The sequence below is a fragment of the Pseudomonas sp. GW821-FHT02A08 genome (genome assembly GCF_059422045.1).
Genome location: NZ_JBWKWD010000010.1, coordinates 113,020 through 153,669 on the forward strand (window position 1 = coordinate 113,020; position 40,650 = coordinate 153,669).

At 60.6% G+C, this 40,650-nt stretch carries 39 protein-coding genes (1 of these 39 only partly in view); 20 read left to right on the plus strand and 19 right to left on the minus strand.

From position 1 onward, the window contains the following. Together AC07W4_RS10200 and AC07W4_RS10205 are read right to left on the minus strand one after the other, a co-directional pair. Positions 1-197: the beginning of a bifunctional DedA family/phosphatase PAP2 family protein gene (locus AC07W4_RS10200; RefSeq protein WP_495032322.1), read on the minus strand. The gene continues 1,120 nt to the left of window position 1, outside the view; the window shows 197 of its 1,317 coding nt (coding positions 1-197); it begins with the start codon at positions 195-197; the stop codon falls past the left edge of the window. Between the two features lie 194 nt (positions 198-391). Then, positions 392-1,090, minus strand: a complete 699-nt coding sequence (locus tag AC07W4_RS10205) for a DNA-3-methyladenine glycosylase (RefSeq protein WP_495032323.1) — start codon at positions 1,088-1,090, stop codon at positions 392-394. 189 nt (positions 1,091-1,279) lie between these two features. Here AC07W4_RS10205 and AC07W4_RS10210 point away from each other — a divergent pair, with 189 nt between their 5' ends. The 13 genes from AC07W4_RS10210 to AC07W4_RS10270 all read left to right on the plus strand — a co-directional run bounded on the left by AC07W4_RS10210 (position 1,280) and on the right by AC07W4_RS10270 (position 13,869). Next, positions 1,280-2,551: a glutamate-5-semialdehyde dehydrogenase gene (locus AC07W4_RS10210; RefSeq protein ID WP_495032324.1), complete on the plus strand. Its 1,272-nt coding sequence runs from the start codon at positions 1,280-1,282 to the stop codon at positions 2,549-2,551. 1 nt (position 2,552) lies between these two features. Then, positions 2,553-3,242 carry a nicotinate-nucleotide adenylyltransferase gene (gene nadD, locus AC07W4_RS10215; protein WP_008052375.1) on the plus strand — a complete coding sequence of 230 codons (690 nt, stop codon included), beginning with the start codon at positions 2,553-2,555 and terminating at the stop codon, positions 3,240-3,242. A gap of 73 nt (positions 3,243-3,315) precedes the next feature. Beyond that, positions 3,316-3,810, plus strand: a complete 495-nt coding sequence (gene rsfS / locus AC07W4_RS10220; protein WP_007975896.1) for a ribosome silencing factor — start codon at positions 3,316-3,318, stop codon at positions 3,808-3,810. Between the two features lie 9 nt (positions 3,811-3,819). Then, positions 3,820-4,287, plus strand: a complete 468-nt coding sequence (rlmH, locus tag AC07W4_RS10225) for a 23S rRNA (pseudouridine(1915)-N(3))-methyltransferase RlmH (protein WP_008052376.1) — start codon at positions 3,820-3,822, stop codon at positions 4,285-4,287. A gap of 10 nt (positions 4,288-4,297) precedes the next feature. Further along, positions 4,298-6,193 (plus strand): penicillin-binding protein 2, encoded by a 1,896-nt coding sequence (gene mrdA, locus AC07W4_RS10230; protein ID WP_008052377.1) that lies wholly within the window; start codon positions 4,298-4,300, stop codon positions 6,191-6,193. Between the two features lie 31 nt (positions 6,194-6,224). Next, the gene (gene rodA, locus AC07W4_RS10235) at positions 6,225-7,328 is read left to right on the plus strand and encodes a rod shape-determining protein RodA (protein WP_218429799.1); all 1,104 of its coding nucleotides are present in this window, start codon (positions 6,225-6,227) and stop codon (positions 7,326-7,328) included. Between the two features lie 17 nt (positions 7,329-7,345). Beyond that, entirely contained in the window at positions 7,346-8,356 is a 1,011-nt protein-coding gene (mltB, locus tag AC07W4_RS10240) for a lytic murein transglycosylase B (protein ID WP_495032325.1), read from the plus strand. Beyond that, a complete protein-coding gene (locus AC07W4_RS10245) occupies positions 8,356-9,366 on the plus strand; it encodes a septal ring lytic transglycosylase RlpA family protein (RefSeq protein WP_008052380.1) in 1,011 nt (336 codons plus the stop codon). Before mltB ends, AC07W4_RS10245 begins: the two co-directional genes overlap by 1 nt. A gap of 187 nt (positions 9,367-9,553) precedes the next feature. Then, positions 9,554-10,711 (plus strand): D-alanyl-D-alanine carboxypeptidase family protein, encoded by a 1,158-nt coding sequence (locus AC07W4_RS10250; RefSeq protein WP_495032326.1) that lies wholly within the window; start codon positions 9,554-9,556, stop codon positions 10,709-10,711. 87 nt (positions 10,712-10,798) lie between these two features. Beyond that, a complete protein-coding gene (locus tag AC07W4_RS10255; protein WP_008052383.1) occupies positions 10,799-11,074 on the plus strand; it encodes a DUF493 domain-containing protein in 276 nt (91 codons plus the stop codon). Beyond that, positions 11,074-11,721, plus strand: coding sequence for a lipoyl(octanoyl) transferase LipB (gene lipB / locus AC07W4_RS10260; protein ID WP_008052388.1), 648 nt, complete (start codon positions 11,074-11,076; stop codon positions 11,719-11,721). The genes AC07W4_RS10255 and lipB overlap by 1 nt, the downstream gene beginning before the upstream one ends. A 25-nt stretch (positions 11,722-11,746) precedes the next feature. Then, positions 11,747-12,745: a lipoyl synthase gene (lipA, locus tag AC07W4_RS10265; RefSeq protein ID WP_162130289.1), complete on the plus strand. Its 999-nt coding sequence runs from the start codon at positions 11,747-11,749 to the stop codon at positions 12,743-12,745. A 173-nt stretch (positions 12,746-12,918) separates the two neighbouring features. Next, positions 12,919-13,869, plus strand: coding sequence for a S66 peptidase family protein (locus tag AC07W4_RS10270; RefSeq protein ID WP_495032327.1), 951 nt, complete (start codon positions 12,919-12,921; stop codon positions 13,867-13,869). A 103-nt stretch (positions 13,870-13,972) separates the two neighbouring features. On the opposite strand, the gene AC07W4_RS10275 is transcribed toward AC07W4_RS10270, so the two are convergent. The 5 genes from AC07W4_RS10275 to leuS form a co-directional block, all read right to left on the minus strand. Next, positions 13,973-15,295, minus strand: a complete 1,323-nt coding sequence (locus AC07W4_RS10275) for a lytic murein transglycosylase (RefSeq protein WP_495032328.1) — start codon at positions 15,293-15,295, stop codon at positions 13,973-13,975. Positions 15,296-15,356: 61 nt separating this feature from the next. Further along, positions 15,357-15,521 (minus strand): alternative ribosome rescue factor ArfA, encoded by a 165-nt coding sequence (arfA, locus tag AC07W4_RS10280; protein ID WP_008052393.1) that lies wholly within the window; start codon positions 15,519-15,521, stop codon positions 15,357-15,359. A 244-nt stretch (positions 15,522-15,765) separates the two neighbouring features. Beyond that, positions 15,766-16,803: a DNA polymerase III subunit delta gene (gene holA / locus AC07W4_RS10285; protein ID WP_495032329.1), complete on the minus strand. Its 1,038-nt coding sequence runs from the start codon at positions 16,801-16,803 to the stop codon at positions 15,766-15,768. Between the two features lie 39 nt (positions 16,804-16,842). Next, positions 16,843-17,448: an LPS-assembly lipoprotein LptE gene (locus AC07W4_RS10290; RefSeq protein ID WP_495032330.1), complete on the minus strand. Its 606-nt coding sequence runs from the start codon at positions 17,446-17,448 to the stop codon at positions 16,843-16,845. 87 nt (positions 17,449-17,535) lie between these two features. After that, positions 17,536-20,142, minus strand: coding sequence for a leucine--tRNA ligase (gene leuS, locus AC07W4_RS10295; RefSeq protein ID WP_495032331.1), 2,607 nt, complete (start codon positions 20,140-20,142; stop codon positions 17,536-17,538). A gap of 281 nt (positions 20,143-20,423) precedes the next feature. On the opposite strand from leuS, the gene AC07W4_RS10300 reads away from it, so the two are divergent. Together AC07W4_RS10300 and AC07W4_RS10305 are read left to right on the plus strand one after the other, a co-directional pair. Next, positions 20,424-20,744 carry a hypothetical protein gene (locus tag AC07W4_RS10300; protein ID WP_008052397.1) on the plus strand — a complete coding sequence of 107 codons (321 nt, stop codon included), beginning with the start codon at positions 20,424-20,426 and terminating at the stop codon, positions 20,742-20,744. Positions 20,745-20,848: 104 nt separating this feature from the next. Continuing rightward, positions 20,849-21,607: a YdcF family protein gene (locus AC07W4_RS10305; protein WP_495032332.1), complete on the plus strand. Its 759-nt coding sequence runs from the start codon at positions 20,849-20,851 to the stop codon at positions 21,605-21,607. A gap of 140 nt (positions 21,608-21,747) precedes the next feature. On the opposite strand, the gene lnt is transcribed toward AC07W4_RS10305, so the two are convergent. The 5 genes from lnt to miaB form a co-directional block, all read right to left on the minus strand. After that, a complete protein-coding gene (gene lnt, locus AC07W4_RS10310) occupies positions 21,748-23,271 on the minus strand; it encodes an apolipoprotein N-acyltransferase (RefSeq protein WP_495032333.1) in 1,524 nt (507 codons plus the stop codon). Positions 23,272-23,279: 8 nt separating this feature from the next. Continuing rightward, positions 23,280-24,119 carry a CorC family transporter gene (locus AC07W4_RS10315; RefSeq protein ID WP_495032334.1) on the minus strand — a complete coding sequence of 280 codons (840 nt, stop codon included), beginning with the start codon at positions 24,117-24,119 and terminating at the stop codon, positions 23,280-23,282. A 5-nt stretch (positions 24,120-24,124) separates the two neighbouring features. Next, a complete protein-coding gene (ybeY, locus tag AC07W4_RS10320) occupies positions 24,125-24,619 on the minus strand; it encodes an rRNA maturation RNase YbeY (RefSeq protein WP_008052400.1) in 495 nt (164 codons plus the stop codon). Further along, positions 24,612-25,619 (minus strand): PhoH family protein, encoded by a 1,008-nt coding sequence (locus tag AC07W4_RS10325; RefSeq protein WP_495032335.1) that lies wholly within the window; start codon positions 25,617-25,619, stop codon positions 24,612-24,614. Before AC07W4_RS10325 ends, ybeY begins: the two co-directional genes overlap by 8 nt. A 214-nt stretch (positions 25,620-25,833) precedes the next feature. Further along, positions 25,834-27,162 (minus strand): tRNA (N6-isopentenyl adenosine(37)-C2)-methylthiotransferase MiaB, encoded by a 1,329-nt coding sequence (gene miaB, locus AC07W4_RS10330; protein WP_495032336.1) that lies wholly within the window; start codon positions 27,160-27,162, stop codon positions 25,834-25,836. A 136-nt stretch (positions 27,163-27,298) separates the two neighbouring features. Between miaB and AC07W4_RS10335 the strand changes: the two genes are divergently transcribed. Further along, complete coding sequence (locus AC07W4_RS10335; RefSeq protein WP_008052403.1) at positions 27,299-27,628, plus strand: DUF1820 family protein; 330 nt, start codon at positions 27,299-27,301, stop codon at positions 27,626-27,628. 111 nt (positions 27,629-27,739) lie between these two features. Here AC07W4_RS10335 and AC07W4_RS10340 read toward each other — a convergent pair whose 3' ends face one another. The 4 genes from AC07W4_RS10340 to AC07W4_RS10355 all read right to left on the minus strand — a co-directional run bounded on the left by AC07W4_RS10340 (position 27,740) and on the right by AC07W4_RS10355 (position 31,284). Further along, on the minus strand, positions 27,740-28,294 hold the full coding sequence (locus tag AC07W4_RS10340) for a tetratricopeptide repeat protein (RefSeq protein WP_151214175.1): 555 nt from the start codon (positions 28,292-28,294) through the stop codon (positions 27,740-27,742). Between the two features lie 225 nt (positions 28,295-28,519). Beyond that, positions 28,520-29,803: a glutamate-1-semialdehyde 2,1-aminomutase gene (gene hemL / locus AC07W4_RS10345; RefSeq protein ID WP_008052405.1), complete on the minus strand. Its 1,284-nt coding sequence runs from the start codon at positions 29,801-29,803 to the stop codon at positions 28,520-28,522. Positions 29,804-29,831: 28 nt separating this feature from the next. Further along, positions 29,832-30,455 carry a thiamine phosphate synthase gene (thiE, locus tag AC07W4_RS10350; protein ID WP_495032337.1) on the minus strand — a complete coding sequence of 208 codons (624 nt, stop codon included), beginning with the start codon at positions 30,453-30,455 and terminating at the stop codon, positions 29,832-29,834. A gap of 31 nt (positions 30,456-30,486) precedes the next feature. Continuing rightward, positions 30,487-31,284 carry a hydroxymethylpyrimidine/phosphomethylpyrimidine kinase gene (locus AC07W4_RS10355; RefSeq protein WP_495032338.1) on the minus strand — a complete coding sequence of 266 codons (798 nt, stop codon included), beginning with the start codon at positions 31,282-31,284 and terminating at the stop codon, positions 30,487-30,489. Between the two features lie 303 nt (positions 31,285-31,587). Here AC07W4_RS10355 and AC07W4_RS10360 point away from each other — a divergent pair, with 303 nt between their 5' ends. Together AC07W4_RS10360 and AC07W4_RS10365 are read left to right on the plus strand one after the other, a co-directional pair. Next, positions 31,588-33,972, plus strand: coding sequence for a hybrid sensor histidine kinase/response regulator (locus tag AC07W4_RS10360; RefSeq protein ID WP_495032339.1), 2,385 nt, complete (start codon positions 31,588-31,590; stop codon positions 33,970-33,972). Positions 33,973-34,046: 74 nt separating this feature from the next. After that, on the plus strand, positions 34,047-35,687 hold the full coding sequence (locus tag AC07W4_RS10365; protein WP_495032340.1) for an acyl-CoA dehydrogenase family protein: 1,641 nt from the start codon (positions 34,047-34,049) through the stop codon (positions 35,685-35,687). A gap of 49 nt (positions 35,688-35,736) precedes the next feature. On the opposite strand, the gene AC07W4_RS10370 is transcribed toward AC07W4_RS10365, so the two are convergent. Continuing rightward, positions 35,737-36,957: a delta-60 repeat domain-containing protein gene (locus AC07W4_RS10370; RefSeq protein ID WP_495032341.1), complete on the minus strand. Its 1,221-nt coding sequence runs from the start codon at positions 36,955-36,957 to the stop codon at positions 35,737-35,739. Between the two features lie 181 nt (positions 36,958-37,138). Between AC07W4_RS10370 and amn the strand changes: the two genes are divergently transcribed. Beyond that, positions 37,139-38,638: an AMP nucleosidase gene (gene amn / locus AC07W4_RS10375; RefSeq protein WP_495032344.1), complete on the plus strand. Its 1,500-nt coding sequence runs from the start codon at positions 37,139-37,141 to the stop codon at positions 38,636-38,638. Between the two features lie 71 nt (positions 38,639-38,709). Then, positions 38,710-39,348 carry a pseudouridine synthase gene (locus tag AC07W4_RS10380; RefSeq protein WP_495032342.1) on the plus strand — a complete coding sequence of 213 codons (639 nt, stop codon included), beginning with the start codon at positions 38,710-38,712 and terminating at the stop codon, positions 39,346-39,348. On the opposite strand, the gene AC07W4_RS10385 is transcribed toward AC07W4_RS10380, so the two are convergent. Next, entirely contained in the window at positions 39,343-39,552 is a 210-nt protein-coding gene (locus AC07W4_RS10385; RefSeq protein ID WP_007937369.1) for a DUF2788 domain-containing protein, read from the minus strand. The genes AC07W4_RS10380 and AC07W4_RS10385 overlap by 6 nt on opposite strands. 217 nt (positions 39,553-39,769) lie before the next feature. Next, positions 39,770-40,249: an Lrp/AsnC family transcriptional regulator gene (locus tag AC07W4_RS10390; protein ID WP_007937367.1), complete on the minus strand. Its 480-nt coding sequence runs from the start codon at positions 40,247-40,249 to the stop codon at positions 39,770-39,772. Positions 40,250-40,650: the final 401 nt, after the last annotated feature.

The following is a 40,650-nucleotide window of genomic DNA, read 5'->3' on the forward strand; positions in this document are numbered from 1 at the left end:
CCCAGCAAGAGCGTCTCACTGAGCGTCAGCGCGCCACTGCCTGCCAGTACCGCCACGGCGAACAGCAACACCGTGCCGGGAACGATCAGCCCGGCAATCGCCAGGCATTCCACAAAGGCCACGATGAATACCGCTGCTGCCAGCCATTGCGGGTTGACCGCCAGCCATCCGGTCACGCTATCGAGCCATGGGCCCATAAAAACCACTCCATCAAATGTTCAATTGCTTCGAGGGGATAAGTGCAACGTTGAATACGCCACTGACCGCTGTGGGGGCGGGCTTGCCCGCGAATAGGCCCTTTCAGTCGATATTGAGGTCGCCTGAGACTCCGCCTTCGCGGGCAAGCCTGCTCCCACAGGGGGGTTCTGTTTGCATCGAGTCCGAGTCAATTTCAGGGCAGCACAAAATAATCGCGACCTTCGACTTGCCCCCGACGCAGCGGGTTGCGCGTGCAGTAAGCTGCGTAGGTTCCGTCGACGAAGCGGTACATCAAGTGTTCATCGCGTCCGTGGGGGATGCCCAGGCGCGTGGTCTGGATGATGTGGGCCGGCGTCTGGCCGACGTGCTCCACCAGCAGCACCTCATGGTCGAAGCGTTTGGCGTCCCACACCGGCACTTTCAGGCCGAGCGCCTTGCAGAGCAGGGTTTGCCCGGCGCAGAGCTTTTGTGACGGGCGAGGGTGGCCCTGGGCATCGGGATTGTTCAACAGCATCTGTGCCAGGCTGGCCGGCCCGCTCAGTTCATCGACCCACGGATAGGCGGACTTGATCAGGACGGCGTTGCCGGGCCCTTGGGCGCTGAAATTGAGTGAATCGCCGCCCCGGGCGTAATACATATAGATGTGGCCACCATCCAGAAACAAAGCCTTACGCTTTTCTGTGTAGCCGAGAGACGCGTGGCTGCCTTTTTCCGCGCAGTAATAGGCTTCGGTCTCGATGATCCGGGCGCTGAGCCACAGGTCGCCAACCCGATGGCGAATGACTTTGCCCAGTAAATCCCGGGCCAGAATTTGCGCGTCACGGTCGAAAAACGCGTCCGGGAGGCCCGTGGGCAGGTTCGCGGCGGACGCTCGAACAGTCAGATTGGACATGATGACCGGCATTTGTCAGGGCTGAATGAGTCGTGATGATAACAATTTGCAGCTTAATCCCGGCTGAACATCGGCAAATTGCCCTCCATTTCGACCATCCGCCCGTCACCGCTGTTAGTCGGTGGGCGCGACAGCTATAATCTGCCGCTTTACTCTTTACCAAGACCTAATCAAAGACCACGCCAGACCATGACTGAGTCCGTTCTTGACTACATGACCCGCCTGGGTCGCGCTGCCCGCGAAGCTTCCCGCGTGATCGGCCGTGCCAGTACCGCGCAGAAGAACCGCGCCCTGCAGGCCGCCGCCAACGCGCTGGACGCTGCCCGCGCCGAGCTGGCGGCGGCCAATGAACAGGATTTGGCCGCCGGTCGCGCCAATGGTCTTGAGCCGGCCCTGCTCGAACGCCTGGCGCTGACCCCGGCGCGTATCGACGGCATGATCGTCGGCCTGCGTCAGGTTGCAGCCCTGCCGGACCCGGTCGGCGCGATCCGCGACATGAGCTTCCGTCCGTCCGGTATTCAGGTCGGCAAGATGCGCGTGCCATTGGGCGTGATCGGAATCATCTACGAGTCGCGGCCGAACGTGACCATCGATGCCGCGAGCCTGTGCCTGAAATCCGGTAACGCGACCATCCTGCGTGGCGGCTCCGAGGCGATTCATTCCAATCGCGCCATCGCCGCCTGCATTCAGCGCGGCCTGGCCGAGGCCGATCTGCCGGCCGCGGTGGTGCAAGTGGTCGAAACCACCGATCGCGCTGCCGTCGGCGCGCTGATCACCATGCCTGAGTACGTCGATGTCATCGTGCCGCGCGGCGGCCGTGGCCTGATCGAACGCGTCAGCCGTGACGCCCGCGTCCCGGTGATCAAGCACCTGGACGGCATCTGCCACGTTTACGTGAGCGAGCACGCCGACCTGGCCAAGGCCCAGCGCATTGCGTTCAACGCCAAGACTTACCGTTATGGCATCTGCGGTGCCATGGAAACGCTGCTGGTGGATCAAACCGTTGCCAAGGATTTCCTGCCGGCCATGGCTGCGCAGTTCCGCGAAAAAGGCGTCGAACTGCGCGGTTGCGAACGCACCCGGGCGATCATCGAAGCCGTGCCGGCCACCGAGGAAGACTGGAGCACCGAGTATCTGGCGGCGATTCTGTCGATCCGCGTGGTCGACGGGCTCGAACAAGCCATCGAGCACATCAACCATTACGGTTCCCATCACACCGATTCGATTGTCAGCGAACACCAGGGCGACACCCGGCGTTTCGTGGCTGAAGTCGACTCCTCGTCGGTGATGATCAATACCCCGACATGCTTCGCCGATGGCTTCGAATACGGATTGGGTGCCGAGATCGGCATTTCTACTGATAAGCTGCACGCCCGCGGCCCGGTGGGCCTCGAAGGACTGACCTGCGAGAAGTACATCGTGGTCGGCGACGGGCAGTTGCGCGGACAGGAGCCGGCCTGACTTGGGCGACTTCGACCCGTCAGCCCCGGTCACCGCCAGCGAGCCAGCCCCTCGCCGGATTGGCGTGCTGGGCGGGACGTTCGACCCGGTGCATATCGGCCATTTGCGCGGTGCGCTGGAAGTCGCCGAAACACTCGCGCTCGATGAGCTGCGTCTGACACCCAGTGCCAGGCCGCCCCATCGGGACAAGCCGCAGGTGTCGGCAAAAGACCGTCTGGCGATGGTCGAGTGCGCGGTGGCCGGTGTGGCGCCGTTGGTGGTGGACGCCCGCGAATTGCAGCGGGACAAACCGTCCTACACCATTGATACCCTGGAGCTGATGCGCGCCGAACTGGCCGTATCCGACCAGGTTTTTCTGCTTTTGGGCTGGGACGCTTTTTGCGGCCTGCCCACTTGGCACCGCTGGGAAGAGTTGCTCCAGCATTGCCATATCCTGGTGTTGCAACGCCCGGATGCCGACAGCGAACCGCCGGATGCCTTGCGCAACCTGCTGGCAGCGCGCTCGGTGAGCGACCCGCTGGCCCTCAAAGGGCCGAGCGGACAGATTGCATTCGTCTGGCAGACACCGCTCGCGGTATCCGCCACCCAGATCCGTCAACTGCTGGCCAGCGGTAAGTCGGTACGTTTCCTGGTGCCCGACGCGGTCCTGGCCTACATCGATGCGCACGGACTCTACCGTGCGTCGAACTGAATAGGAGTGCCTCAAGGCACGTGGCAACAACGTGTATTGAAGCGCCCGAACAAACGAGCAAAACGAGTTTTATATGACGAGCAACAACGAAAGCAAAGTAAAACGCAAAGGCACATTCAAGAGTGCCCCGCTGCCGGAAAAGGTCCTCGCCGCCGAGCCGCCTAAAGGCGACGAGCTGGTCAAGATCGCCGTAGCCGCCCTGGAAGACGTCAAGGCCCAGGACGTGCTGGTGATCGATGTTCGCGACAAGCAGAGCATCACTGACTACATGATCATCGCCACCGGTACCTCCAACCGCCAGATCGGCGCGATGCTGGACAAGGTCCGCGAGGCCGTCAAAGCCCTGGGCATCAAGCCGCTGGGTGAAGAAGGCAAGGGCGACAGCGACTGGGTGCTGCTGGACATGGACGACGTGATCGTCCACATGATGACCTCCAACGCCCGTCAGTTCTACGACCTGGAGCGTCTGTGGAAAGGTGCCGAGCAGAGCCGTGCGGCCGATGGCAAGCACCACAGCCCTGAAGTTGGTCACGAGCACTTCAACAAGCTCAACAAAGACCAGGAATAAGGGAACGCTGTGCGACTGCGACTGATCGCCGTCGGTTCACGCATGCCCAAATGGGTGGAAGAAGGCTGGCACGAATATGCCAAGCGTCTTCCGTCCGAGCTGGCGCTGGAACTGGTGGAAATACCGCTCAATACCCGTGGCAAGAACGCCGACGTGGCCCGTTTCATCCGTCAGGAAGGCGAAGCCATGCTGGCCAAGGTCGGGCCGAACGAGCGGATTGTCACTCTCGAAGTCCATGGCAAGCCCTGGAGCACCGAGCAACTGGCGGTCGAGCTCGATCGCTGGCGGCTGGACTCGCGTACGGTCAACTTCATGGTCGGCGGCCCCGAAGGGCTGGCGCCGGAAGTCTGTGCCCGGGCTGACCAGCGCTGGTCGTTGTCGCCGCTGACCTTGCCGCACCCGCTGGTGCGGATCCTGATTGGCGAACAGATGTACCGTGCCTGGACCGTGCTGTCCGGTCACCCTTACCACAAGTAGTTCTGCCCTCATGTCCCAGCCGATCCGCATCAAGGACCACGAAAAAGACGCCCGTCTGGTGCGTGGCCGCGTCGTGTTCGGGGCCATTGCAGTGGTGGCGCTGATCGGGGTGCTGATCGCGCGTTTGTATTTCCTGCAGGTGATCCAGTACGAGTACCACTCGACACTCTCGGAAAACAACCGCGTCCATGTGCAGCCGATTCCGCCGCCCCGTGGGCTGATTTTCGACCGCAACGGTGTCGTCATTGCCGACAACCGGCCCAGTTTCAGCCTGAGCATGACCCGCGAGCGCTCTGGCGATTGGCAGCAAGTGCTCGATGTGATCGTCCAGGTTCTGGAGCTGACGCCTGAAGATCGGGTGGTTTTCGAGAAACGCATGCGCCAGGGGCGTCGGCCGTTCGAGCCGGTGCCGATCCTGTTCGAGTTGACCGAAGAGCAGATCGCGCGAATTGCCGTGAATCAGTTCCGCCTGCCAGGGGTGGAAGTGGTCGCGCAACTGGTCCGTCACTATCCGCAGGGTGCGCATTTTGCGCACTCGGTGGGTTACATGGGGCGGATCAACGAGAAAGAGCTGAAGACTCTGGATCCGGTGAGTTACAGCGGCACCCATCAAATTGGTAAAACCGGCATCGAGCGTTTTTACGAGCCGGAGTTGCACGGCCAGGTGGGTTACGAGGAAGTCGAGACCAACGCCCGGGGCCGCGTACTGCGGGTGCTCAAGCGTACCGATCCGATTCCCGGCAAGGACATTGTCCTGAGCCTGGACATCAAATTGCAGGAAGCCGCCGAAGCTGCGCTCGGTGGTCGTCGTGGCGCGGTGGTAGCGCTGGACCCGAAAACCGGCGAAGTGCTGGCAATGGTCAGCCAGCCGAGTTTCGACCCGAACCTGTTCGTCACCGGCATCAGCTTCAAGGCCTATTCCGAGCTGCGCGACTCCATCGACCGGCCGCTGTTCAACCGCGTACTGCGTGGCCTGTACCCGCCGGGTTCGACCATCAAGCCCGCGGTGGCGATTGCCGGTCTGGATGCCGGCGTGGTGACGGCGTCGACCCGAGTGTTCGACCCCGGTTACTACATGCTGCCCAACTACGATCACAAGTACCGCAACTGGAACCGCACCGGCGATGGTTTTGTCGACCTCGACACGGCGATCATGCGTTCCAACGACACCTACTTCTATGACCTTGCCCACAAGCTGGGGATCGATCGGTTGTCGTCGTACCTGTCCAAGTTCGGTATCGGCCAGAAGGTTTCCCTGGACATGTTCGAGGAATCACCGGGTCTGATGCCTACCCGCGAATGGAAGCGCGCGACCCGCCGCCAGGCATGGTTCCCGGGCGAAACGCTGATTCTGGGGATCGGCCAGGGCTACATGCAGTCGACTCCGTTGCAACTGGCCCAGGCTACTGCATTGGTGGCCAACAAAGGCATCTGGAATCGTCCGCACCTGGCCAAGACTATCGAGGGCGTGAAGCCGGTGGATGAGAATCCGATGCCGGACATCATCCTGCGCGACCCGTCGGACTGGACCAAGGTCAACCATGGCATGCAGCAGGTTATGCATGGTGCCCGTGGTACGGCGCGCAAAGCCTCGATCGGCGCGCAATACCGAATCGCCGGCAAGTCGGGTACGGCCCAGGTGGTCGCGATCAAACAGGGTGAGAAGTATGACCGTTCCAAGGTTCAGGAACGCCATCGCGACCACGCCTTGTTCGTCGGCTTCGCGCCGGCCGACGACCCGAAAATCGTGGTCTCGGTGATGGTCGAGAACGGCGAGTCCGGTTCCGGCGTGGCAGCTCCCGTGGTGCGTCAGGTCATGGACGCCTGGCTCCTGGACCAGGACGGTCGGTTGAAGCCCGAATACGCCAGCCCTATCAGTGCAGAGGCTACCGCCCGTGATGAATAACTTCGATCGCATGCTCTCCAGCGAGGATGTGATGCGCCGCCGTGCGACGCTGCTGCAACGCCTGCACATCGACGGCCCGCTGCTGATCCTGCTGTTGACCCTCGCCGCCGGCAGTCTGTTCGTGCTGTATTCGGCCAGCGGCAAGAGCTGGGATCTGCTGGGCAAGCAAGCCACTTCGTTCGGCATCGGCCTGGTGTCGATGATCGTCATCGCCCAGTTCGAGCCGCGATTCATGGCGCGCTGGGTGCCGCTGGGCTACGTGGTCGGGGTGATGCTGTTGCTGGTGGTGGACATCATGGGCCACAACGCGATGGGCGCCACCCGCTGGATCAACATTCCCGGGGTGATTCGCTTCCAGCCCTCGGAATTCATGAAGATCCTGATGCCGGCGACCATTGCCTGGTATTTGTCCAAGCGCACCTTGCCGCCCCAGCTCAAGCATGTGGGCGTCAGCCTGATGCTGATCGGTGTGCCGTTCATTCTGATCGTGCGGCAACCGGACCTCGGCACTTCGCTGCTGATCCTGGCCGGCGGCGCATTCGTGCTGTTCATGGGTGGCCTGCGCTGGCGCTGGATTCTCAGCGTGCTGGCCGCCGCCGTTCCCGTGGCGGTTGCCATGTGGTTCTTCATCATGCACGACTACCAGAAGCAGCGAATCCTGACGTTCCTCGACCCGGAGAGCGATCCGCTCGGTACCGGCTGGAACATCATCCAGTCCAAGGCCGCCATCGGCTCCGGCGGTGTGTTCGGCAAGGGCTGGTTGCTGGGCACCCAGTCGCACCTGGACTTCCTGCCGGAAAGCCATACCGACTTCATCATTGCCGTAATGGGTGAAGAGTTCGGCCTGGTGGGGATCTGCGCGCTGTTGCTGATCTACCTGCTGTTGATCGGCCGCGGCCTGGTGATTACCGCCCAGGCGCAGACATTGTTCGGCAAGTTGCTCGCGGGCAGCCTGACCATGACGTTTTTTGTTTATGTTTTCGTCAACATCGGTATGGTCAGTGGCCTGTTGCCGGTGGTGGGGGTGCCGTTGCCTTTCATTAGCTACGGAGGAACTTCGCTGGTGACGCTACTGTCAGCGTTTGGGGTTTTGATGTCGATCCATACCCATCGCAAGTGGATCGCGCAGGTTTGAATAAGGTGAAATTTTCAATGCAAGTAATGCGTGGCTGGGCGACTCGATACGCGCCATGGGTCGGCCTGGTAAGCATCCTTGGCACCATGCAGGAAGCGTTGGCCGGCGACTACGAAGGTTCACCCCAGGTGGCCGAGTTCGTCGGTGAAATGACCCGCGACTACGGTTTCGCCGGTGAACAATTGATGGGCGTGTTCCGCGAGGCCGAGCGCAAACAGTCGATTCTGGACGCCATCTCGAAGCCCGCCGAACGGGTCAAGCAGTGGAGCGAATATCGCCCGATGTTCATCACCGATGCGCGCATCGCCCGGGGTGTGGATTTCTGGCGTCAGCACGAAGCGGTGTTGGCCCGTGCCGAGCAGGAATACGGCGTGCCGGCCCAGGTGATTGTCTCGATCATCGGCGTTGAAACCTTTTTTGGCCGTAATACCGGAAATTTCCGGGTGATCGATGCCTTGTCGACCCTGGGTTTCGACTATCCTCCCCGTGCCGAGTTTTTCCGCAAGGAATTGCGTGAGTTCCTGCTGCTGGCCCGCGAAGAGCAGGTCGATCCGTTGACGCTCAAAGGCTCCTACGCCGGCGCCATGGGATTGCCGCAATTCATGCCGAGCAGTTTCCGCGCCTATGCGGTGGATTTCGACGGTGATGGCCATATCAATATCTGGACCAACCCGGACGATGCCATCGGCAGTGTCGCCAGTTACTTCAAGCGTCATGGCTGGGTCGCCGGCGAACCGGTGGTCAGCCGCGCCGATGTTCGTGGCGATCAGGTCGACGAAGGCTTGACCACAGGAATCGAGCCGACGAAATCCGTCGGGGAGTTGCGAGCCCTGGGGTGGTCAAGTCATGATGCGCTGCGCGATGATATGCCGGTTACTGCGTTCCGCCTGGAAGGCGACAATGGCTCCGAATACTGGATGGGCCTGAAGAATTTTTACGCGATCACGCGATATAACCGCAGCGTGATGTACGCCATGGCCGTACATCAACTGTCTGAACAGCTGGTCCAAGCACGGGGCGTCAAGTAATGCGGGCATTGCCTATCAATAAACCCCTGAAGCTGATGGCATTCGCCGCGCTGGCAGTGTTGGTCGCCAGTTGTTCGACCAGCCGCGCGCCGGCCCAGAAGACCAGCACCGCCGCTGTGCGCACGACGCCGGGGCTGGACATCAACCGGGCCCACAAGGATGGCGCGCCATGGTGGGATGTCGATGTTTCGCGTATCCCGGACGCCACGCCGACCCTGCACACCGGCCCGTACAAGGCCAACCCGTACACCGTGCTGGGCAAGACCTACTTCCCGCTGCAAGAGTCCAGGACCTATGTGCAGTCGGGTACGGCGTCCTGGTACGGCACCAAGTTCCACGGTCAGAACACCGCCAACGGTGAAGTGTATGACCTGTACGGCATGAGTGCCGCGCACAAGACATTGCCACTGCCAAGTTACGTCCGGGTGACCAACCTGGACAACAACAAGAGCGTGATCCTGCGAGTCAACGACCGCGGGCCGTTCTATTCGGACCGGATCATCGACTTGTCCTACGCTGCCGCCAAGAAACTCGGTTACGCCGAAACCGGCACCGCGCGGGTCAAGGTCGAAGGCATCGACCCGCAGCAATGGTGGGCTGCCAAGGGCCGTCCGGCACCATTAATGCTCAACGAACCGAAAGTCGCGCAGAATAGCGCCCCGGTGATCACGGCTTCGGCCGGCACCGTTGAACAATGGACGCCGCCGCCGCAGCAACACGCCGCCGCGGTGGTGCCGGTGCAGCTTGATGCAAAAAAAAACGCTTCTGTACCAGCCTCTGGCCAGTATCTGCAGGTGGGCGCGTTCGCCAACCCGGACGCTGCAGAACTCCTGAGATCGAAGCTCAGCGGGATGGTGAGCGCTCCGGTGTTCATCAGCTCGATCGTGCGCAATCAGCAGACCCTGCATCGGGTTCGCCTGGGCCCGATCGGATCGCCGGGTGAAATCCAGCAGGTGCAGAACAGTGTGCGGCTGGCCAACCTTGGCTCACCAAGTGTGGTCACAGAGTAAGCAGTACGTAGAACTTGATTGACGATTCACCAGCGATTGGGGGGTGAATCAGGTTGTTGGCTCGTCGAAGAACAAAAGCCCGGCAAGGGTGACTGGAGTGAGCAACTGAACACGCGATAACCCGTTAGAAGGTTATTTGATTAGTTTTGCCCTTGGGCAAGTTTCCATTAGCGATTTCGAGAGACGGATGAACATCACCACCTTTGCCAAACGCCTGTTCCTGCTAGTCCCGCTGCTCCTCTCACCTACCGCCTTCGCGGTCGAGATGATGCCTTCGCCACCACAACTGGCTGCCAAGGCCTATGTGCTCATGGATGCCAGCAGCGGCAACGTGCTGGTCGAGAACAATGGTGACCAGCGTCTGCCACCGGCCAGCCTGACCAAGCTGATGACCGCGTACATCGCGACTCTGGAAATCCGTCGTGGCCAGATCGGCGAAAACGATCCGGTGACCGTCAGCGAAAACGCCTGGCGCACCGGCGGTTCGCGGATGTTCATCAAGGTCGGCTCGCAAGTCACTGTCAGCGACCTGCTTCACGGCATCATCATCCAGTCAGGCAACGACGCCAGTGTCGCGCTCTCCGAGCACATCGCCGGTAGCGAGGACGCCTTCGCCGACCTGATGAACAAGACCGTCGCCGACCTGGGCATGACCAACACCCACTTCATGAACCCGACCGGCCTGCCGAACCCTGAGCACTATTCGTCGGCTCACGACATGGCTGTGCTGGCTCGCGCGATCATCCATGAAGACCCGGCTCACTACGCGATCTATTCGCAGAAAGAGTTCTTCTGGAACGGTATCAAGCAACCGAACCGTAACCTGCTGCTGTGGCGCGACAAGACCGTCGACGGCCTGAAAACCGGCCACACCGACGAAGCCGGCTACTGCATGGTGTCCTCGGCCGTACGTGACGGCATGCGCTTGATCGCCGTGGTCTTCGGCACCAACAGCGAAGTGGCCCGTGCCGCCGAAACCCAGAAGCTGCTGACCTACGGTTTCCGCTTCTTCGAAACCCAGACCTTCTATCAGAAGGGCACCGAGCTGGCTCAGGCTCCGGTCTGGAAAGGCTCCACCAACCAGGTCAAGGCCGGTCTGGCTGAAGACCTGACCATGACCCTGCCAAAAGGCCAGCTGAAAAAGCTCGCTGCCAGCATGACCATGAACCCGCAGCTGGTCGCGCCAATCGCCAAGGGCGACGTGATCGGTAAAGTCGAAGTGAAACTGGACGACAAGGTGGTGCACAGCGCTGATCTGATCGCTCTGGACGCTGTCGAGGAAGGTGGTATCTTCCGCCGCATGTGGGATAGCATCCGTCTATTCTTCTACGGCTTGTTCAACTGAATTTAGTGTGCACCTGCATGGCTCCGCGCTGATCTGGCGCGCAGTCATGCCCGTCGCCACGGCTTACGCTTACGAGGCCGTTACGCCATGACCGATACCGAAGTAAAGGCGCCAAAGATCGAGTTCCCTGCCAATGATTACCCGGTTAAGGTGATCAGCGACACCGGCGTGGGCAACAAGGACAGAATCATCGACATCGTGCGCAAATACGCAACGATCAACGATGAGCGCGTTGACGAGCGCCAGAGCAGCAACGGCAAATACACCACCATTCAGTTGCACATCGTTGCGACCGACCAGGACCAGCTGTACAACATCAACAGCGAACTGCGGGCAACCGGTTTCGTGCACATGGTGCTGTGATGTCCGGTGTGCTGGGCTTTCGCGAGCTCGGCCAGATGGCTTACGAGCCGGTCTGGCATGCCATGCAACGCTTCACCAACGAACGCGGCAGCGATGCCGCCGACGAGATCTGGCTGGTTGAACATCCCGCGGTGTTCACCCAGGGCCAGGCCGGCAAGGCCGAGCACCTGCTGCTCCCCGGGGATATTCCGGTGGTGCAGGTCGACCGTGGTGGTCAAGTGACTTACCACGGGCCCGGCCAGCTGGTGGCTTATCTGTTGCTGGACGTGCGCAAGCTCGGGTTTGGCGTGCGCGATCTGGTCAGCCGGATGGAGCAATGCCTGATCGAGCTGCTGGCCAGTTACGGTGTCACCGCCGTGGCCAAGCCCGATGCACCGGGTGTCTACGTCGACGGAGCGAAAATCGCTTCCCTGGGTCTACGGATCCGTCACGGCTGTTCCTTTCACGGCCTGGCCTTGAACGTGGACATGAACCTGGAACCGTTTCGACGGATTAATCCCTGCGGCTACGCCGGGCTGGCGATGACCCAGCTGAGCGATCACGCAGGATCGATTGAATTTGCCGAGGTAAGTGCCCGGCTGCGCGCGCAGCTCGTCAAACACCTCGACTATGCTGAGCAGACGACCCTGACGGGCGGAATCGACTGATATGACTACTGATGCAGTGCAAACCATGATCCCGACGCTCGATGTCACCGAGCGCCCGGCCCCGCGTCCCAAGGTTGAAGCCGGCGTCAAGCTGCGCGGCGCCGAAAAGGTTGCACGCATCCCGGTGAAGATCATTCCGACCACCGAACTGCCGAAGAAACCTGACTGGATTCGTGTACGCATCCCGGTTTCGCCGGAAGTCGACCGCATCAAGGCCCTGCTGCGCAAACACAAGCTGCACAGCGTGTGCGAAGAAGCGTCCTGCCCGAACCTGGGCGAGTGCTTCTCCGGTGGTACCGCGACCTTCATGATCATGGGTGACATCTGCACCCGTCGTTGCCCGTTCTGCGACGTCGGCCACGGCCGTCCGAAGCCACTGGACGTCAACGAGCCGGAAAGCCTGGCCATTGCCATCGCCGACCTGCGCCTGAAGTACGTGGTAATCACCTCGGTGGACCGTGATGACCTGCGTGACGGCGGTGCCCAGCACTTTGCCGACTGCATCCGCGAAATCCGCAAGCTGTCGCCGAACGTGCAGCTCGAAACCCTGGTCCCGGACTACCGTGGCCGCATGGACATTGCGCTGGAAATCACCGCTGCCGAGCCGCCGGATGTGTTCAACCACAACCTGGAAACCGTGCCGCGCCTGTACAAGGCTGCGCGTCCGGGCTCGGACTATCAGTGGTCGCTGACCCTGCTGCAACGCTTCAAGCAGATGATGCCGCACATTCCGACCAAGTCCGGCCTGATGCTGGGCCTGGGCGAGACCGACGAAGAAGTCATCGAAGTCATGAAACGCATGCGCGAGCACGACATCGACATGCTGACCCTCGGCCAGTACCTGCAACCGTCCCGCAGCCACTTGCCGGTGCAGCGCTTCGTGCACCCGGATACCTTCGCCTGGTTCGCCGAGGAAGGCTACAAGATGGGCTTCAAGAACGTTGCCTCCGGTCCGTTGGTACGTTCCTCGTATCACGCCGACGAGCAGGCCAAGCTGGTCAAGGCCGAGCTGATGTCGTCCTGATCGACTGTGAAGCATAAAGCGCCCGCAAGGTTTCAAAGCCTTGTGGGCGTTTTTTTGCCTGGCCTACGGCCGCGGCCGTTTTTTCCTACAACCTGCGGGGCGACTGGCCCTCTTCTGTTTGTCCCCGTTCCTGACTACTGTGTGCTGAAGTTCTCACCCAGGGAGATTCACGGATGACCGCTCGACCGACCCTCACCCTTTGCCCTCATGCTCCCGTTCCGGCACTGCCGTCGGAAGGCATGATTGGCGTCATCGCACCCGCCGGTCCCGCGTCGCTGGACACCGACAAGGCGGTGCAATGGATGCGTGCCCGGGGTTATTCACTGAAAGTGTTTCCCGGAGTCTACGAAAAAAACGGCTACCTGGCCGGTAGTGACGAGGTGCGACTCGGCGATCTGCATGCAGCGTTCGCCGACAGTGAGGTGGATGCGATCATCTGCCTGCGCGGTGGTTACGGCACGCCGCGCCTGCTCGACCGCATCGATTTTGATTTGCTGCGTGACAACGCCAAGCCGTTCGTCGGCTACAGCGACATCACTGCGCTGCATCTGGCGATCAGTCGTTATGCCGGCTTCGTGACCTTTCATGGTCCGTTGCTCAATGCCGACCTGCTGGGTGACAAGCAAATACCTACGGAGTCTTCGTTCTTCAACATGCTGCGCGGGCAGGTGAGGGCGGGCACGGTGCTGGCTCATCCGGTGGCCTACCCGCTGACCACGATCGAGCCTGGCGTGGCTCATGGGCGCTTGCTCGGAGGCAATCTGGCCATGATCGCCGCGACCATGGGCACGCCCTACGAGATTGACGCCGAGGGCGTCATTCTGTTGATCGAGGACATCAACGAGCCGTTGTATCGCATCGACCGGTTGCTCACGCATCTGCGGCTGTCAGGCACGTTGCACAAGCTGCGCGGCGTGTTGGTCGGGGATATGGCGGGGGTTGAGGTGGCAGCACTGGACAGGTTGCTCAAGCAGACCTTCGAGCCATTGAAGATTCCGGTGCTGTCCGGGTGGCGCAGTGGGCACTGCGACCCGAACCTGACGCTGCCCATGGGGGCGCTGGTCAGGCTGGATGCGGGGAGTCAGGAATTGATGCTGGAGCAGGATGTAGTGATTAGATCGTAGAGATCTGCCGACTGAGAGTCAGTCTTCGCGAGCAAGCCCGCTCCCACACTGATTTTGTGTCGTTCACAGATCCAGTGTGGGAGCGGGCTTGCTCGCGAAGCTTTTAGCGGTTACGCAAGCCTTCCAGCAACTTGTGCGTCGGATAGCCATCCGCCGGCCAGCCAAACGACTGCTGGGCGCTGCGGATCGCCTTGCGAGTATTGGCGCCGATGATCCCGTCGGCGGTGCCGGCGTCATAGTTTTGCGCGCTCAGCAGGTTTTGCAGCTCGATCCGCTCGGTACGGCTCAGAGGCAGGTCATCCTTTGGCCACGTACCGCTGATCAAGCCTGTGCCATTGAAGCGTTCGGACAACAGGCTCACACCCAAGGCGTAGGACGACGAGTTGTTGTACTTGAGAATCGCCCGGAAGTTATCGAGTACCAGGAACGCCGGGCCACGGTAACCGGCCGGCAGCAACAGTGCGGCGGACAACTGCTCGGAGCCGGCCGGGACCTGGCCTCCGTTGGGCAGCGTAACGCCCAGTTGGCGCCATTCGGCGACACTCTTGCGAATCGTGCCATCGGCCAGCACGTAGTTGAAACCGTTCGGCAGCTGGACTTCAAAGCCCCACGGCTGACCTCTCTGCCAGCCGGAGCTTTGCAGGTAATGCGCGGTCGAGGCCAGGGCGTCAGCCGAACTGCCCCAGATATCGCGACGGCCGTCGCCGTCGAAATCGACGGCGTGGGTGTTGTAGGTGGTCGGGATGAACTGGGTCTGGCCCATGGCGCCGGCCCAGGAACCCAGCATCTTCTCGGGTTCGATGTCGCCTTGTTGCAGGATTTGCAGGGCCGCGATCAATTGCGCGTGGGCGAAGCCGGGACGGCGGCCTTCGTAGGCCAGGGTCGCCAGCGAGTTGATCACCGACTTGCTGCCCTGGAACTGTCCGAAGTTACTCTCCATGCCCCACACCGCCACCAGTGCCTGGCGATCCACGCCGTAGCGCTGCTCGATGCCTTGCAGGATGTCGGCGTACTGGTCGATCAGCGACTGGCCTTTGCGTACCCGTAGCGGCGACAAGGCACCGTCGAGGTATTCCCACACCGGTTTTGCGAATTCAGGTTGGCTGCGGTCTGCGCGGATCACGCTGGGGTCGAAGCTGACATCGGCGAAGGCGCGGTCGAACAGATCGGCACGGATACCGGCGGCCAGGGCATCCTTGCGGAAACCTGCCTGCCATTCGGCGAAGGTCTGGGTTGGCTGGATGTCGAGGTTCTCACCGGTCGGAACCACAGGCGGAACAACCGCCGGGGCGGTGGCGACAGGGAGCGTCTGAAGCGGCTGAGCGTCGGCTGCGGTCGGTTTTTCCGCACAGGCGACAAGCAAAACAAGGCTGGAGGCAGCGATCAATTGGCGTAAGTGCCAACGACGGGAAAGACAAAAGGGCATGCACGGGTCCAGGGAATACGAATCAGGTACAGACCTTAACATGTCGAAGGGGTGTTCTGCTTTACGCAGCCAGAAAGTAAGAAGCCTCCCAGCTGTCAGACTGGAAGGCTTCGCGGCGGTAACTGCCTTTGCCCTTGGCGGGGCGTTCCTGGCGGCTGCGGAACAATGGCTGGGCGATGATGGATTTGGCCTTGTTGGGGCCATGCGTTGATGGCTTTTTGCTCATGATGGTGCCTCGCAAGTGAGTGGTTTTTGCGGGGCAAATCATCGGCCGAAGTTGGAGGGTTGTCTATAGGGCGGATGGATCAGTGTTTTGCAGAAAGCATCTGTAGCAGCTGGCGAAGCCTGCGTCCGGCTGCTCAGCAGTCGTAAACCCTGAGTTCCGGATTATCCTGATACACCGTGCTTCCTGATTTTGCGACTGCTTCGCAGTCGTACGCAGGCTTCGCCAGCTGCTACAGAAAGTGCGATTACTCTGCGGGCAGCGACAATTTTTGTCCGGCCATCAACAGCGTCAACCGGCTCAAGCTCATCCACGGCGAACCGGCCGCCTGGCCCTTGATCTGCGCATCGATGCGCTGCGCTTCGAGCAGCAGTTGCGCCCAGCGTTGGGCCGAGTAGCGTTGCAGGGCTTTGCTCATCAGCGGTTTACGTTTGTCCCAGACTGGCGGTTTGGCCTGGCTGAAGGCCTTGTCCAGTGGCGTACCCTGGCTGTATTGCAGAGAAATATTGGCCAGCAGACGCAACTCCCGGGCCAGGGCCCAGAGAATCACCGGTGGCTCGACGCCCTCACCGCGCAACCCTTCGAGCATGCGCAACGCGTGGGCTGCCTCACCGTTGAGCACTGCATCGGTCAGGCCAAAGACGTCGAAGCGCGCACTGTCAGCCACCGCGGCCTGCACGGTTTCAACGGTGATCTGACCGCCTTCGGCCATCAGTTTGAGCTTTTCGATTTCCTGGGCGGCGGCCAGCAAGTTGCCCTCGACCCGCGCCGCGATCAGCTCAACGGCGTCCTGGCTGGCGGAAAGTCCGGCCTGGGACAAGCGTTGGCGGATCCAGCTTGGCAACTGGGCGATATCGACCGGCCAGATCTGCACGAACTGGGTCTGCTGTCCTTCGATCAGCGCCTTGCCCCACTTGGTTTTCTGCGCGCTGCCATCGAGTTTCGGCAAGCTGATCAGCAGTATGGTGTCGTCGGCCGGGCGCGAGCAGTACTCGATCAGCGCGCTGGCGCCCTTGTCGCCGGGTTTGCCGGACGGCAGGCGCAGTTCCAGCAGGCGTTTTTCGGCGAACAGGGACATGCTGGCACCCGCTTGCAACAGCGTCCCCCAGTCGAAACTGGCGTCGGCGGCAAACACCTGGCGTTCATCGAATCCCTGCTGACGGGCGGCAGCGCGAACTGCGTCGGCTGCCTCCTGGCACAACAACGGGTCATCGCCGCTGATGATATAGACCGGCGCAAGGGCGCCTTGCAGGTGTTTGGCGAGTTGGGCGGGGGCGAGCTTCATAAGAGAGGGCGAACGGGGCGCCCGGGCGCCCCGTAAGTCTTACTGCTGCGGCAGTTCGACAGGCGACTGACGCGGGGTATCCGCTTCAGCCTTCTTTGCCGCTTCCAGCGCGGCGGCATCAGCCTTGGCCCTGGCTTCGGCAGTTTGCTGCAACTTGGCCAGTTGAGTCGGGCTCAGTTGCTCCAGGCGCAGCATCATGCGCTGGACCATCTCCCGACGGCCTTCTGTACGGGCCGTTTCAGCTTCCTGGTCAGAGCCCACCAGGTTGTTGCCGTCGTGCATGTAGATTTTCTGCACTTCGATTTTGTCGCTCAGCAGTGCCAGATCACCGCGACCAAGGATGTCGTAGTTCAGCACGGTGGTGATCTGGTACTCGCCGGCATGACCGGCACCTGCGTAAGTGAGGATGCGCTGGGTTTCCTGTTCATTGGTCAGCACCAGCTTGTATGGAGCGCCGTTATAGACCTTGACGCCGCTGCCAGTCAGTACCTGGCGCAACTGGGTAACCGTTGGGCCATAAGCGTTACGGGCGCTCAGGTCGAGTTCCTTGATCGCCAGTTCATTGGTGCCGGTGCCGCGCAGCTGGAAACCGCAGGCGCTCAGCAGAACCGCGAGGCCCATCACCAGCAGATTGCGTTTGATCATCTTGTTGCTCCCCTTGAAACCATGGGGGCCGATCCAGCGGCCCGAAAGGTTTTACTCGGCGCCAGGCTCACCTGGCGCCCGATCCAATTAGCTGGCGACGATATTGACCAGTTTCCCGGGCACTACGATCACTTTACGAATGGTCAGACCGTCGACGAAGCGCAGCACGTTCTCGTTGGCACGGGCGGCGGCTTCGACTTCTTCACGGCTGGCGCTGGCCGGCATTTCGATGTGGCCACGCAGCTTGCCGTTGACCTGAATCACCAGTTGCAGGCTGTCCTGTACCAAAGCGCTGTCATCCACCACCGGCCAACCGGCGTCGATTACAGGTTCAGCGTGACCCAGTTGATTCCACAGCTCGTGGCTGATGTGCGGCGTGATCGGAGCCAGCAGCAGGGTCACGGCTTCCAGGCCTTCCTGAACCAGCGCGCGATCCTGTTCGGTGGCCTGCGCGGCTTTTTCCAGCACGTTCATCAGTGTCATCACTTGGGCGATGGCGGTGTTGAATTTGTGGTTCTGGCCGACGTCCTGGCTGGCCTGCTTGATGGCCAGGTGGATCGAGCGACGAACGGCTTTTTGCTCGTCATTCAGGCCGGCGATGTCCAGTTTGCCCGGGAGGCCCTGAGTGACGTGGGCTTGAGCCAGGCGCCAGACGCGCTTGAGGAAACGGTGCGAACCTTCGACGCCGGAGTCGGACCATTCAGCGCTCATGTCAGGTGGCGAGGCGAACATCATGAACAGGCGGCAGGTGTCTGCGCCGAACTGGTCGATCATCGACTGTGGGTCGACGCCGTTGTTCTTCGACTTGGCCATCTTTTCGGTGCCGCCGATTTCCACCGGCAGGCCGTCAGATTTCAATTTGGCGCTGATAACCTTGGCTTTGCTGTCACGCTCAAGCTCGACGTCCGCCGGGTTGAACCAGGTGTAAGCGCCATTGGCTTCGCGGCGATAGTAAGTCTCGGCGATCACCATGCCTTGGGTCAGCAGGTTCTTGAACGGCTCGTTGGAGCTCACCAGGCCTTCGTCGCGCATCAGCTTGTGGAAGAAGCGCGCGTAGAGCAGGTGAAGAATCGCGTGTTCGATACCGCCGATATACTGATCCACCGGCAGCCAGTGGTCGGCCGCCGATTTTTCCACCAGGCCGCCTTCAAAGTGTGGCGAGGCGTAGCGGGCGTAGTACCACGAGGACTCGACGAAGGTGTCCATGGTGTCGGTTTCACGCTTGGCGGGCAGGCCACATTTAGGGCAACTGCACTCGTAGAACTCGGGCATGCGCGCCAGTGGCGAACCGGCGCCGTCGGGTACGACGTCTTCCGGCAGCACGACAGGCAGTTGATCTTCCGGTACCGGCACGTCACCGCAAGTATTGCAGTGGATGATCGGGATCGGGCAGCCCCAGTAACGCTGGCGGCTGATGCCCCAGTCGCGCAGGCGGAACTGGGTACGCGAGGCGCCCAGCTCTTTCTTGATCAGCGCGACTTCGATGGCGTCGAAGGCGCCCGCGAAGTCGAGGCCGTCAAAATCGCCGGAATTGATCAGCGTGCCGTGCTCGCCGTAGGCGTCTTGCCATGGCGCCGGGTTGCTGTCACCGGAGCTGGTGCGCACTACCGATTTGACCGGCAGGTTGTACTTGTGGGCGAATTCGAAATCGCGCTCGTCGTGGGCTGGAACCGCCATCACCGCGCCGTCGCCGTAGTGCATCAGCACATAGTTGGCGACCCAGACCGGCAGTTTTTCGCCGGTCAGCGGGTGCTCGACGAACAGGCCGGTCGGCAGGCCTTTTTTCTCCTGGGTGGCGACGTCGGCTTCGGCCACGCTGCCGCCCTTGCATTCAGCGATGAACGCTTGCAGCTCGGGATTGTTCTGTGCGGCCAGGGTGGCCAGGTGGTGTTCGGCGGCTACGGCGACGTAGGTCGCGCCCATCAGGGTGTCCGGACGGGTGGTGAAGACTTTCAGCGCGCCGGTTTCGCCGATGGAATCGACGTTGTACGGGAACTGCACTTCCATGCCACGGGATTTGCCGATCCAGTTGCGCTGCATGGTCTTGACCTGTTCAGGCCAGCCCGTCAGTTCATCGAGGCTCTCCAGCAGCTCATCCGCGTAGGCGGTGATCTTGAAGTAGTACATCGGGATTTCGCGCTTTTCGATCAGCGCGCCGGAACGCCAGCCACGGCCGTCGATCACTTGCTCGTTGGCCAGGACGGTCTGGTCGACCGGGTCCCAGTTCACCGTGCCGCTTTTCTTGTAAATCACGCCTTTTTCGAACAGACGGGTGAACAGCCATTGTTCCCAGCGGTAGTAATCAGGCTTGCAGGTGGTCACTTCACGGGACCAGTCCACCGCCAGGCCCAGGCTGCGCAGCTGGGACTTCATGTAGGCGATGTTTTCGTAGGTCCACTTGGCGGGCGCCACGTTGTTCTTCATCGCGGCGTTTTCCGCCGGCATGCCGAAGGCGTCCCAACCCATGGGTTGCAGTACGTTCTTGCCTTGCATGCGCTGGTAGCGGGAGATCACGTCGCCGATGGTGTAGTTGCGCACGTGCCCCATGTGTAGCTTGCCGCTGGGGTAAGGGAACATCGACAGGCAGTAGTAAGTCTCCTTGCCTGGCTGTTCACTGACTTCAAAGGACTTTTGCTCGTCCCAGAACGACTGGGCGGCGGCTTCGATTTCACGGGGCTGATATTGTTCGTGCATGGCTACTTTTGAACTGAATAGGGGTGGCCTAATCCTCTTCAATGCAACGCTGGACGCTGATCTCGCCACATTGGCGTTTTCGATGTCCAGCCGAGCTGGAAGTGGAGTTACAGGAAGCGCCGTAGCATACATGACCGCGCTCTACCGAGGGAAACCCTGATTGCTGCCGCGCGTCTCGCGAAAACCGCCGCGAGGGCCGTTGGTCGCGGCGTTCAGCCGGTTTGTTCATGGAAGCTAAGCTCTAACTGGGGAGTAGGTCTTATCTTCCAATGAGGTGAGGGATGGTTGAGTCACAGCAAAAAGCTACGAAACCGGAGCTGTACGAAAGACTGATCGATCGTTTGGCCCTGGCCCTGGAAGCGGCAAGAACTGCTGGCCGGTTGCGTGACGTACGCCCTCTGGAGCTGGAACTGCGTGGCCTCAGCCCCGCAGAGTTTGCACTGGTCAAGGCGTATCTGGATCGCAGTGAGCGTGAGACACACGGATGCTTGTCAGAGGCGGTAAAGCAACTCGACGCACCACGCTCGGCCAAGATCATCTGGCTCAAGGACAAGGTTCCCGGCAGAGACGCGGTAAAGGTCCGGTCTTTGCAGTTCAAATAAGACGCAGAGCCGTGCTCCATGGTTTTTTGAAGCATAGTCCTTCTGTATTGATTGTCGCATTGCGCTAACCCACTTAGGCTTCGGGCATCTCCAGGAGATGCTCGATGCCTTTTCGTTACTTTGTAAAACAACTTCTATTGCCCCCCGGCATTCTATTGCTGCTGCTTTTGCTTGCCTGGTGGTTGCGCCGCTCAAGGCCAAGGCTTGCCGGTGTGTGCTTTGCACTGGGGCTGGGTGGTCTTTGGCTGATGAGCCTGCCGGTGGTGGTGCAGTGGAGTGCCGGCCTGCTCGAGCGTGAGCCACCGCTGGCCCGCGACGAATGGGCGGTGCTGGGGCAGCGCGCGGACGCCATCGTTGTCCTTGGTTCCGGGCGCGAGCGCGGTGACGCGGCCTGGGGCGCCGACCAGCCTACGGGTATCGGCCTGGAACGCCAGCGCTTTGCCGCGAGGCTGGCCAAGGCTTCCGGCCTGCCGGTACTGACCAGCGGCGGCTTGCATTACGGCACTCCGCCAAGCGAAGCGCAGATGATGGCTGACTCCTTGCGCGACGATTTTGGCGTGACCGTGCGCTGGCAGGAAGGGCGCAGCCGAACGACCTGGGAAAATGCGCAGTTCAGCGCCCAGGTGTTGCTGCCACAGGGTATCAAGCGTGTGGTGCTCGTGACTCATGCCGGGCATATGCCACGGGCGGTCTGGAGCTTCCGCAAGGCCGGGTTTGAAGTGGTGCCGGCGCCGGTAGGGTTTCTGGGCGGCGACAATGCGCGGCCACTGGGTGGCTGGATGCCGGAGTACAAGGCGATCTGGCAGAACGGGCAGTTGATGAACGAGGCTGTGGGGCAGGTCGGTTATTCGTTGTTCTATTGAGGTGATGTCGGCGCTGATTGATGCGGCGCCTGTGATGCCGTCTTCGCGAGCAAGCCCGCTCCCACATTTTGATCGGCGTCGTACACAAATACTGTGACCGACTTTGGTCCAGTGTGGGAGCGGGCTTGCTCGCGAAGCTTTTAAACGGTTTTGGCCATCCGGCTCGCTATCAGCGCCCAGCCAAACAACAACACGCAGAGAATGAGCAATGGCCACGAACGCCATTGCAGGTACGGCGTGAGGTTGTGCATCGGCACCACTTCGCCATACAGGATGCCGCGTTCGAACTGCGGGATTTGATCGGTAATCTGACCGAACGGGTTGATCAGGCCGGATACGCCGTTGTTGGTGGCGCGGATCATCCAGCGCCCGGCCTCCAGCGCCCGCATCTGCGCCATCTGCAGGTGTTGCAGCGGGCCGATGGAGGTGCCGAACCAGGTATCGTTGCTGATGGTCAGCAGCAGGTCGCTGCGGGCGGCAAGGCTGGCGGCGAATTCCGGGTAAACCACTTCATAACAGATGTATGGGGCGATCTGATAACCCTTGGCTTGCAGCAGCGGCTGGTCAGCCGGGCCGCGGGCGAAGTCTGACATCGGTAAATCGAAGAAGGCGATCAGCCCGCGCAGCACATCCTCCAGCGGAACATATTCACCAAAGGGCACCAGTTTTTGCTTGAGGTAAGTGCCGTCGCCTTCGCCGACAACGGTGATGCCATTGAAGAAGCGCTTCTCGTGGCGGACCTCCATGCGGACCGGGACGCCGGTAATCAGCGCCGATTTACGCTCGGCCGCGAAGCTGCCCATCATGTTCAGGTAGCCTTCGGCGGACTCCTTGAGCACCGGGATCGCCGTTTCCGGCCAGATGAGAAGATCGACACGCCTGGAGCTGAAACTCATGTCGCGGTACAGCGCCAGTTGCGCGTTGAGCTGCGCCGGGTCCCACTTCATGCTTTGTTCGATGTTGCCCTGAATGGCGGCAACGCTCAGTGGCGGGCCCGACGGGCTGGTCCAGGCGTGGTGCTTGAGCGCCATTGCGGCCAACCAGGGGCCGACCAGCAGCAATGCACCGGCGGCGATGAAGCCTTTGCGCCCCGTGTGAACCAGGCGCAAGCCGTTGTAGATCAGCGCGGCCGTCAGGGCCAGGATGAAGGAAATCAGCCACATCCCGCCGATAGGCGCGAGCCCGGCCAGCGGGCCGTCGAGCTGGCTGTAACCGGAATACAGCCACGGGAAACCTGTCAGGAACCAGCCGCGGAAGGCTTCCTGGCCGACCCACAGTGCCGCGAAGGCCAGGGCGTCGGCCAGCGGCGCCTCATTTCGGCGCAGCCAGCGCGCCCAGATCCAGGCAGGCAGGGCAAAGAACCAGGCAATCGCCGCCGTGAAGAGCAGCATCAGGAAACCGGCCAGCAATACCGAGGCGCCGCCGAAGTGGTGAATGCTGTAGTAGATCCAGCTGGTGCCGGCACCGAACAGGCCGAAACCGAAACACCAGCCGCGGCCCAGTGCCTGACGCGGGCTCAGCTCGCGCAGGCCTGCATAGAACAGGCCGACGGCAAGCAGTGCCAGTGGCCAGATATCGAACGGCGCCAGGGCCAGTGTGGTGATTGCACCGGCCGCCACGGCCAGCAGGTTACCGGGCCAGCCGGGGCGGGTTGTCCAGCGCATTTCAATCCTTAGCGAGCAATGGGCGTCAGGCGAAGCAAGTGAATCCGACGGCTGTCGGCGTTCAGGATGCGGAAGCGGTACGGGCCGATTTCAGTGATTTCGTTGCGTTTTGGCAAGTGCCCGAACGCGCTCATCACCAGGCCGCCAACGGTGTCGAATTCGTCGTCTGAGAACTCGCTGTCGAAAAACTCGTTGAAGTTCTCGATCGGCGTCAGGGCCTTGATCAGGAAATCACCGCTGGGCAGCGGCTTGATGTAACTGTCTTCTTCGACGTCGTGTTCGTCTTCGATGTCGCCGACGATCTGTTCCAGCACGTCTTCGATGGTCACCAGGCCTGCCACGCCGCCGTACTCGTCGATGACGATGGCCATGTGGTTGTGGTTGGCGCGAAACTCGCGCAGCAGCACGTTAAGGCGCTTGGATTCCGGCACGAAGGTGGCCGGGCGCAGCAGGTCCTTGATGTTGAAATTTTCGCCATTCTCCTTGAGGATCAACGGCAGCAAGTCCTTGGCCAGCAACACGCCCATCACGTCATCGTGGCTTTCGCCGATCACCGGGTAGCGGGAGTGGGCCGAGTCGACCACGGCAGGCAGGAACTCGCGGGGTGTCTGGGTCGCCTTGATGCTGACCATTTGCGAGCGCGGGACCATGATGTCCCGGACCTGCAAGTCAGCCACCTGGATGGCGCCTTCGACGATGGCCAGCGCTTCGCTGTCCAGCAGTTTGTTCTGGTGTGCATCGCGCAGCAGCTCCAGCAGCTCCTGGCGGTTTTTCGGCTCGTGGGCAAAAGCCTGGGTGAGCTTACCCAGCCATGACTTCTGCCCGTTGCTCGATCGATCTTCGCTCATAGCGATTACTCTGAATCCTTTGTTGTTTCGGTTGGGGATGCGTCGGTTTCGTCGTCCGCGTACGGATCGGGAAAGCCCAGTTCTGCAAGCAACGTTCGTTCCAGTGCTTCCATTTCTTCGGCTTCCTCGTCATCAATATGGTCGTAACCAAGCAGATGCAAGCAGCCGTGAATCACCAGATGCGCCCAATGGGCCTTGAGTGCCTTGCCCTGTTCAGCGGCTTCGCGCTCGACCACGGCCACGCAGATCACCAGATCGCCCAGCAGCGGGATGTCGAGGAACTCATCCGGCACGTCGGCCGGGAATGACAAGACGTTAGTTGCGTAGTCCTTTTGCCGCCAGGTGTGGTTCAGCTCGCGCCCTTCGGCTTCGTCGACCAGACGAATGGTCATCTCCGAGTCGGCGGTGCGCTGGCGCAGTGCCAGTTCGCACCACTGGCGGAACTCCGCTTCGCTGGGGGCGCAGGCTTTGGTAGCGATTTGCAGGTCAAGCTCAAGCATCGCGGCGGCTATCCTTGGCGGCGGCATCATCGGCCACGCGGGTTTCGAAGCGCTCGTAGGCTTCGACGATGCGCTGCACCAGTGGATGGCGCACGACGTCCTTGGGCTGGAAATGGGTGAAGCTGATCCCGGGCACATCCTTGAGCACTTCAATCACGTGGTGCAGGCCGGACTTGGTGCCGCGTGGCAGGTCGACCTGGGTGATGTCCCCGGTGATGACGGCGGTGGAACCGAAACCGATCCGGGTCAGGAACATCTTCATTTGCTCGACCGTGGTGTTCTGGCTTTCGTCGAGAATGATGAAGCTGTTGTTCAGCGTACGGCCGCGCATGTAGGCCAGCGGCGCGACTTCGATCACCTGGCGTTCGATCAGCTTGGCGACGTATTCGAAGCCGAGCATTTCGTAGAGCGCGTCGTAGAGCGGGCGCAGGTACGGGTCGATTTTTTGCGACAGGTCGCCGGGCAGGAAGCCGAGTTTTTCACCCGCTTCGACCGCCGGACGAACCAGCAGGATGCGGCGAATCTGCTCGCGCTCCAGTGCATCCACCGCGCAGGCCACGGCCAGGTAGGTCTTGCCGGTACCGGCCGGGCCGATGCCGAAGTTGATATCGTTACCGAGGATTTCCTTCACGTAGCGCACTTGATTCAAGCCGCGTGGGCGAATCATGCCTTTCTTGGTGCGCAGGGCCACGGACGGTTCGGCGGGGGAGTGGTTGTCCAGCTGCTCGACGGCCGATTCCTGCAGGAACAGGTGCACCATGTCCGGCGATAGCTCGGTACCCTTGGTTTCCCGGTACAGGCGGCGCAGGAGGTTTTCCGCGGAGGTGGTGTGTTTGGGTTCGCCGATCAGCTCGAACTGGTTTCCGCGGTTGCGGATCTCAATGGTCAGGCGCTGTTCGATCAAGCGCAAATGCTCGTCGAATTGCCCGCACAGATTGGCGAAGCGGTGAGCTTCAAAAGGCTCGAGGATGAAACGATGTGGTTCTATGGGTGCGTTCAAGGTCGTATTTAGCCGCCCTGGGGCAATAGTGATGAATCAAGGATAGCGCCAGTGGGCTGGGTGCGAAAGCTCTTAAATGAGGCAACCCGATTCCCGCCTCTGGCGCTGTACCTGTGGGAGCGGGCTTGCTCGCGAAGAGGGAGTGTCAGTCGACATTAATGGTGCTGACAGACCGTCTTCGCGAGCAAGCCCGCTCCCACAGGGATCTTCGGTGTTATTGAATCAGCGAACCCCGTAGCGAGTGCGGTTGTGCTGCATCGATATGCACATCCGCGAACTGCCCGATCAGGGTCGGATTGTCGCAGCGGAAGTTGACGATACGATTATTCTCGGTCCGGCCTTGCAACTCGCCCGGGTCTTTTTTCGAGTAGTCGGTCACCAGGATCCGCTGGATCGAACCGACCATTTGTCGGCTGATCTCGAAACCTTGCTGGTTCAAGCGATGTTGCAGCGCGTTCAGGCGTTCTTTTTTCAACTCTTCCGGAGTGTCGTCCGCCAGGTCGGCGGCCGGAGTGCCCGGGCGCTGGCTGTAGACGAACGAGTAGGAAAAGTCGAAGCCGACGTCGGCAATCAGCTTCATGGTTTGTTCGAAATCTTTCTCGGTCTCGCCCGGGAAGCCGACGATGAAGTCGGAGCTGATGCAGATCCCCGGCACGGCGGCGCGCAGCTTGCGCAGCTTGGATTTGTATTCCAGCGCGGTGTGGTTGCGCTTCATCGCCGCGAGGATGCGGTCCGAGCCCGATTGCACCGGCAAGTGCAGGTGCTTGACCAGTTCCGGTACGTCGGCGTGGGCCTGGATCAGGCTCTCGGAGAATTCCAGGGGGTGCGACGTGGTGTAGCGGATGCGGTCGATGCCCTCGACCGCAGCGACCACGCGGATCAGTTCGGCCAGATCAGCCAGGCGCCCATCATGAGTAGTCCCGCGATAGCCGTTGACGTTCTGCCCCAGCAGCGTCACTTCGCGCACACCGTTTTCGGCCAGGTGAATGATCTCGGCAAGCACGTCGTCGAACGGGCGGCTGACCTCTTCGCCGCGGGTGTAGGGCACCACGCAGAAGGTGCAGTACTTGCTGCAACCTTCCATCACCGACACGTAAGCGCTCGGGCCGTCGATGCGGGGCTCGGGCAAGTGGTCGAATTTTTCGATTTCCGGGAACGAGACGTCGACTTGCGGCAGCTTGCTGATGCGCGCGGCGTCGATCATTTCCGGCAGGCGGTGCAGGGTCTGCGGGCCGAAGACCACGTCGACGTACGGTGCGCGATCGCGAATGGCCGCGCCTTCCTGGCTGGCCACGCAACCGCCGACGGCGATCACCATGTCCGGGTTGGCCAGTTTCAATTCGCGCCAGCGACCGAGCTGGGAGTAGACGCGATCCTGGGCGCGTTCGCGGATCGAGCAGGTGTTGAGCAGGATCACGTCGGCGTCTTCAGCGCGGGCGGTGACTTCCAGGGCCTGATGTTCGCCCAGCAGATCGACCATGCGCGAGCTGTCGTACTCGTTCATCTGGCAACCGTGGGTTTCGATGTAAAGCTTCTTGGCCATGGAATAGAGTCATCACGTGATTCAAAGAACCGCGCATTATAGGGAACATGTACCCAGGTTCCTACCGCTGTGCGTCCGATGGCTATGCTATAGTTCGCGCCCTCATTTTTATCCCCCGATGTGTTGCTCGCCTGCCATGACCAAACGTGAAGCTCCAATCTACAAGGTGATTTTCCTCAACCAGGGCCAGGTGTTCGAAATGTATGCCAAGCAGATCTATCAAAGTGATCTGTGGGGCTTTCTGGAAGTGGAGGAGTTCGTCTTTGGCGAGCGTACGCAAGTGGTCGTCGATCCGAGCGAAGAAAAGCTCAAGGCTCAGTTCGAAGGCGTGGTGCGCAGTTTTGTGCCGATGCATTCGATCGTGCGTATCGATGAAGTCGAACGTATGGGAACTCCGAAAATCAGCGAAGCCCGTGGCGCGGTCGGCAATGTCATGCCGTTTCCGATGCCGATGCCTGAGAAGTAAGGCACAAAACCGGGTTGCTTCATTCGCGAGCAAGCCCGCTCCCACAGGGTACTGCATTCCAATGTGGGGGCGGGCTTGCTCGCGAAGAGGCCGGAAAAAGCTCAGCAGAATTCAAGGTAGAGGCGCGAAAGGCGTACGCCCGTCAGCGCTCTGCAATTCCATCAAATATTTACGGAAGATTTGCCCGAGCACCTGGGTAGCAAGCTCCAGTTCTTCGCGGGGCATCTTTTCGGTGACTTCGTCGGCGGTGTCCAGTGCATCTTCGGCGCCGTTGACCGCCGCCATCTTCAGCAGGATGTACGCCTGAACGTTATTGGCCGGCACGCCTTCGCCGTGGAAGAACATGGTGCCGAGTTTGAATTGTGCCTGGGCGTGGCCTTGCAGCGAGGCTTTTTCGAAATAGCTTAGGGCTTGATTGAGGTCGCGCGGCGTGTTTTTGCCTTCGTAGTAGAACTCACCCAACTCGTATTGCGCTTGCGCATCCCCTTCTTCCGACGCTTTCTGGCAGGCGGCGAGCGCCTGTTCCAGGTCTTGCGGCTGGGTATTGAGGGTGCAGCGACCCATCGCTGGGATTAACAACGAGTTGCCGCCTGCCTGTGCGTGCGCGAGCAGGGGCTGAAGAAGCAACAGGCAGCCCAGTGCAAGGGTGCGGCCGGTGCGGTTCATGGGAATCGACTTACCTCTGAAGGGCGCGCGGACCCATCGAGGGATCCAATAAGCGCGCATTATGAAATAAGCAGGGCCAACCTTACAAAGTCTTTACTCGTTTTTCTGCTGCGCGGGAAATTTATCGCCCGCTTTGCGGGGGGATTATCAGCAGCGGCGCAGGAAAAAACGTGGGAATGCAGGCCAAAGCTGACGCTGGCAAGGGCCGGCGTCAGCATTTGAGCGTTACTTCAAGGCCGCGAAGGCGCGCTCGGCGGCGTCCAGGGTCAGCTTCAGTTCAGCTTCGCCGTGGGCGATCGAAGTGAAACCGGCTTCGAACGCGCTCGGTGCCAGGTACACGCCACCTTCGAGCATCAGGTGGAAGAAACGACCGAACAGGGCAGCGTCGCTGGCCATGACGTCATCGAAAGTAACGATATCGTCGGCACCGCTGAAGTACAGGCCGAACATGCCGCCGGCCTGGGTGGTCACGAACGGAATGCCGGCCGCATCGGCGCGCTGTTGCAGGCCGTCGAGCAGGCGAGTGGTGTAGTCGGTCAGCTCGGCGTGGAAGCCCGGGCGGCTGATCAGGCGCAGGGTGGTCAGGCCGGCGGCCATCGCCAGCGGGTTACCGGACAGCGTACCGGCTTGGTAGACCGGGCCCAGCGGGGCGATGCGCTGCATGATTTCACGCTTGCCGCCGAAGCAGCCGACCGGCATGCCGCCACCGATGATCTTGCCGAAGGTGGTCAGGTCCGGCGTCACGCCGTAGTACGCCTGTGCACCGCCGAGAGCGACACGGAAACCGGTCATCACTTCGTCGAAAATCAGCACCACGCCGTGCTTGTCGCACAGGGTCCGCAGGCCTTCGAGGAACCCCGGTGCCGGCGGTACGCAGTTCATGTTGCCGGCCACGGGCTCGACGATGATGCAGGCCACGTCCTGGCCGACTTCGGCAAGCATGGCTTCAACGGCATCGATGTCGTTGAAAGGCAGGGTCAGGGTATGTTTGGCGAATGCCGCCGGTACACCGGCCGAGCTCGGTACGCCTTGGGTCAGTGCACCGGAACCGGCCTTGACCAGCAGGCTGTCGGAGTGACCGTGGTAGCAGCCTTCGAACTTGATGATGCTGTCGCGGCCGGTGAAGCCGCGGGCCAGGCGAATGGCGCTCATGGTCGCTTCGGTGCCGGAGCTGACCATGCGCACCATTTCCATCGACGGCACGAGGGAGCAGACCAGGTCGGCCATCTGCGTTTCCATCTCGGTCGGGGCGCCGTAGGACAGGCCGTGCTCCAGCTGTTTGCGCACCGCGTCCAGCACATCCGGGTGGCTGTGGCCGAGAATCATCGGCCCCCAGGAGCCGACGTAATCCACATAGCGCTTGTCATCTTCGTCGGTGACGTAGGCGCCTTCGGCGTGCTTGAAGAACAACGGTGTGCCGCCGACGCTCTTGAACGCGCGAACCGGCGAGTTCACGCCACCGGGAATGTGTTTCTGGGCATTGGCAAAAAGTGTTTCGGAACGAGACATGATCGGGCTCTCAAATCAGATTTAAAGCTTAAATAGAAAACAATTCGTTGAAGGTGCGGGCGCGGCGGGTGACCTCAGCCGTGCTCTCGGCGCCAAACAGGCCATGCACCACCGCCAGCAGATCGACGCCATGGGCCACCAGCGGTGCGGCGTTATCCAGGGTGATGCCGCCGATCGCGCAGATCGGCAGGTGCAACTGCTTGCGGGCCTGGTCGAGCAGGTCGAGGCTGCAGGTCGGTGCGCCGGGCTTGGTATTCGAATTGAAGAAGCGGCCGAAGGCGACGTAACTGGCGCCTTCCTTTGTCGCTTGCTCAGCCAGTTCGATTTGCGCGTGACAGGTCGAGCCGATGATCGCTTTGGAGCCGAGCAGTGCGCGGGTCGGCGACAGCGGGCCGTCGGTCTGGCCCAGATGTACGCCGACGTTCAGGCGGGCGGCAAGCTCGGCGTCGTCATTGATGATCAGCTGGGTCTTGTAGCGTTCGCACAGGTCGCGCAAGGCCTCGGCCTCGCGCAGGCGGCGGGCCTCGTCGCTGCTCTTGTCGCGGTATTGCAGCAAGGTGACGCCGCCTTCCAGCGCCGCCTCCACGTACTTGAGCAACTTACCGTCCAGCAAATGGCTGTCGGTAATGGCGTACAGGCCACGTAGTTTCATCGGACAAGCCTCACCGCATCTCAAATAGAAGTTACGAACAGAAATCCAGTGGCAAGCGGCGCGGCACGAACTGGCCTTTGCCTAGCTGCTCGCCATCACGCAGGGTGCGCCATGTGTAGTTAAGCGCGGTCTGTACGGCACTGGCGAGGTTTTCGCCCTGGGCCAGACGACCGGCCAGGGCACTGGCCAGGGTGCAGCCGGAACCGTGATAACTGCCCGGCAAACGCTGGCAGGTATAGGTTTCGCGCAGGCCGTCGCGGCTGTACAGGCGATTGTGGATTTCGGTTTCGTCGCCATGGCCGCCTGTGATCAGCAGGTGTTTGACGAACGGCAGGAGTTTTTCAGCGCACTCGTCAGCGGTGCCTTCGGGCAGTTCGGCGAGGATACGGGCTTCGGGAAGGTTGGGGGTCGCAATGATCGACAGGGGCAGCAGGCGTTCGCGCATGGCGTAGCCGACTTCATCCTTGCCCAGGCGTCCGCCACCGCCGGCGCGCAGTACCGGGTCGCAGACCACCGGCAAGTGCGGGTGCGCCGAAAGCAGTTCGACCACGGTGTCGACCATTTCCAGGGAACCGAGCATGCCCAGTTTGACCGCCGCGACTTCGGAGTCGTTGAGCACGGCATTGGCCTGGGCCAGTACCCACTCACGGTCCAGGACGCGGAAGTCCGTGACATTGACGGTGTCTTGCACGGTCAGGGCGGTGACGGCCGGAGCCGCATGGCAACCCTGAGCGAGCAGGGCTTCGATATCTGCCTGCAAGCCGGCGCCACCACTTGGGTCGTGGCCGGAGAGACAGAGGACAACGGGGCGAGAACTGTAGATATTCATGGTGCGCGAGCTTACCACCAAACCTGTTTTTCGGGTGTTGTGGCAGTGTTTTTGGTCGATACATTGTGGTGAGGGGGCTGCCCCTTCGCCATAGTGAGATTTCTGCCATTGATAATCGTTTAGTGGTCTCGCTGAAACGCCCGTCCTAGAGCCTTTCCATGAAAAATTTCAATGGTATTCAATGGCCATCAACGGCTATGCTAGAGTGGATCCAAACCAATAACAGGTGATGCCGGTTTTACGTCTGCTCAAAAGGAATGGGGGGCTTCCTGACAGAACCGGACAGGCCACGCTGGGGCTTCAATGCGCTATTTGCTGATGTTGCTGTTGTGTTTGCCCCTCCTGGCAAACGCCGTCGAGTTCGACGAGTTCACTCAAAGCCTCCCCTTGGGCCGAACCCTGCAGGTCTATGAGGACGCAGGTGGCCAGGCGACCATCGCGGATATCCGTGCGCAAGCGGCGGCCGGCAACTTCAAACCGCACCACAAGGACACGCTCAACGCAGGGTACTCGCGTTCGGTGTTCTGGCTGAAAATCGATCTGCATTACCGTCCGGCCAATTCGGCGGCGCAAAGGACCTGGCTGCTGGAACTGGCCTATCCGCCCCTCGATCATCTCGATCTCTATTTGCCCGATGCGGCCGGCAACTATCGGTTGGTCAGGCAGACCGGCGATGCCTTGCCCTTTGCCAGTCGCGAGATTCGTCAGAACAACTATCTGTTCGACCTGGCGTTCAAGCCGGATCAGGCCGAAACCGTATTCATGCGCTTGCAAAGCGAAGGCTCGATCCAGGCGCCGGTCACCTTGTGGTCGAGCACCGCCTACCTCGAAGAGCAGCCCGTGCGCCTCTACGTACTGGGGCTGATCTATGGCGTGCTGCTGGGGATGCTGGTCTACAACCTGTTCATCTACCTCAGCGTGCGCGACACCAGCTACCTCTACTACATCTTCTATATCGCCTCGTTCGGCTTGTATCAGCTGTCGGTAAACGGTGCGGCCGTGCAGTATTTCTGGCCGGACAATCCGTGGTGGGCCAACGCCGCGACGCCGTTTTTCATCGGCTGTGCGGGGCTGTTCGGCAGTCAGTTCGCCCGCAGTTTCCTGCAAATGGCCACCCACAGTCGCTGGCTCGATCGCCTGTTGCTGGCGCTGGTTGGCTTCGGTGCGCTGGTGGTCGGCCTGTCATTGATGACCAGCTATGCCCTGGCCTTGCGTCTGGCCACGGCCTTGGCGCTGACGTTCACCGTGGTGATTTTTGCCGCCGGGATCTTTGCCTGGTTGCGAGGTCTGCGGGTGGCGCGGTATTTCATCATTGCCTGGTCGGCGTTTTTGCTCGGTGGCATCGTCAATACGCTGATGGTGCTGGGCTACCTGCCGAATGTGTTCCTGACCATGTATTCCAGCCAGATCGGCTCGGCCATCGAAGTGGCATTGCTGTCGCTGGCGCTGGCCGACCGCATCAACGACATGCGCGAGCAGCAGGCACAAACCCTGTTCGACGCCAGCCAGAAGCTTGAAGTCCTCAACCAGCAACTGGCCCGCAGTAACAAGCTCAAGGACGAGTTCCTTGCCACGCTGACCCACGAACTGCGCACGCCCATGAACGGTGTGATCGGTTCGCTGGAGCTGATGCAGACGGTCGAGATGGACCCGGAGCTCGAACAGTATCAGCAGACGGCGTCTGGATCGGCCCGGGACATGATGCGCATGGTCAACGGCATCCTCACCCTCACCGAATTGCAGGCCGGCAAACTCAAGGCCTCGGCCGATACCTTCAGCTTGCGTGGCATGGTCGAAGCACTGCGCATGCAGTTCGAGGGCAACGCGTCGAACAAGTCGCTGGACTTCAAGGTCGATGTCGCGCCAGGTGTACCGGATCGCTTGCATGGCGACAACGTCAAGATCGCGCAGTGCCTGGAATGCCTGCTGGATAACGCCATCAAGTTCACCAAGGTCGGCGGCTTGGCCCTGCGGGTGTCCGCAAAGGCCATCGAGCCCGATCGGTTGGCCTTGACCTTTGCGGTGATCGACACGGGCATTGGCTTCACCGATTTAGGGGAGGCCACGATGTATCAACGGTTCTTCCAGCTCGATGGCTCGATGACCCGTGAATACGGTGGCCTGGGGGTTGGCCTGGCGATTTGCCGTCAGTTGGTCGAATTGCTCGGTGGACGCCTGACGCATCGCACCGAGCCAGGACGCGGCAGCCGGTTTCAGCTGGATGTGGAAGTCGGGCTGCCGGTGGCCGAACGTCCGGTGACGCCGTTGATGACCCGGGATTTTCCGCGCCTGCGCTTGCCTCAGGATTGTGCCGTGTTGTTGGTGGATGAAAACGACATCAGTCAGTTGGTGATGCGCGGCATGCTGCTCAAGCTGGGCTTTCGCGTGCGTACGGCCGATAGCGTCGATGCCGCGCTCGGTCTCTTGCAGCGCGAAGTGTTTGACGCGGTGCTGGTCGATTGTCAGTTGCCGCTGCAGGACGGTGAGTCGGTGTGCTGCCGGATCCGCGCGTTACCCGGCTATGCCGAACTGCCGTTGTTCTTGATTGCTCTGGGCGGAGACCGTGAGCGCTGCCCGACCGGCGCGGTGATTGATCACTTGAACAAACCGGTGAAATTCGAAGACTTGCAGGCCGCGCTCTACCGCCGTGTGCTCTGCTCGAAACAGGGCGAAAGCGCCGACAATTAGGCGTGTATGACACTTTGTTCGGCCGTGGGGCGGTGCTTAACTGAAGTCCCTTGGCCGACCAAAGGAGCCCTGTCATGAACCTGCATCAGTTCGCCGAAACCCACGAAGTCACCAACCAGCCACCGTCACTGGACGGCGCCAACCTGTACCGCATCGACTTGCCGTTGCAGGAGTGGTCGCGGCGGTTCGGGGCCGGTTGGGCCGAATCGCGGATCGACGCCTACGGCGCACTGGCCGGTGGCCCGCTGATGGAAGCCGGGTTTCTGGCCAATCAGAACAAGCCGGTATTCAATAGCCACGACCGGTTTGGTCATCGCATCGATCTGGTGGAATTTCATCCGGCCTATCACCAATTGATGCGCACGGCGGTCGAGCACGGCTTGACCTCGCTGCCCTGGGCGCACCCGCAGGACGGGGCCCATGTCGCCCGCGCTTGCATGTCGTATCTGCACAGCCAGGCCGAAGCCGGCAGTGGCTGCCCGTTGACCATGACCTTCGCCAGTGTCCCTGCCATGCGTCTGCAACCAGACCTGGCGGAAAAATGGCTGCCGAAAATCCTCGCCACCGAATACGACCCGCGCAACGTCGGCATGGCCCACAAGGCCGGGGTCACCATTGGCATGGCCATGACCGAGAAGCAGGGCGGCACCGATGTCCGGGCCAACACCACCAAGGCGTATCCGGTCGGCGCCAGTGGCCCTGGTCAGGCCTATGAGCTGGTGGGCCACAAATGGTTCTGTTCGGCGCCGATGTGCGACGCTTTCCTGACCCTGGCGCAGACCGACAAGGGCCTGACCTGTTTCCTGCTGCCGCGCCATCGTCCGGACGACACGCGCAATCAGTTCTACATCCAGCGCCTCAAGAACAAGCTCGGCAATTGCTCCAACGCCTCCAGCGAAGTGGAGTTCCGTGGCGCACTGGCGTGGATGATCGGTGAAGAGGGCCGGGGCGTTCCGACGATCATCGAGATGGTCGCCATGACCCGCTTCGATTGCATGGTCGGTTCCAGTGCGCTGATGCGTCAGGCATTGACCCAGGCCAGCCATCACTGTGCCCACCGTTCGGTCGGCGGCAAGCTGCTCAGCGAACAGCCCTTGATGCAAAACGTGTTGGCGGATCTGGCACTGGAAAGCGAAGCCGCCCTGGCCTTGAGCCTGCGCATGGGCCGGGCGCTGGATCATCTGGATGATTCGCAGGAAGCCAAATTCGCCCGGCTGGTGACGGCGGTGGGCAAGTACTGGATCTGCAAGCGGGCGCCGGCGATGATCAACGAAGCCGCCGAATGCATGGGCGGCGCGGGTTATGTCGAAGAAAGCATCCTGCCGCGGCTTTACCGCGAGGCGCCGGTGAATTCGACGTGGGAAGGTTCCGGCAACGTGCAATGCCTCGACGTGCTGCGTGCCCTGTCGAAAGAGCCGGGCGTGCTCGATGCGCTGTTCAGCGAGCTGGGCGATGGTCATGGTGACAAGCGCCTGGCTGCGCACATCAATCAATTGCAGGTGGCCTTCAAGGACACCAGCGACATTCAATACCGCGCCCGGCAGTTGACCGAGGACATCGCGCTGGGACTGCAGGCCAGGTTGTTGCTGGAAGCCGGGAATGCGGTGGTCAGTGATGCCTTCATCGCCAGTCGTCTGGAGGGTGGCGGCCGAGTGTACGGCGCATTGCCACGTGGTCTGGATGTTGAGGCGATTGTCATGCGCTCAATTTCGTAAGGGGTCCGAGTGGAGGCAAGGCCGGGAAATCCAGTCTTGCCTTTGTTCACTAAGTATTTGTTAGAAAACGAGCGATGGCACCGCTCGTTTCGCCACGCTCAAGTGAAGAGCCATAGACGAGTGATTTTTTGTCAGGTAATAACTCAAAACCGGTTGTAGTAATCGGTGGTTTAAAGAAAAACTCATATTTACCGTTGTTTTCAAATTCAAGGTCGGTTGAGCCGTTCTCATGAAGCCTTAGGAATATTATTTTGTTAGTGGTAATGTTGTTGATGAAAATCAGTAGTTTATTATTGATTTCCGATAGACCTGAGGCGTATAGTTTTTCTTCTTGGGGGAGCTCAAGCAATTCTCCATCGTTAAAGCTGCTGGATAATGAGCCGTCGGTGTCAAGCATTGCGATGATAGGTCTTGTGAAGCCAGTGCTTCTATTAAGTGCGTAGCCGGATGTTAGATATCTTCCGTTTTTTAGTTGTATCGTCGAATATAGCTCGATATGAATCGCATTTTTTCCGTAGATAATGACATAGCCGGTTTTTTCCGCCCCGAAGCTATTGTCTAAACTGCCATTTCGATTAAAGCGTGCAACAAAGGCACCTGTGTATTGAGCGTGTGCCCCCACAACGAGTAGCTTGTCATTGTTCAGTATGGCAAGGCCTTGGAACGAGACGTTTGCTTGGGCATAAACAATGCCGTGATCGCCGAAGAAGTCTTCCAGATTGCCGTTTGCATCCAGACTGATCAGCGCGCCTGTGTAATTCACTGATGCGCCGATGGTGAGTTCGACGGAAGTGATGATCGTACTGTCGCGACGAAGTGCCATGCCGACTCTGCGCCGTGTACCCTCGACTACGAATTGGTTATCGATATCGACGATCGTCATTCCGTTGTTGCCAAAGGTAGTGTCCACCGTTCCATCAGCATTTAGTCGAGCAAAGAAAACGATCGTTGTAGGTGGATTGTTTATGCCTTGATTGAATCCGCACACGACCACCTTGTTGTCAGGTTGTACGATGAAGTTGGAGACGGCGGGAGCAATAATTTCGTATTCTCTGAGCTCTAATTTTTTAGAGCTCAGTTCAATGCCTTTTTCATTGTGGACGATAATGACAAGTTCGTCGTAAGGCTCAGTTGTGCCAATTGATATGACTAATCCGTTGTTTAAAGCCTTGGAAATACCTCTGAAATAACCGGTTGGAACTTCGAAGGTGACAGTACCGTTGCCACCAAACGTTGGATCAAGAAGGCTGTTTTCAGTTTCATTGTTCATGGCGATATTCTCGTTTAGTACAAACAGGTAAAGAGTACTTGCCGATGAAGCTTATACTTGAAAGAAATGTCGGAATAGCTGGTACATTTGACAGGTATTGATTGTTATCAGGTAATAGGCTTGGTCTATTAATGATGAGGTGGAGCCGCCGGTAGTGCCTTTGTCGAGCAATACGGGCAAGATGAAGGTCAGCAAGTCAGAACACAGGATGCTGATCGTGACCGAAGCTTTTATTGTCGTTCAAACCGCCGAGCAAGCCGTGGATCGGCTTGCACACTTGCACAATCGTGCAACCACCGCGCTGAGCCAGGCGCTCAAGCGCTACCTCAAGGATCGCGTCGAGCCCGATGCCGAACAGCGCTCGATGTTCCGCTATCCCGAATTGCGCCTGACCTACCACTGCCAGGGCGAAGTCCCGCAGACCACTCGCGCCTACGCCAAGGTCCAGTTGCCGGGCACCTACAGCGTCACCGTCACCCATCCGTCGGCTTTCCGTAAATACCTGCTGGAACAGCTCGTTCCGTTGATGCACGACTTCACCGTGACCGTGGAAGTCGGCGTCAGTCAGCAGAACATTCCGTATCCGTATGTGGTCGAGCAGGGCGATGAGCTGGCCGGCTCCGGCGTCACCGCCGCCGTGCTGGCGCGGGTGTTCCCGAGTACCGACCTGTCGGCCGCGACCGACGGCATCGCCGACGGTTTGTACGATTGGGAAAACACCGATCCGCTGCCTCTGGCGCTGTTCGATGCCGCACGGGTGGATTTCTCCCTGCGCCGACTGGTGCATTACACCGGCAGCGACTGGCGGCATGTGCAGCCGTGGATTCTGCTGACCAACTATCACCGCTACGTCGACCAGTTCATCGTCCATGGCCTGGAGCAGCTGCGCACTGACCCGCGTTTCGTGCGCATGGTGCTGCCGGGCAACGTGATCATCGACAAGAGCATGGACCACGGCGAAGCCTCGGCGATTGCTGCCGGGGTGGTCTGGCACCGCTACCAGATGCCGGCCTATCACCTGATCGCCAGCGATGGCCACGGCGTGACCCTGGTCAACATCGGCGTCGGCCCCTCCAACGCCAAGAACATCACCGACCACCTGGCCGTTCTGCGCCCGCATTGCTGGCTGATGATCGGCCACTGTGGCGGCCTGCGTCAGTCGCAGACGATTGGCGACTACGTGCTGGCCCACGCCTACATGCGTCGCGACGGCATTCTCGACCGGGTCGTGCCGCCGAACATTCCGATTCCGGCCCTGGCCGAAGTGCAACTCGCGCTTCAGCAGGCGGCGGCCAACATCACCGGCGAGAAGGGCGACGAACTGAAAAAACGCCTGCGCACCGGCACCGTGCTGACCTACGACGACCGTAACTGGGAGCTGCGCTGGGCGCAGGAGCGGCCGCTGATCAACCTGTCCCGCGCCGTGGCGGTGGACATGGAAAGCGGCACCATCGCAGCGCAAGGTTATCGTTTGCGGGTGCCGTACGGCACGTTGCTGTGCGTCTCGGACAAACCACTGCACAGCGAAATCAAGCTGCCGGGCTCGGCCAATGCCTTCTATGAACGCGCGGTCAGCCAGCACTTGAAGATCGGTATCGAGGCGGTCGATCTGTTGCGCACCGAACTCAACTCGCTGCACTCGCGCAAACTGCGCAGCTTCGACGAGCCGCCGTTCCGCTAACGGTTGTCATGGTCATTTGGCGGTCAGGGCACTAGCATTAGCAGCCCTGACCGTTAGATGTTTCCTTTCTCATGTCTCGTCCTCCTCAACGTCCCGTTTCCCGCCGCCCTGGCGCGAAACCCTCTCCTTCAGCCCCGCGCCGTGTCGCCAAGGCACCACCGGCCGAGCCGAAGCTGATCCTGTTCAACAAACCTTTCGATGTGCTGACGCAATTCAGTGACGGCGAAGGGCGCGCGACCCTCAAGGATTACATCGACGTACCGGGAATCTATCCGGCCGGACGGCTGGACCGCGACAGCGAAGGCTTGCTGCTGCTGACCAACGACGGCCAGCTTCAGGCGCGGATCGCCGACCCGAAACACAAGCTGGCCAAGACCTATTGGGTGCAGGTCGAGGGTGAGCCGAGCGCCGAGCAATTGCAGCGCTTGCGTGACGGCGTCGAATTGAATGACGGCATGACCTTGCCCGCCGAGGCGCGGCAACTGGACGAACCCGAATTGTGGCCGCGCAATCCGCCGGTGCGCTTTCGCAAAAGCGTGCCGACCAGTTGGCTGGAGTTGGTGATCTGCGAAGGGCGCAACCGACAGGTGCGGCGCATGACGGCGGCGGTCGGGTTGCCGACCTTGCGTCTGGTGCGGGTCAGGATCGGTGACTGGACGATCGAGGGGCTCGATCAGGGCCAGTGGAAGGAAGTGCCGGCGCGCTTATAACGTTCCGGACTCGATCAGGCCGATCACCACGCTCTTGATCACGAACGCCGCCACGCCCAGGCCCAGCACGAAGAACAGGATGAACGAGCCAAAGCGCCCGGCCTTGGACTTCTTCGCCAGATCCCAGACGATGAAACCCATGAAAATGATCAGGATGCTGACCAGTCCGGTCATCATCCACTCTTCGAAAACGGCAGGATCCATCGAACATCTCCAGCGCGGGCGTGGCTACTAAAAGGGCGCGCCGAGTATACGCCAAGGGAGAATGGCGGTGAGTTGACCTGCGTCGGTGTGTCGCAGTCATTCGTCGCCTGTGCCGGCCTCTTCGCGAGCAAGCCCGCTCCCACATTGGATCTTCTGACCGATAGAGATTAACTGTGGGAGCGGGCTTGCTCCGGGCGGCGTTCCGACGAAGGCGTCCTCAACTGCGCAGATGAGTCAAAGGCAGTTCGGTGCTGTTCAACACCTGATTCAACACAAAACTCGAACGTACGCTGGTCACGCCTTCAATCCGCGTCAGATGCCCCAGCAGCAGTTTCTGGTAGTGGTCCATGTCCGGCACCACGACCTTGAGTTGATAGTCGGCATCCATCCCGGTCACCAGGCTGCATTCGAGTACCTGGGGCAGGGTGCGGATGGCCGCTTCGAAATTCTCGAAACGCTCCGGCGTGTGACGGTCCATGCCGATCAGCACGTAAGCGGTCAGGCTCAGGCCCAGCATCTTGCGGTCGAGCAGGGCGACCTGGCGGGAAATGTAGCCGTCGTCTTCCAGTTGCTTGACCCGCCGTGAACACGGCGAAGGCGAAAGGCCGATGCGCTCGGCCAGCTCCTGGTTGGAGATGCGTGCGTCGCGCTGCAATTCCGCCAGAATACTCAGGTCGTAACGGTCGAGCTTGCTCATCAAACGGTCCTTTGTCGTAACTATTGCGGAGGATTATGTATCCGGGGTTAAAAATTGCGCAAGTGATGTTTAATTCAGCAATCTTCGCAATCCTCTGCCGGCGCTCCCAGCCTATTCTTATCACCAGAATCACTGCTCGGACAAACAGTCCAGTGCGGCTCGCCGAATCAGGCCCGCCGCGGTCGCCACCCCCACCGGGGATGTGCCGGCCCCCGAGCTGCACACTGTCCAGAAGACGGCGTGAGGTGAGCCGACGCCACAAGTGTCGAGCCAGGACGAAGTTCTCTAAGGGGAGGCCGACGGGTCTCCCCTTTTTCTTGCGTGTGTCCCGTCCTGAATAAGGTTTACACCTTCTGATCTGTTTTTCAGGAGGACGTAATGGAACCAGCAAAAAGGCGTAG

Excerpts from the sequence above, each read along its gene's own strand:
- AC07W4_RS10340 (WP_151214175.1), bottom strand. The coding sequence starts at position 28,294 with ATGAACCGCACCGGCCGCACCCTTGCACTGGGCTGCCTGTTGCTTCTT.
- lipB (WP_008052388.1), top strand. The coding sequence starts at position 11,074 with ATGTCCGGTGTGCTGGGCTTTCGCGAGCTCGGCCAGATGGCTTACGAG.
- AC07W4_RS10250 (WP_495032326.1), top strand. The coding sequence starts at position 9,554 with ATGAACATCACCACCTTTGCCAAACGCCTGTTCCTGCTAGTCCCGCTG.
- mrdA (WP_008052377.1), top strand. The coding sequence starts at position 4,298 with ATGTCCCAGCCGATCCGCATCAAGGACCACGAAAAAGACGCCCGTCTG.
- rodA (WP_218429799.1), top strand. The coding sequence starts at position 6,225 with ATGCGCCGCCGTGCGACGCTGCTGCAACGCCTGCACATCGACGGCCCG.
- AC07W4_RS10255 (WP_008052383.1), top strand. The coding sequence starts at position 10,799 with ATGACCGATACCGAAGTAAAGGCGCCAAAGATCGAGTTCCCTGCCAAT.
- thiE (WP_495032337.1), bottom strand. The coding sequence starts at position 30,455 with ATGAAACTACGTGGCCTGTACGCCATTACCGACAGCCATTTGCTGGAC.
- AC07W4_RS10275 (WP_495032328.1), bottom strand. The coding sequence starts at position 15,295 with ATGCCCTTTTGTCTTTCCCGTCGTTGGCACTTACGCCAATTGATCGCT.
- AC07W4_RS10390 (WP_007937367.1), bottom strand. The coding sequence starts at position 40,249 with ATGAGCAAGCTCGACCGTTACGACCTGAGTATTCTGGCGGAATTGCAG.
- AC07W4_RS10300 (WP_008052397.1), top strand. The coding sequence starts at position 20,424 with ATGGTTGAGTCACAGCAAAAAGCTACGAAACCGGAGCTGTACGAAAGA.
- miaB (WP_495032336.1), bottom strand. The coding sequence starts at position 27,162 with ATGGCCAAGAAGCTTTACATCGAAACCCACGGTTGCCAGATGAACGAG.
- holA (WP_495032329.1), bottom strand. The coding sequence starts at position 16,803 with ATGAAGCTCGCCCCCGCCCAACTCGCCAAACACCTGCAAGGCGCCCTT.
- AC07W4_RS10335 (WP_008052403.1), top strand. The coding sequence starts at position 27,299 with ATGACCAAACGTGAAGCTCCAATCTACAAGGTGATTTTCCTCAACCAG.
- rsfS (WP_007975896.1), top strand. The coding sequence starts at position 3,316 with ATGACGAGCAACAACGAAAGCAAAGTAAAACGCAAAGGCACATTCAAG.
- lipA (WP_162130289.1), top strand. The coding sequence starts at position 11,747 with ATGATCCCGACGCTCGATGTCACCGAGCGCCCGGCCCCGCGTCCCAAG.
- ybeY (WP_008052400.1), bottom strand. The coding sequence starts at position 24,619 with ATGCTTGAGCTTGACCTGCAAATCGCTACCAAAGCCTGCGCCCCCAGC.
- AC07W4_RS10305 (WP_495032332.1), top strand. The coding sequence starts at position 20,849 with ATGCCTTTTCGTTACTTTGTAAAACAACTTCTATTGCCCCCCGGCATT.
- AC07W4_RS10370 (WP_495032341.1), bottom strand. The coding sequence starts at position 36,957 with ATGAACAATGAAACTGAAAACAGCCTTCTTGATCCAACGTTTGGTGGC.
- AC07W4_RS10385 (WP_007937369.1), bottom strand. The coding sequence starts at position 39,552 with ATGGATCCTGCCGTTTTCGAAGAGTGGATGATGACCGGACTGGTCAGC.
- AC07W4_RS10290 (WP_495032330.1), bottom strand. The coding sequence starts at position 17,448 with ATGATCAAACGCAATCTGCTGGTGATGGGCCTCGCGGTTCTGCTGAGC.
- AC07W4_RS10365 (WP_495032340.1), top strand. The coding sequence starts at position 34,047 with ATGAACCTGCATCAGTTCGCCGAAACCCACGAAGTCACCAACCAGCCA.
- leuS (WP_495032331.1), bottom strand. The coding sequence starts at position 20,142 with ATGCACGAACAATATCAGCCCCGTGAAATCGAAGCCGCCGCCCAGTCG.
- AC07W4_RS10205 (WP_495032323.1), bottom strand. The coding sequence starts at position 1,090 with ATGTCCAATCTGACTGTTCGAGCGTCCGCCGCGAACCTGCCCACGGGC.
- AC07W4_RS10270 (WP_495032327.1), top strand. The coding sequence starts at position 12,919 with ATGACCGCTCGACCGACCCTCACCCTTTGCCCTCATGCTCCCGTTCCG.
- lnt (WP_495032333.1), bottom strand. The coding sequence starts at position 23,271 with ATGCGCTGGACAACCCGCCCCGGCTGGCCCGGTAACCTGCTGGCCGTG.
- AC07W4_RS10315 (WP_495032334.1), bottom strand. The coding sequence starts at position 24,119 with ATGAGCGAAGATCGATCGAGCAACGGGCAGAAGTCATGGCTGGGTAAG.
- hemL (WP_008052405.1), bottom strand. The coding sequence starts at position 29,803 with ATGTCTCGTTCCGAAACACTTTTTGCCAATGCCCAGAAACACATTCCC.
- AC07W4_RS10210 (WP_495032324.1), top strand. The coding sequence starts at position 1,280 with ATGACTGAGTCCGTTCTTGACTACATGACCCGCCTGGGTCGCGCTGCC.
- AC07W4_RS10245 (WP_008052380.1), top strand. The coding sequence starts at position 8,356 with ATGCGGGCATTGCCTATCAATAAACCCCTGAAGCTGATGGCATTCGCC.
- amn (WP_495032344.1), top strand. The coding sequence starts at position 37,139 with ATGAAGGTCAGCAAGTCAGAACACAGGATGCTGATCGTGACCGAAGCT.
- AC07W4_RS10360 (WP_495032339.1), top strand. The coding sequence starts at position 31,588 with ATGCGCTATTTGCTGATGTTGCTGTTGTGTTTGCCCCTCCTGGCAAAC.
- AC07W4_RS10380 (WP_495032342.1), top strand. The coding sequence starts at position 38,710 with ATGTCTCGTCCTCCTCAACGTCCCGTTTCCCGCCGCCCTGGCGCGAAA.
- mltB (WP_495032325.1), top strand. The coding sequence starts at position 7,346 with ATGCAAGTAATGCGTGGCTGGGCGACTCGATACGCGCCATGGGTCGGC.
- AC07W4_RS10355 (WP_495032338.1), bottom strand. The coding sequence starts at position 31,284 with ATGAATATCTACAGTTCTCGCCCCGTTGTCCTCTGTCTCTCCGGCCAC.
- arfA (WP_008052393.1), bottom strand. The coding sequence starts at position 15,521 with ATGAGCAAAAAGCCATCAACGCATGGCCCCAACAAGGCCAAATCCATC.